We start from the raw sequence: 57,671 nt of genomic DNA on the forward strand, positions 1-57,671 counted from the left end.
ACAAGGGCGTTCAATACGTCGCCGTGCGCTACACCCAGCGCCTCGCCGAGGCCGGCGCGGTCGCGTCGGTCGGCTCCACCGGCGACTCCTACGACAACGCCCTCGCCGAGGCCTTCAACTCCCTCTTCAAGGCCGAACTCGTGCGCAACCGCGGCCCCTGGAAGGGCATCGACGACCTCGAGATCGCCGTCGCCGAGTACGTCGACTGGTTCAACCACCGACGCCTACACGGCGAGATCGGCCTGATCCCACCGGCCGAGCACGAGGACCACTTCTACCGGCACAACCCCGTGGCGACTACCGTCGCCGCGTCAGTTCCGAGTCTCCACTGAACTCGGGGCGAGACAAACCGTCCGGTGCCCCGTTGGATGCGCAGTCGCCCCCGGTCGATCGTCCATTCCGCCACCTCGGCATCACTGACGCTCAACGCGGCAGAAACCGCGCGCGGGCTTCACGCAGGTCCGCCTGGCCTGGCGCGCCACCGTTGCTCGTCCCGGCGTATCGGCGGCGGTGAGGCTGGGGGAGTGGGCGGCCGGTGCAGCCAACGTGACCCCGTAGCGGCACTGACCTACTCGCCATGGCGCCGTGCTTCCGACCTCGGCGTCGTCGACCCGTAGGCACCGGGGGAGCCCGGCTCTCTGGTGGACCCGCTAACGCTGTCAGTCCTCTGCGGCACGATGCCGGGCATGGCCGGGACTGGATCGCCACCGCCCGCTGACTACGGGCAGCTGCTCGGTGACGTGCGCGAGCAGCTGCACTCCTCACGTGCCGCGGCGCACCGTGCGGTCAACGCCGAGATGCAGGCGCTCTACCGGACCATCGGCCGCAGCCTGCTCGGGCGCATGCGCGAAGGCTGGTCGGTGGATGTCGTGGAGAAGTTGGGCGTAGACCTGCGTGCGCAGTTCCCCAACAGCATCGCCTTCTCGCCCTCCAACCTCGACTACATGCGCCGCTTCGCCGAGGCGTGGCCTGATCCGGCCGCCCCGCTGCTGGAGCAACTGCCCTGGGGACACATTCGGGTGCTGCTGGACGAGGTGGCCGAACCGCAGCTTCGGGATTGGTACGCCGCCGCGGCGGTGCGGCACGGCTGGTCACAGGACGTGTTGCTCAACCAGATCAAGGCCGGCAGTCACCGGCGAACGCCGCCCGCCGACAGCTCCCTTTCGCCGTAGCGACGCAGCCGCGAGTTGGCGAGCACCGTGTCGGCGGGTTTCCGGTCGAGAGCTTCCACCCGCTGCATCCCGGGTCAGTCGCCGTCCTGGCCCCGGAGCCAGTCACGGATCAGCTTGATGGTCTCCTGCGGCCGGGGAGCGGCGGCGTAGACGCGGAACTCCCGGTAGCGGGGGTGGTCGATGTCCAAGGCCCGTAGGTCGTCTTCCCGGAGGCGTGCGACGTGGACTCGTCTGCCGAGCACACCGGTCCCGCCTGGCTCACCCGTCCCAGTCGGTGGCCCGCTGTCCGTCACGGTCGGGATACGGTCCGTCACCTCAAACCGGGAGGGGACATGGACGAGGGCAGCCGCGTACTCGCGATCGTGGACCAGGTGGACGATGCACCCGTCGTCTGGTGGGTAGACCTGGGACCCAAGATCGCCGGCATGACCAGGCTCTGCGGAGCATGGGTGCTGGACGGGGATGACCGCATGCAGACGCTCCGGGCGCTGACCGCGTCCCGCGTCATCGTGGCGACCGCGAGCGGACAGGCGTTGCTCGATGCCCAGCAGGTCGTGCCCGATCGGATTCTCGACACCGACGCCACCCTCACCGCCGTCATGGCGGTCCGCGACGAGCTGCAGACTGTGTACGAGAAGGCCGAGGCGGCCAGAAGGACCACGCTGACGCCGCCGCGCTGGCCATCCCTCCTGGAGCCGCTGGACACCGAGACCGCGTCGACGCCCGGCGGCGATCCCCGCACCTCACGGGCCCTGGGCATCGCCCAGTGGCTGCATTCACTGTGCGCTGCCTGGGACACCATCGAGGAGCAGCGGCTCGCCCGCCCGTACATGCGTCCCCTCGGCGGCCCCGCCACCCGCGGGCTGCCGGTCATCTACCGCGACACGTGGCCCGATCCGGTCCGCCACGAGCCGGCTCTGTCTGTGGAGGCGCCCGAGGTTGCTGCGCTTGTGCCGGCACCGCGCACGTCGGTGGAGGACGCGGCAGCGTCGACGCTGGTGCCACTCGAAGCGCTGGACTTCGTTGCCATCGACGTCGAGACCGCCAACGCACACCGCGGCTCAATCTGCGCCATTGGTGCGGCCGTGGTCCGCGGCGGCGTCGTGGTGTCCACCCACTCGTGGCTGGTGCGTCCGCCCGCCGGCCTGGACGCCTTCGACAGGATCAACGTCCGTCTGCACGGCATCACCGCGGACATGGTCGCTGACCAGCCCTCCTTCGCCGAGCGGCTGGACCAGCTCGTGGAGGTTGCCGGAAATCTGCCGCTCGTCGCGCATAACGCGGCCTTCGACATCGGCGCGCTCCGCGAGGCCTGCCTGGTCGCCGACAAGGAGTGGCCGACCGCCGACTACGCCTGCTCGCTGATCCTGGCGCGGCGGGCGCTGGACCTGATCTCCTACCGCCTGCCGATCGTGGCTGCCGAGTGCGGTGTCGACGCCGGGCGCCACCACGAAGCCGGCGCCGATGCGCGCGCGTGCGCGCAGGTCGTCATCGAGATCGCGCGGCGCCGCAACGTCGGGACCCTGGCCGAGCTCCTTACCGACCTGCATGTGCTGGCCGGCCGGCTGGACGCCGCGGCCTGGCGCGGCTGCCACAGCACCCTCGGCTCCGCGGGCATAGGGCTCATCCGGCCGGAAACCGCCGTCGACGCCGACCCCGAGCACCCGCTGTACGGCCACGTCCTCGTCTTCACCGGCGCGCTGAGCATCCGCCGGCAGGACGCCTGGGACGCCGCCGCCCGGTGCGGTGCCGTGGTCGAGAAGACCGTGACGAAGCGAACCACGATGCTCGTCGTCGGGGACGGCTTCACCGGCAGTGACCCCGCCGACTTCACCACCGGCAAGGCGGCCAAGGCGGTGCAGCTACGTGACAACGGCCAGCGCATCGAGGTCCTCACCGAAGCTGACCTCGTCCAACTTCTCGCCGATGCACAGACCTTCGGGGTTCGGGAGGCGGTCGTCGTCTGACTGCCGGCCGGTGCACGACTGTCGAACACATCCCCGGCTGCAGGCGACACGATGCTGACGACATACAGCAGCGACCCCCTCCCAGGTCCGGGAGCGGGTCGCTGTTGTGGTTGATCAGGCGGTCGCGATCGCCGCAGCCACGATGGGGAGAAGCTCCGGGGCGGTCAGCTTGAAGCGCGATGTGGCAATCCGGAGCGGAAGGGCTGTACTAAAGCGTCAGCAATGGCCCACACTTTCTCGCCATGACCTCCCCTCGCAGGTCGAAGCACGGGACGATCGCCGATCACCCTCGCCTCGCCGCGCAGTTCGACCCCGCGGCCAACGGGGGGTTGACCGCCGATCAGGTCAACGTCGGCACCAACGAGAGGCTGTGGTGGAGTTGCCCGGTCGCCGCTGATCATCGCTGGCAGGCCACCGGCGCGAACCGGCTGCGCGGCACCGGGTGTCCGTTCTGTGCCGGCCAGCAGTCCTCGGTGACCAACAACCTGCTCAACTACCCGGAGCTGGTCGCCGAGTTCGACGTGGAGGCCAACGGCGGGCTCGCCCCCGCGCAGGTGGTCGCCACGACCACCAAGAAGGTGTGGTGGCGCTGTCCGGTCGCCGACGACCACCGGTGGCAGGCTAGGGGTGCAGACCGAGTCGCCGGGGCCGGCTGCCCGGCCTGCATCGGCCGGCAGCTGTCGGTGACAAACACCGTGGCCGCGTATCCGGAGCTGGCCGCGCAGTTCGACGTCGCCGCGAACGGCGGGCGCACCCCCGACCGGGTCATCGCCACCACGAACGACCGCCTGTGGTGGGTCTGTCCGGTCGCCGACGACCACCGGTGGCGGGCCACCGGCAACAACCGGGTGCGTGGGGGCACGCGCTGTCCTGCCTGCGCCGGGCTGCAGGCGTCGGTGACGAACAGCCTGGCGCGATTCCCCGAGCTGGCCGCGCAGTTCGACGTGCAGGCGAACGGGGGGCGCACCCCCGACCAGGTCGTCGCCCTCACGATGGAGAAGCTGTGGTGGGCCTGCCCGGTCGCAGACGACCACCGCTGGCGGGCCCCCGGAGACAGCCGCGTCCGCGGCAGCGGCTGCCCCGCTTGCGCCGGCCGTCAGGTGTCGGTGACCAACAACCTGGCCCGGTTCCCCGAGCTGGCCGCGCAGTTCGACGTCGAGGCCAACGGCGGGCGCACTCCCGAGCAGGTCGTCGCCGGCACCCACGAGCTGCTCTGGTGGGCGTGCCCGGTCGCGCCCGACCACCGCTGGCGGGCACGCGCCCAGGCGCGGGTCGCCGGGGCTGGCTGCCCGGCCTGCTCTGGCCGTCAGGTGTCGGTGACCAACAACCTGGCCCGGTTCCCCGAGGTGGCCGCGCAGTTCGACGTCGAGGCCAACGGCGGACGCACTCCCGACCAGATCGTTGCCGGCACTCCCGAGAAGCTCTGGTGGACGTGTCCAGTCGCGCCCGACCACCGCTGGCAGGCATCCGGCGACAGCCGGGTGCGCATCGGCTCCGGCTGCCCGGCCTGCGCGGGACTGCAGGTCTCAGTGACCAACAGCCTCGCCCGGTTCCCGGAGCTGGCCGCGCAGTTCGACGTCGACGCCAACGACGGCCTGACCCCCGAGCAGGTCGTCGCGGGCACCAACCGCAAGCTGTGGTGGGCCTGCCCGGTCGCACCCGACCACCGTTGGGCCGCGTCCGGCGCCAACCGGCTCAAGGGCCGTGGCTGCCCGGCGTGCGCGTTGGTCGCCATCTCCATCCGGGAGGTCCGGCTGGCCGCCGAGCTGGCCGCCGCTCTACCCGGGCTGGACGTCGAAGCGCGGCGCATTGTGATGCCCGGGAGTCGGGCCCTCGAGGCGGACATCCTCGACCGGGAGCGTCGCCTGGTTGTCGAGTATGACGGCAGCTACTGGCACGCCGGGGAGGTCATGGAGCGCCGGGACCGGGACAAAACCGCTCGGTTGACCGAGGCCGGGTACACCGTCATCCGGGTCCGGGAGGCGCCCCTGGCGCCCATCACCGCCGCCGATGTGACCTGCAGCGAAGAGGACCCGATCCACCTCGTCGCCGCCGCCGTCCTGGACCGCATCGCCGCGTTGCGCCCCGACCTGCTCGCCGTCCACGAGGCCGCCGTCTACCGACGGCACGGCCGTCCCCTCGGCAACGTGGACGCGGAAACCCGGCTGGCGGAGCTGCGCCGCCGAGCCGCCCGCACTGCAGCGGAGCTCGGCAGCGACCCGACCCTGTGGTGAGCAACGCTTCCGGGCGACGGGCTGCGGAAGGCCGTCGGTGGCGCTCCCGCCTCCCCTCTTGGAGGCAGCCGGCCCGCATACGCGACGGCGAAATGGTTCTACCGCGGCACGCTGACGACGGAGATCGCCGGCAGACGGCCGGCGCGAGGAAGGCAAGGTGAGTGCGCTGGCGCGGCAGACCTGGATCGACCAGCACGTCGACATCATGGTGAACGAGCTGGCGGAGCTCGGCCTCACGGCCCGCCGGGAACCGCTCGCTGACTTGCTGCGCGAGCGCGTCCGCAGCGTCGCCGCGCAGATGGGCGTCAGCGAGCAGACCGCCCGTGGCTACCTGACCACCGACCTGCTGCGTCAGCTCGCCCGAGAGATGGCGGTGCAGCTCGTCGACGAGCATCCCGGCGCCAACCTGCGCGCCCTGCGCCGCACCGTCTCCCTCGACCGGACCGGGCTCGGCCGCCTCCTACGTGGCCTCGCCACGTCGGCCCGCATCCTCGCCGCCGGCGAGGATCACGACCGCAGCGACGAGTGCCTGGGGCTGCTGTTCGACGTCGGGATCTTCGTCCCCGACACCCCCGCGGACGATTCCGCCGCAGTCCTCGTCCCGCCCGCCGCACTGACCCGGGCCGCCCGACTGCTGAACACCGCCGCCGACGCGCTGCTGACCGGCAGCAACCCGGACCAGCTGACCGCAGCCGAGGCTGCGGACCTCAGTGCCGGGATCATGGTGGACGTGCGGTGGATGAGGGAGCTGGCTGCGACCCAGTCGCAAGGCGACGTCTGACGCGAGGCGCACTGCAGCTCAGATGACTGCCCCGTGGCGTGGCATGCGCACCATTTGCGGGACCGGCGGCCGACGGCGTGTCGGTTCCGTCACAGGGTGACGACACACTACGCAGACACACCGGGTGCGGGGGCGCCCGACGAGACGGGGAGGGGGAACGGCATGGACGTGGTGCAGCAGCACGACGACCTGCTCGCGCAACGCCGCAACCACTCCGCGTGGAAGCTGCTCGTGGCCGACAACGCGCCGCTCGTGATCGGCTTCCTCGACCGCGTGTTCCTCACCCCGAACGTGCGTCAGCTGCCGGGCCCGGAGCTCACCGAGGCGCTCGAGGACCACCTGCACCCGTTGCGTGGCGCGGACACGGCCGCGTACCCGAAGGCCGCCGAGGCGTACCTGGCGGACTGGGCCGACGCCCGCAACGGCTGGCTGCGCCGGTTCTACCCGACGGGCAGCGACGTCGCCCACTACGCGCCGACCTCGGCGGTGGAGACGGCCGCGGCGTTCGTCCGCTCGCTGGGCCGCCGGGAGTTCCTCGGCACGGCGAGCCGGCTGCTCACCGTCCGCGACCTGCTCCGGCAGATCACCGCCGGTGCGGCCACGGACCCCGAGGTGCGGCTGGGCGCGCTGGAGCGGCAGCGGGCCGAGATCGACGCGCAGATCGAGGCCATACGCAGCGGCGCCGACACCGGCCTGGACGACACCGCCATCAGGGAGCGGTACGCGCAGGCGGTCACCACCGCCCGGGAGCTGCTGGCCGACCTGCGCGAGGTGGAGGAGAACTTCCGCGCACTCGACCGCGACGTCCGCCGGCGCGCCACCACTTGGGACGGGCCGCGCGGGGAGTTCCTCAAGACGGTGTTCGGCACTACCGCCGAGATCGGCGCGTCCGATCAGGGTCGCTCCTGGCGGGCGTTCTGGGAGCACATGCTCTCGGCCGCCCAGCAGGACGAGCTGGCCGAGCTCCTGGCTGCGGTGCGCTCGGTGCCGGCGCTGACCGGCGCCGGGGAACAGGTCACCCAGCTGCTGCGCGAGGAGCTGTTCGTCGCCGCCGAGGCCACCCAGCGCACCGTCGCCTCGCTGTCGGCACAGCTGCGTCGCTTCCTCGACGAACGCTCCTGGAGCGAAGGCCGTCGCATCCACGAGGTCATCCGCGGCACCCTCGCGGCGGCGCTCGCCGCGCACGACGGCGACGTCCGCGGTCTGGGCAGCGACCTGGCCGGCCTGCGCGCCGAGTTCGCCCTGCCGCTCGAGCGGCCGCTGTACACGCCGCGGACCGAGACCCGTCTGGAGTCGACTGCCGCCGAGGATCCCGGCGTCGACCCCGGCGGCGACGATGCCCTCGCCGACCTGCTCGACATCAGTCACATCGACCTCGATGCCCTGCGCGCCGCGGTCGGCAGCACCGTCGCCGCGCACGGGGGCCAGGCCACCCTCGGCCAGGTCGTCCGCGCCCATCCGCTCACCGAGGGCCTGGCCGAGCTCGTCGGGTACCTGCAGGTCTCCGACGACGGCGGCCTGGTGTTCCCGGACCACCGTGAACGCATCGGCTGGACCGATCCCGACGGTCGCCGCCGGCAGGCCGACGTCCCCCTCGTCCTCTTCGGCGACGCTCCGCGGTCGCCGGTGCCGAGCACCCCCGATCGCGCGTCGACGCCGCAGCCGCGCACCGCCGCGCAGGAGAGCCGCTGAGATGGCTGCCCCCGAACTGTCCATCGCCCTGGCCCACCTGCTCCGCGGGCCGGTTCACGCCGAGGACGTCCCGGCCGTCTGGACGTCCATCACCTCGCTGGGGCCGCAGCTACGCGAGCACCTGGAAGTTCTGGGCATGCGGCTGGTCGTCGACGACGTCGAGAACTACGCCTACCTCCGCCAGCTCGACGAGCTGCCCGAGGGCATGCCCCGCCTGGTCCGCCGGCACGCGCTGACCTTCACCGCGACCGTGCTCCTGATCCTGCTGCGCCAGCAGCTGGCCACCGCCGAGTCCGACGGCGACACGCCCCGCCTGATCGTGACCACCGAGGAGATGGTCGAGTCGATGCGGCTCTACCACCGCGACGGCACCAGCGACGAGAAGATCGCCTACGACATCACCGCGCTGGTCAACCTCGGCTACCTGCGGCGGCTGCGGGGCGAGACCGACGTGTTCGAGGTCCGCCGAATCATCAAGGCGCTGGTCACGGCCGACTGGATCGCCGAGTTCGGCGACCGGCTGCTACAGCTAATCCCGTCCGGCGAAAACGCCGCCGACCACGCCCCAGACCCCATGCCTGACGACGCGGACGCCCAGGCCGCCGCGGCCACCGAAGGAGCGCCGGCATGAGTGCCACGCCCGTCCGTCCGCCGGTCTCCCTGGCGCCGGACGAAGGGTTCCTGCCGCTGGAGGTGCCCGGCCGCCACGGCGTGCGCCTCGAGCAGTTCCAGATGCTCAACTGGGGCACCTTCGATACCACCGTCGCGCGCCTCGACGTCGATGGCAGCAACGCGCTGCTCACCGGCAACGTCGGCGCCGGCAAGTCGACCATCGTCGACGGTCTGACGACGCTGTTCGCCTCCGCGCACAAGGTCACCTACAACCGGGCCGCCGGGGCCGACCGCAGCGAGCGGACGCTGGCCACCTATGTGCTGGGCCACTACAGCAACGTCTACGACGAGGCCACCGGCAGCACCCGCCCTCAGTCACTGCGGGAGCGCAAGAGCGCCTACAGCGTGCTGCTGGCCCGCTTCACCGGGCTGCCCGGGCCGACCGGCACCCTCTCCGCGGGCGCGGTGTTCTGGTTCGAGGCCACCGGTGTGGTGCACCGCCTGTACTTCACCGCCCCGGCCGCGCTGGACATCGCCGAGCACCTGGCCGGCCACGGCGACACGAGAGCAGTCCGGGCGGCGCTGCGCGCGGCTGGCGGCGACCTGTTCGACGACAACTTCCGCAACTACCAGCGCTCCCTGTGCCGGCACCTCGGCATCAGCCCCGCCGCGCTGGACCTGCTGGTGCAGACGGTGTCGATGAAGTCCGTCGGCAACCTCACCGACTTCGTCCGCGCGCACATGCTCGACGCCGTCGACGCCCGTGAGCGCATCGGCAAGGTCCTCGACCACTACAGCGACCTCACCCGCGCGCATGAGCTGGTTCAGACCGCCCGCCGACAGCTGGACGCGCTCACACCGGTCGCCGAAGCGGCCGCCGCCTACGACCGCGCCGTGGCCCGCACCCAGGCCAGCACCGAAGCCGCTGCCGCCGTTCCGGCCCGCGTCGAGCAGCACCGGGTCACCCTGCTCGCCGCCGCGATCGCCGAGCTGGCCGGGCAGATGCCCGCCCGCGAGGCCGCGGTCAAGGCCAAGCGGAGCGAGTTGACCGGTCAGGAGACCCGGCGCACGCAGCTGGCCCTCGCCCTGCAGGCCGGCGGTGGCGCGGAGCTCACCGAGGCTCGGCTGCGCATGGAGGCCGCCGAGACGCGGCTCGGTGACGTCCGCCGCGCGCACGTCGAGCTCGTCGCCCTGGCCGCCCAGGCCGGCGTCTCTGCCCCGGAGCGCACCGCCGACCACCCGCGGTTCCTCACCGCTGTCAAGGACGTCGCCGCCCGGCTCGCCGCCGCGGAGCGGGATCTGCGCAAGCGTGACTTCGAGGCTCAGTCGAAGCTGGCCGGCGCCCGCGAGGAGCTGCGGACCCTGCGCGAGGAGCTCGCCGCGGCCGGCAGCCGCGACAGCAACGTCTCCCTTGACGACGCCCGGCTGCGCGGCCGCATCGCCGAGGCGCTCGGACTGGCCGCCGACACCCTGCCGTTCGCGGCCGAGCTCATCGCCGTGGCCCCGGAGTCGGCCGAGTGGGAGCCGGCGGCCGAACGCCTCGTCCGCCCGTTCGCGCTGTCCCTGCTCGTGCCCGAGGAGGACTACGCCCGCGTCGCCGCCTGGGTCGACCGCGAGCACCTCGGCCGCCGGCTGGTGTACTTCCGCGTGCCCAACGTGGTGGCCGCGCCCGCCGCGCCCCGCGCCGGAACGATGGCCGCGCACCTCCACATCCGCCCCGGTACCCCGGTGAGCGCATGGCTGCGCGCCGAGATCAACCGCCGCTTCGACCACGTGTGCGTCAACGACGCGACCGAGCTGAGCGGGCACACCCGGGCGGTCACCCGCGCCGGGCAGGTCAAGGACAACGCCCGGCACGAGAAGGACGACCGCCGGCGCGCCGACGACCGCCGCCACTACGTGCTCGGGTGGGACACCGCCGCCCGGCGTGCGCACCTGACCGCGGCCATCCCGGGCGCTCAGCGCGCCGTCGAGGAGGCCGAGCGCGCACAGGAGGCCGTCGGCAAGGAGCGGAGCGGCAACGGCGACCGGGAGTACGCCGTTCGCCAGCTCACCGAGCGGTTCACCGACCCTTCCACCGTGGACGTCACCACCGCGGTGCAGGGCGCTGCCGCCGCCCGCGAACTGCACGAGAAGCTCGCCTCCCGCCCGGACATCGCCGAGCTGCTGGACCAGCAGGCCGACTGCGAGCAGCAGATCAGCACGCTGGGCAACGAGTTGTCCCGGCTGGACCGGGCCCTGGGCGCTGCCACGGAGCGGCTCGAGCAGCACCGCACCGCACACGACGCCGCCGAGCGGGCGCTGGCTGCCATGCCAGAGCCGGAGCTGTCCGAGGAGGCGACGGCAGCGCTCGCCGACGCCCTGCGGCAGGCCGGCGTCCCGCCTGCCAAAGCGACCGACTGCGACGCCTGGGGGCAGAAGGTCACCGAGGCGCTGCGCGCACGCGCCGCGTCGGCGTCGGCCACCCGGGAGCGCACCGGCCGGGACCTGACCAACGCGATGAAGGATTTCGCGCACTCCTGGCCGCAGATGGTCGTCGACATCCCCAGCGACCCGGAATCCCGGGGCGAGTACCTGGCCATCCGGGACCGGCTGGCCACCGACGACCTGCCCAGCTACGAGAAGCAGTTCCGCGAGCAGCTGGAGACCAACGCCATCCACGAGCTGGTCGGGTTCAGCAACTTCCTCGACCGCGAGGCCGGCAAGATCACCGCGCGCATCGACACGATCAACGGGGCCCTGGCCGAGATCGACTACCGGCCTGGCACGTACATCCGGCTTGAGGTGGAGCGCAGCGCCGACCTGGAGGTGCGTGAGTTCCGTCAGCAGCTGCGCGACATCACCGCCAACACCCTCCTCGGCGACGACGACACCTACGCCGAGTCCCGGTTCCTCTTGGTCAAGGAGCTGCTCGACCGCTTCCAGGGCCGCGAGGGCAACGCCGCCGCCGACGAGCGGTGGACCGCGCGGGTCACCGACGTCCGCAACTGGTTCTCCTTCGCCGCCTCCGAGCGGACCCGCGAGGAGGACGCCCCGCTGGAGCACTACACCGACTCCGGCGGCAAGTCCGGCGGGCAGAAGGAGAAGCTCGCCTACACCATCCTGGCCGCGTCGCTCTCCTACCAGTACGGCCTCGCCGGCGGCAACGTCTCCGCGTTCCGCTTCGTGATGATCGACGAGGCGTTCGGCCGCGGTTCGGACGAGTCGACCCGCTTCGGGTTGGAGCTGTTCACCCGCCTGGGGCTGCAGCTGCTCGTCGTCACCCCGCTGCAGAAGATCAACACCATCGCGCCGTTCGTCGACGCGGTCGGCTACGTCCGCAACGACGACCCGCGCAGCCGGCTGGTCACCATGACCATCACCGAGTACCAGGAGCAGCGGGCCCGCCGCGCGGGTCAGCGCCTCGCCGAGCGCGCGGTCACCGTCCTGCCGCCCGCGGACGCCAACGAGAGCGAGGTCGACCCCGCAGTCGACGGGACGCCGGACGGTGGCGACGATGCGGTGGCCGCGGCCGGCGGCTCCTGGTGAGCCCTGCGCGTACCGCTGGCTGGGCCGGGCCGAGCACCGTCCGCGAGGCCCTGCGCGTCCGGTGGGACCGCGGCGACGTGCTGCGGGAGCTGCACACCGACCCCGCGGACCGGCGCGTGTTCCCGCTGCGCGTGCGGCTGCCCGGGCCCGGCCGCACGGAGCTGGCCGACCGGTACGCCGAGGCCACCACCTGGGCCCGCGGGCTGCGTGACGCCGCCGCCCGCGACGGCTGGACGCTCGAGGTCAGGCCGGTGCGCGCCGGCGGGCTCGGCACCCAGCCGATGCCGTACGCCGGAGTCGTCGACACCCCGGAGCTGGCGCTGCGGCTGCTCGGCCGCGACCGCGCCGGTGACGCCGCCCGCTTCGCGGCCGCGCTGCAGGCGGCCAATGCCCTCGACCCAGCGGCGCGGGATCTGGCACTGGGCCGCCCGCACGACGTGCTCGGAGCCGCCGGCGACTGGCCGCTGCTGCTGCAGCTCGCCGGCTGGATCCGCGACCATCCCCGGCCCGGCATCCACCCGCGGCAGATCCCTGTCGCCGGGGTGCACACGAAGGTCCTGGAGCGGAACACCGGGCTGCTCAGCCGCCTCCTCGAAGCCCTCCTACCCGCCGAGGCGGTCGAGCCGGCCGCGCGCGGGTTCGCCGCCCGGTACGGCTTCGTTGAACCGGCCCGCCGCGCACGGGTCCGCGGCGCCGCTGCCGCGCTCGGCGTCCCCGTCGACGGCACCGCCGACGTCGAGTGGGACGTGGCCGCCCTCGCCGCGTTGAACCCGGCCAACTGCGGCATCACCGAGCTGCTCGTCTTGGAGAACAAGACGTCGTTCCTCACCGCCCCCACCGGCGCCGGCCGGCTCATCCTGTGGGGAGCCGGCTACGGCGCGGACGAGCTGCTCGCGGCACTGCCGTGGCGGACCGAGGTCGCCGTCCGCTACTGGGGCGACATCGACACCCACGGGTACGTGATCCTCGCCCGGGTCCGCGCGGTCGCGCCGCACGCCACCAGCGTCCTGATGGACACAGCGACGCTACTGGCTCACCGGCCGTACTGGTCGACCGAGGCCGCACCGCGGACCGATCCGCTGCCCCACCTGACGGCGACCGAGGCGGAGGTGTACGCCGCGTTGTGCGCGGGCACGCACGGCGTCGGCGTCCGGCTGGAGCAGGAGTTCGTCCGCTTCGATCTGGTCACGTCCGCGCTGATGTCGTAGGCGCCGGGAGGTGTCGAGGACTCCTGGCGGCCCGCGCCTCAGCCGAGCAGGGCCGGGGTGTAGTGGTGGAGCAGTAGGCGTGTCAGCTGCTCCCCGCGGGTGGTGACGGCGCCGAGGTCCTCGTCCTTCATCGCCTTGAAGTTCGTGGGGTATCCGTTCACGCGCTCCAGCGGCACCAGCCCAGGGGCGGCCATCGGCAGCTTGTCGTCCTTCTGGCCGAGGTAGGCGTGGACTACGCCCTGGAACTGCCCGGGGCCTGCGGAGTTGTGCAGCCGCGCCCGGGTGCCGTCCTGGGTCCCGCGGTAGGTGATGTCGAAGCTGCGCATGAGCCGGAACGGCAGCACCCGAGCGTTGGATTCGCCCGGCTCCTGGCGGCCGGCGTCGGACGCGATCACGTAGTCGACCGGGTACACGTGGTCGGTGAACGCCCGATCGCGCCCGGACTCGAGCACGGACAGCCCTAGGTTGTCGTAGACACCCCCGTCGGTCAGGGCGACCCGCTGGCGCTGTGTCCGGCCGCGGCGCTCGAAGGTGTACGTCCTCTGCACCGCCGGCAGGAGCAGCGGGAAGGCGGCGCTGGCCGCGACGGCCTCCGCCACCCGGATGGGCTCCACGATGCGCCCGTACATCCAGCTGGCACTGACGTCGCTGCCGAAGCGGACCGCGCCCGGCCGGTGATCAGGTCGGTGGCCGAGAGCACCGTGGCCAGCCCGGGGTGGGTGACGTCGGGCAGGTGCCTGTCGCCGAAGGCGCGGTCGGCGAGCGCGGCGGCGAGCACATCGGTGCGATTCCGGCTGGCTCGTTCGCGGCCGCCGGGACCGGCGGCCGCGACGAGGTCGCCGGCCCTGCGGGCGAGGCGCGCAGGAGACAGGGTTCCTGTGGCGAGCTGCAACTGCAGGCCCCGCCGCAGGAGCGCCACGACGTGCTCGTCGAACTCATCGAACCGCGCGGGGCCGTAGGCCCACAGTGCGGCCAGCAGGCTTCCGCCGCTGATGCCGCTGATGCCGCTGACGACGGTGACCTTGTGCAGGACGCCGGTGTCGTGAGTGGGGTCCGGGGGTCCATCGCGTGCCGCAGACTGGCCGAGAACCACCGCGGGCCCACCGGGGTACCGGTGGGCCCGCGACGGAGGTGGGCTACTGCTCGTCGTGCAGCGGGCGCTCGAAGAGCTGCTGCTTCAGCTTGGCCAACTCGTCCAGGCGCTCCTTGAGGTAGTGGTCGGTGGAACTGCCCCCGTCGTGCGCCAGGTGGAGCTTGGCGGCCTGCTGGTCGGCCGCCTTGAACACCATGCGTCCGCTGGTGTGGCGGATGTCGTGGCAGCGGAGCTCGACGCGCTCCGTCCACGGCAGGTGGCGACGGACCCGGGCGAACAGCCCCTCGATGCGCTTGCGCGAGATGGGCCGGACCGTGCGCGAGACGAAGTAGCCGTGCTCGTCGAAGGTGTCGACGGGCCGGCCGTAGAAGACGGGGGAGGACCCCGTCAGTGCGGGGATGCCGTGCCGGCGGTCCTCCTCGGAGGCGTCCGGCGGCGCGGCGACACGGGGTCCGCGGGTGAGCGAGTGGATGACCAGGTCGGCCATGTGCGTGCTGGTGGTGGGCCGGTACCGCCAGGTCTTCTTCTTCTTGTCCCAGTAGCGGATGCGGCAGCCCTCGACGTCGAGCCCGCCGCAGGTCGTGTCCAGCAGCGCACCGCGGCGGACGGCCTGGATGAGCAGGTGCCGCAGGATGAGCCCGTCGAGCGCGGGGTCCTGGCCGGTGCTGACGGCGGTGCCGTAGACCTCGACGAACTCCTGGTCGGTCAGCGAGCGCGCTCCGGCCTCCTGTCGGGGCGGCAGCTTGACCTTCAGCGCCGGGTTGGTGGCGGCTTTCTCCTCGTCGACCAGCCACGTGAACATCCACCGGGTCGCCTGGATGAACTGCTCGCGGGCCCCGCGACCGTCGCTGTGCAGCAGGTTCCGGCCGGCTGCCTCGCGCTTGACGTTGCGGGCGACGGTGCGCTTCAGTCCGCGGCGCTGGGCCCACCAGGCGGCCTCGGCGATGACGCCGCGGGTCATCTCCTTGACCGCCAGGTCAGGCACGCCGAGGTAGCGGTCGGCGCAGTCGCCGTGCAGCTCGCCGTCGGGCATCGCGCACACCTCGGCGTGTCCGTCGTCACCGCCGGGGCAGGGGCACGGCCCGGTCGCGCACGCCGGGCAGGGGCACGGGCACACGTCGGGCAGCCCGTCGACGAGCAGCCGCAGGTAGGGCGCCCAGGTCTTCTCGCTGTCGGGCAGGTCCTGGCGCAGGGCGGTGGTCGCCTCGGCGACCGCCTGCCGCACTCGGTAGAGCTGGGCCTGGGCCGGGAGCATCGTCTCGACGACGGACGCGTCGAAGCCCTGCGCGAGCAGGGTCGCGCGCATGGCGTCGCGGGTGGCCTCGTGCACGGCGTCGTCCGAGCGCGTCGCGGGGGTGGGGATGGTGGTCATGCGGAGTTCTCCAGTCGTGGCGGCGGCACCGGTCGTGCCGCGGACGTGAAGGGACGGTGCGGGTCAGCGGACGATGCGCAGTCGCCCGCCGGCGTCGCCGGCAGCGGCCGGGACCGAGGCGGCCGGCGCGACGCCGTCAGCACCGAACTGCTCGTCCCCGGGGGAGGCGGACGCGGTGGCCGCGGGGCGACGAAGCCCGTCGAGCAGGTCGCCGATGCCGGCCGACAGCCGGCTGGCGGCGGTCACGGTGATGACGCCGCGGTCGGTGTCGAGGACGGCCAGGACGTCGGCGCCGTCGGGGATGCCGGCCTCACGCCGGACCGCGGCGGTCAAGGTCAGCCGGCCGCGAGCATCCAGCGGAAGGGCGGCGACGGCGAAGCCCGGCCGCGGGCGCTCGGCGCTGCCGGGCAGGAACACGGTCAGCACCGCCCCGTCGCGCTCGGCCGGCGCGGGAGCCGCCGCAGCCAGCGTGAGCGGCAGCATGAGCCGGCCCTTGGCGTCGAGCATGCGGATGAGCGCGTTGCTGCGGGGTGCGGCCGGGTCGGCCGGCCGCACCCACATCCCGGAGAGGTCCACCGCCGGCCCGGTGCCGGCATCGCCGCCGGTACCGGTGGCCAGCCGCAGCGCGTCGGCCGGCGCCCGCTCGCCAACAGCGGCCAGGAGCGGGCCGACCCCGGCCCACGAGGCGGCACCCCGGACAGCGCGGCAGCGGCCGCGGGTGTGGCTACGGCGGTGACGGGCGACGTGGCACGCGCGGGAATCGGAGTCGGCGCCGCCGCAGTGCGGACGCGCGCCATCGGCGGGAGCGGGGGAGCTGCGTTGGGCATGCGCAGACCGGTGCTGAGGTCCCGACGATCGGCAGTCGCCAGCACGGCGCGAAGGGCAGCGGCGTCAGATTCACCCATTCCGGGTGTCGCCGCGGGGGGGATGGTGGCCGCATCGGTCCGAGAGGGGACCGTGCGTTCCGGCCGGGGAGAGCCCGGCTCTGGGCTTGGAAGGTGGGAGAACTCCCACTCCATGGTGTCCGAGGGGGGACTTGAACCCCCACGCCCGATAAAGGGCACTAGCACCTCAAGCTAGCGCGTCTGCCATTCCGCCACCCGGACGAGTGCCAGACCAGACTACCGGAGCCGTCCCCGGGTTCGGAGCACCCCCTGGGTGGTCAGGTCGCGGCGACCGAGACCCGGCCGCGGCCGGCCCGCTTGGCGGCGTAGAGCGCGTTGTCCGCGGCGGTGTACAGGCCCCGCCGGTCGTCGGAGTGCTGGGGGACGTGGGCGACGCCGACGCTGATGGACAACGCGAGCAGGGTGCCGTCGGCCAGCGTCATCGGCGTCGACCGGACCGCCTCGAGGAGGTCGCGCGCCCGCTGCACGGCGGTGCGCCGCCCGCACCCGGGCATGAGGACGGCGAGCTCGTCGCCGCCCAGCCGGGAGAGAACGGCGTCCTCGGCCCGGACCCGGCCGCTCAGCACGCTCGCCAGGTGCACCAGCACGTCGTCGCCCACCGGATGACCGTGGGTGTCGTTGATCGACTTGAACGAGTCGACGTCGATGAGCACCAAGGCTGTTCCGCCGGGGACGGAGCGCGACATCGCCGTCTCCAGGGCGCCGTCGAACGCGCGGCGGGTCGCCAGGCCGGTCAGCGAGTCGACCGTGAGCTGCTCCTGCAGGGCGGCGACCAGCCGCTCCTGGGTGGTGTTGGCGCGGACCAGCATCACGGCCATGACCACGAGCACGGCGCCGAAGAAGACGAGGTCGGTCATCGCCGCGTCGACGGGCAGCAGCAGCAGGAGCGCGACGCCGTCGCCGGCCACCGCCGTGCCGGTCACCAGGACGACGGCACCCCGCTCGAGGTGCGAGGCCGCCCACAGCACCGGGAAGGCGAGGAAAGCCTGCGACGCGGCGGACGGATCGTCGGTCAGCACGTTGAGGCCGCAGATCAGCAGCACGCCACCCACGGCGATCATGGTGTAGACGCCGGCACGGTCCAGGATCTCGGCGGGTACCAGCGCGACGGCTGCGGCGATCAGGAGCACCAGGCCCACCGCCGACCAGGCGGCGATCTTCGCCCAGATGCTGTACGGCAGCGGCTGGAAGGTGTTGAAGGCGGCGAGCACGACGGCGGCCACGACCAGGATGAGCACGCCGCTGCGCCCGGCCGTCTCCGGCTCCCGCGCCCGCATGCCCATCCCCGCCACCTGTTCAGCATCGGCGTGCCCGGGCCCCGGGACGAGGTGCCCTCACCCCTGCGAGGGGGGCCCTCTTGCGCACGGAAGCGGACGGGCTCGTCCGTAACTCTCCTCGCCGGCCGGGGCACGCCGCGGAGGACGCGGGGACCGCGGCGACTTAGGCTCGCCGGGTGGACAGCAACGCTCCGGTCAGAGCAGAGGACGAGGTCGCCGAACTGCTGTCCGACCTCATCCGGATCGACACGACGAACACCGGCGACACGCGCACGAGCGCGGGGGAGCGGACCGCCGCCGAGTGGGTGGCCGGCACGCTCGCCGACGTCGGCATTGAGTCGCAGATCCACGAGTCCGAGCGGGGCCGCGCCAGCCTGGTGGCGCGCATTCCCGGGGCCGACCGCAGCCGCCCGGCTCTGCTCGTGCACGGACACCTCGACGTCGTCCCCGCCGATCCGGCCGAGTGGAGCGTCCATCCCTTCTCCGGCGAGGAGCGTGACGGCTACGTCTGGGGCCGCGGAGCGGTGGACATGAAGGACATGGATGCGATGGTCCTGGCGCTGGTGCGCGAGTGGGCCCGGACCGGAGTCCAGCCACCCCGCGACATCGTGCTGGCCTTCCTCGCCGACGAGGAGGCCGGCGGGAAGCTCGGTGCCCGGTACATGGTCGACGAGCACCCCGATCTGTTCGAGGGCTGCACCGAGGCGATCAGCGAGGTCGGTGGCTTCAGCATCACGGTGCGCGACGACCTACGGCTGTACCTCGTGCAGACCGCCGAGAAGGGACTGGCCTGGATGCGGCTGACCGCCTCCGGCAAGCCCGGCCACGGGTCGTTCGTGCACGACGACAACGCCGTCACCCGGCTCTGCCAGGCCGTCGCCCGGCTTGGTTCGGCGCGACTGCCCACCGTCCTGACCCCGCCCATGCGGCAGTTCATCGCCGCCGTCGAGGACGCCTACGGCATCGAGATCGACCCCGACGAGCCCGAGCAGGCGCTGGCCCGGCTCGGCAGCATCAGCCGGATGATCGGCGCAGCCCTGCGCAACACGGCCAACCCGACGATGGTCGACGCCGGCTACAAGGCCAACGTCATCCCGGGGACGGCCTCGGCCACGGTCGACGGCCGCTTCCTCTACGGCCAGCACGAGGAGTTCGAGCGCCAGCTCGCCGGCCTGATCGGCGAAGGCGTCCAGCGCGAGTGGATCGTCCACGACCAGGCCGTGGAGACGACGTTCGACGGCCCGCTGGTCGATCAGATGGTCGCCGCCCTGAAGGCGGAGGACGACGGTGCCCGACCGGTGCCGTTCACGATGAGCGGCGGCACCGACGCCAAGAGCTTCCAGACCCTCGGCATGCGCTGCTTCGGGTTCTCGCCGCTGCGGCTGCCTCCGGACCTGGACTTCGCCTCGCTCTTCCACGGCATCGACGAGCGGGTGCCGGTGGAGTCGCTGCAGTTCGGCGTCCGGGTGCTCGACCGGTTCCTGCGCTCGGTCTGACACCGCCGGACCGGGTGCCGCGGTCGCCGGACCGGTGACGGGTCACTTCAGGATCGGGTGGCGCTGCACGACGCCGAGGCGTTCCCATGCGGCACCGAGGCCTGCCGTGCGGCCGGCGCCGACGAGGGCCAGGAGCACGAGGACGAGCGCGTAACGCCCAGAGGAAGACCCAGCCGATGCTGAGCCGGAGCGCCGCGGCGGTGTAGCGCGCCCAGCGCTGCGTCGCGGCCTGCGTGGTGCCCCGGCGCACCGGCCCGCGGCCGCTGGGGGAGTCGTCCTGGCGGAGCGGGGGCTGCACGGTCGTGTCCATGGACTCGGTCTTCTTCCTGCTCAGGATGGTGTCGAGCCACAGTGCGGGGCGGCAGGTCGCCGGACGACGAGGCGAAGGTCCCGCCCGGCCGCCCACAGGTCCCGAGGTCTGCGGCCCGCCCATCCGGGCGGCCCGGCCGGCGTGGTGTGATGCTGGTCATGAACGCTCCCTCCGCCGGATCCGTGGCCCTCATCACCGGAGGGACCGGCGGCTTCGGCCGCGCCCTCGCCACCAAGCTCCGGGCACTCGACGTCACCGTCGTGCTCACCGACCTCGACAGCGAGCGCAACCGGCAGGTCGCCGCCGACCTCGGCTGCCCGTTCCTGCCGCTCGACGTCACCGACCTGGCCGCCACCGAGGCCGTGGTCGCGCAGGTGGAGGCCGAGCACGGCCGGCTGGACGCCGCCTACCTCAACGCCGGCATCTCGGCGGCGAAGTCCGACGACGCGCTGGACCTCGACGAGTTCATGAAGGTGGTGAACATCGACCTGTTCGGCGTCGTCTACGGCGTCCAGGCGGCGCGCCCGGCGATCCAGCGGGCCGGGGGAGGGGCGATCGTGGTGACGGCGTCACTCGCCGGCCTCTCGCCGATGGCCGGAGACCCGGGGTACAGCGTCGCCAAGGGAGGCGCGATCGCGTTCGTCCGCTCGATGGCCCCGCGGTTGGCCGCCGAGGGGACGACGATCTCCGCGATCTGCCCCGGCTTCGCCGACACCGCGATCATCGACCGCATCCGCGACCAGTTCACCGCCGCGAACTTCCCGGTCCTCACCGCCGAGGAGGTGGCCGACGCGATGGTGATGGCCTGGACGTCGGCCGAGCCCGGCGCCGCGTACGTGATCCAGCCCGGCGTCGGCGTCGTCCCCTACAAGTTCAAGGGGGTGCCGGCGGCGAGGACGCAGACCGGCGAGACGGCCGTCGTCCCCGAGGCGCTCCGCCCGCCGTCGATGCGCTGACGCCGTCCTCCCCGCACCGCACGGCATCCCCGGTCCTCCCGGACCGCACGGCGTCCGTCCTCCCGCACCGCACGGCGTCCGTCCTCCCGCACCGCACGGCGTCCGTCCTCCCGCACCGCACGGCGTCCTCCCTCACCGCCCACCGTGGGGGAGGACACCCGATGATCAGGTCCCCTGATCATGGCCCGGGGCGGGACCCGGTGACCGCGGTCACGGGCCGTCTGGCACTGTCGGGGTCATGCGTGCATGGCGGGTACACGAACTCGGTGATCCTTCGAAGGTCATGAGCCTCGACGAGGTCGACCAGCCCACCGCGGGCGAGGGCCAGGTGCTGGTCAAGGTGCGGGCGGCCGCGCTGAACTTCCCCGACGTCCTCATGGCGATGGGCATGTACCAGGAGAAGCCGCCGCTGCCCTACACCCCGGGCGTCGAGCTGTGCGGCGAGATCGTCGAGACCGGCCAGCGGGTCATCGGCTCGCCGTCGGGCGGCCCGGGCGCGTTCGCCGAGTACGCGCTGATGGACGCCACCAACGCCTGGCCGGTCCCGGACTCGATGTCCGACGAGAAGGCCGCCGCGCTGTACCTCACCTACCAGACCGGGTACGTCGGCCTGCACCGCCGCGCGAACATCCAGGCCGGCGACTGGGTGCTCGTCCACGCCGGGGCCGGAGGAGTGGGGACGGCGGCGATCCAGCTGGCCAAGGCGGCCGGCGCGAAGGTCATCGCGACCGCCGGCGGCGCCCGCAAGACGCAGGTCTGCACGGATCTCGGCGCCGACCACGTCATCGACTACACGAGCGAGGACTTCGTCCCCGTGGTCAAGGAGGTCACCGGCGGGCACGGGGCCGACATCGTCTACGACCCGGTCGGTGGCGACGTCTTCGACAAGAGCACCAAGTGCATCGCCTTCGAGGGGCGCATCGTCGTCGTCGGGTTCACCAGCGGCCGGATCCCGGAGGCCAAGGCGAACCACCTGCTGGTCAAGAACTACAGCGTCGTCGGCCTGCACTGGGGGCTGTACCGCAAGCACGAGCCGGCGATCTTCGGCCAGGTGCACGACGAGCTGGTGAAGCTGGTCGGCTCGGGCGCCGTCGACCCTCTCGTCGGCGCGGTCCACCCGCTCGAGGAGGCGCCGCAGGCGCTGATGAAGCTGGCCTCGCGCGACACCGTCGGCAAGGTCGTCCTCGTCCCCTGAGCGCCGCGCCTACCGTGGGGGCGCCATGACCGAGCTCCCGCTGATCGACGAGCGGGCACAACTGCGCGCGGACTGCTCCCGGTGCGCCGGGCTGTGCTGCGTCGCGCCGTCGTTCGCGGCGTCGGCGGACTTCGCGATCGACAAGCCCGCCGGCGTCCCCTGCCCGAACCTGGCCGACGACTTCCGCTGCGGCATCCACCCGCAGCTGAGGGAGCGGGGTTTCCCCGGCTGCACGGTGTTCGACTGCTTCGGCGCCGGCCAGCGGATCACCCAGGAGACGTTCGGCGGACGCAGCTGGCGGGAGGCGCCCGAGCTCGCCGCCGTCCAGTTCGCCGTCCTGCCGGTGGTCCGACACCTGCACGAGGCGCTCTGGCACCTGACCGAGGCGGCCACGCTAGGGACGGCGGGGGAGGAGGTCCGCGATCTGCACGCGACGACCGAACGGCTCGCGGCCGGCACCGCCGAGCAGTTGCGGGCCGTCGATGTCGCCGGCCACCGCGCCCGGGTGGGGGAGCTGCTGGGCCGGATCAGCCGTGAGGTGCGGGGGCCGGGGCGCCCCGACCGCCGGGGCGCGGACCTGATCGGCCGCGACCTGCGGCGTACCCGCCTGCGGGACGCGAGCCTGCGCGGGGCCTACCTGATCGGTGCGGACCTGCGCGGCGTCGACCTGGGGCGGGCCGACCTGCTGGGTGCCGACCTCCGCGCGGCCGACGTCCGCGGCGCCGACCTCAGCCGGTGCCTCTTCCTCACCCAGCCGCAGGTGACCGCGGCGCGCGGGGACATGTCGACACGTCTCCCTGTCGCCGTGTCGGCACCGGCGCACTGGGCCGGTTAGATCACCGGCAGCGGCAGGTAGGAGAGCCGGGCGCGGCGGCGCAGGATGGCCTTGCGGGTGCCGTCCGGGTGCAGTTGGAGCCGGGCCAGCTCCCAACCCCCCGTGTCCGCCTGCAGGCTCAGCATGGTCGCCGCTGCGGACCGGGACGTGCCCGGCGGGATCCGCAGCGGCGCGTACTGGTAGTCCGCGACCGCCTCCATCCCCCCGATTGTGCATGGCCGTCGACGATCGGTCACCCGGTCGACCTCCGGTCTGCCGGAGCCGCCCGCGTTGGGCAGGATGGACGGCGACCCGCCACCGCACGACGAGGGAGGACGACGTGACCGCACCCGGAGCCCCGGACGAGGTGCCCGACGCCGACCGCGCCGAGCAGGAGGCCCGGCCGGACCCGCCGGCCGTGACCTCGGCCGGTGACGCGAGCAGCCCGGGCGAGGGCGTGCCCGAGGCCGACGCCCTGGAGCAGCAGCTGTCCGCGCGACCCGGGGAGACCGGGAACCCGGTGCGGCCGGTCGGGGATCGCGAGGCCGACGAGGCCGACCTTCTGGAGCAGGACGCCGACGTGCCCGTGGACGACGACGACGTCGTGACCTGAGCGGACCCTTCCGCTCCCTCGCGAGTGTGGTTAGGCTGCCCTAACCCGTCCGAGGAGTGCGTCATGCCGACCTGCCCGAGCCGCCCGGCACCTGAGCCGCACCGTCCCGAGCTCTCACTCCTCCGTCCGGGACCGGCCGAGCGGGCGCGCACGGTCGCGGACCGGCGCGGGGCGACCGTCTGCGCCGCCGGACTGCAGAGCAGCAGGGTGCTGGCCCATGCGATCACCGCGGCCGACCAGATCCTCGTCGCCGTCCCCTCGGCGGGAGACCTGGTGTCGGCCGTGACGGCCGCTCCGGACGCGGACCTGTCCGCGTTCGTGATGGTCACCGACCATGCGCCGGTGCCGCTGCGGCGACCGGTCCGCGCCCAGCTGTGGCTCTCGGGATGGCTGACCCCGGTGCCGTCGCGCGACGAGCGGTCGGCCGTGCTGGCCTTCGCCGACGCGCGGCCGGCCGAGGTCCTGCTCGACGTCGGAAGCTCGGTGAGACTGCTGCGGCTGGACCTCGCCGAGGTGGTGCTCTCCGAGGGGGGAGAACCGCTCGACGTGAGCCCCGTGGACTTCCTCGCCGCCCGGCCCGATCCGCTCGCCGGGATCGAGGCGGAGCACCTGCGGCACCTCGATCAGGACCACCCGGAGTTCCTCGGGCTGCTCGCCGGCCTGCTGCCGGCCGGCTCGCTGGGCCCGGGTGAGGCCCTGCGCCCGGTGGGGCTGGACCGCTTCGGCTTCCGGCTCCGGATCGAGCGGCCCGGCGGGCACCAGGATCTCCGCGTGCCCTTCGGGCGCCCGGTCACCTGCGCGGGTGAGCTCGGTGCCGCGGTGGGGCAGCTGGCCTGCAGGGCGCGCAGAAGGTCCCCCGGCCGGGCCTGACCGGGCCGTCGCGAGGTCCGGCCCGCGGGCCTGAGTCGCCCGTTGCGACGTCCGTCACGCCCGTCTGATCCGCCCGTGCGACGTCCGTCACGCCGCACATGTCGATCTCTTTGCGGGTCCGTGTCCATCTCAGGTGTTCGGGCTGCCGCCTCGCCCGCCGCTGTTAGCTTCGTCCATCGCGGGTCGGTGCAGGTCCGGGCGGAGACGCCGGATGCGCGCCGGGGAGACGGTTCGTCCGCCCGCCGCCCACCACGCTGCTGCGCCCCCGGCGTACGCGGCCGTCCATGCCCGCGACAGCCCAACCAGGACGCGCAGCCCCCGCCCTCCGGGGCCCGTCCGACGAGAGAGGTGAACGTGCCGGCAGTACAGGTCGACGGACTGTTCAAGGTCTTCGGTCGCCACCCCGAACAGGCGGTTGCCCGTCTGCGGGAGGGCGCATCCGCGGCGGAGCTCCGCGCGGAGGGCTCCACGGCGGCGGTGATCGACGCCTCCTTCAGTGCCGAGCCCGGCGAGATCTTCGTGGTGATGGGCCTGTCCGGCTCCGGCAAGTCGACGCTGATCCGGATGCTCAACGGGCTCCTCCCGCCGACCGCGGGGAGCGTTCGCATCGGGGACACGGACCTGACCGACCTCGACCCGGACGGGCTGCGCCGCCTGCGCCAGGGGCACATCAGCATGGTGTTCCAGCACTTCGCCCTGCTGCCGCACCGCAGCGTCGCGGAGAACGCCGCCTACGCCCTCGAGGTCCGCGGCGTCGACCGGCGCACCCGGCTGGCCGCGGCGCGCGAGGCCCTCGCGCTGGTGGGCCTGGAGGGGTGGGTGGACCACCGTCCCCACGAGCTCTCCGGCGGCATGCAGCAGCGCGTCGGTCTGGCGCGCGCCCTGGCCGCCGAGACCGACGTCCTGCTCATGGACGAGGCGTTCAGCGCACTGGACCCGCTGATCCGCCGGGAGATGCAGGACCAGCTGCTGGAGCTGCAGCGCCGCTTCGGCAAGACCATCGTCTTCATCACCCACGACCTCAACGAGGCCATGCGGATCGGCGACCGCATCGCCGTCATGCGCGACGGTCGCATCGTCCGCACCGGCACGCCCGGGGAGATCCTCACCGACCCGGGCGACGAGTACGTCGCCCGCTTCCTCGCCGACGTCGACCGCGCCCGCGTCTTCACCGCGTCCGACGTGATGACGCCGCTGCCGGTCGGCGCGACCCCCGCGGCCGCCACCGTCGCCGCGCGCACCCCGCTGACCGAGCTCGTGAACCACGTGGCCAGGTCCGAGGAGCCGCTGCTCGTCGAGGACGCCGACGGGCGGGTGCTCGGCATCGTCACCCGCACCGCCGTGCTGACCGCCCTGGGTGGCGGTGCCCAGGACCGGTCCGACGACTCCGCGCACCTCCTGGAGGCCCTCGATGCCTGATCTCCACCTCCTCGCGGCCGAGGGTGACGGCGGCCTGCCCCGCATCCCGTTGGGCGACTGGATCGACACCGGCTTCGACTGGCTCAAGGACAATTTCGACCCGGTGTTCGACGCCGTGAGCACGGTGACCGAGGGGGCCGTCGACGGGCTGACCGACGTCCTGCTCGTCCTGCCGCCGGTGCTGTTCGCCGCGCTGCTGGCCGTTCTCGGCCTCCTGGCCCGCTCGGTGGTGTTCGCCGTCGGGTCCCTGGCCGGGCTGCTGCTCGTCCAGAGCATGCAGCTGTGGGAGCCGGCCATGGAGACCCTCGCGCTGCTGCTGTTCGCCACCGTGGTGTCGGTGGCCATCGCGATACCCCTGGGCATCGCCGCGGCGAAGAACGACCGGGTGAGCGCGCTGGTCCGGCCGGTGCTGGACTTCATGCAGACGATGCCGGCGTTCGTCTACCTCGTCCCCGCGGTGACGTTCTTCGGGATCGGGCTGGTGCCCGGTGTCGTCACCACGATCATCTTCGCCCTGCCACCCGGCGTGCGGCTGACCGAGCTCGGCATCCGGCAGGTCGACGGCGAGACCGTCGAGGCCGGGCACGCCTTCGGCAGCACCCCCGGCCAGATCCTGCGGGGCATCGAGCTGCCGCTGGCGCGGTCCACCATCATGGCCGGGATCAACCAGGTGATCATGCTGGGGCTGTCCATGGCCGTGATCGCCGGGCTCATCGGCGCCGGTGGACTCGGCGGCGTGGTCGTCACCAGCATCTCCCGGCTCGACGTGGGCCTCGGCTTCGAGGCCGGCCTCGCCGTGGTCATCCTCGCCATCTTCCTCGACCGGCTCACCTCGTCGTTCGGTGACCGGACCCGTTCGGGCGGTCTCCGCTCGCTGATGCGTCGCCGCCGGTCACCGGCAGACACCGATGCCGACGTCGAGGCCGCCAGTTCCAGGCGACTGCCGGTCGTCTGATCCACCGCGGGCCGACAGGCCCGCCTCCCCGACCTGCGCGACGACTGCCCCCTCACGGGGGGCGGCAGCCGCGCGCACGGGCCCGCGACGAGCGGGTCGTTCTGCACCACCGAGAGGAGCACCAGTCCGTTGAGCACCAACATGACCCGCCGAGGTGTCCGTCTGGCCGCCGGTATGGCGGCGCTCGCCCTGACCGCCACCGCCTGCGGCAGCGACGACGGCGAGAACACCGACGCCACCGCCAGCGGCGGCAGCGACACCTGCGACTCGGTGACGCTCGGCTTCATCCCGTCCTGGACCGATGGGCTGAGCATCGCCCACATGTGGAAGGACGTCCTCGAGACCCGTGGGTACGAGGTGGAGTTCGAGGAGATCGCCGACGCCGCCCCGCTCTACGCGGGCCTGGCCGGCGGCGACATCGACGTCTACCCCTCGGCGTGGTCGGAGGTCACCCACGCGGACTACCGCGAGGAGTACGAGGACGACCTCGAGGACCTCGGCGCCTGGTACGAGGGCGCCGTCCTCACCCTCGCCGTCCCCGAGTACACCGAGATCGAGTCGATCGAGGACCTGGCCGGCAACGCCGAGATGTTCGGCGGCCAGATCATCGGCATCGAGCCGGGTGCGGGCCTGACCCGGACCACCAAGGAGAGCGTGATGCCCGGCTACGGGCTGACCGACTCCTACGAGCTGGTCGAGTCCTCCACCACGGCGATGCTGGCCGAGCTCCAGGCCGCGATCGACGCCGAGGAAGACATCGTCGTCACGCTGTGGCGGCCGTTCTGGGCCAACAGCGAGTTCCCGATCAAGGACCTCGAGGACCCGCAGGGCACGCTCGGCGAGCCCGAGGGCCTGCACAGCATGGCCCGCGCCGGCTTCTCCGACGACTGCGGGGAGGTCGCCGAGCTGATGAGCGACTTCACCCTCACCGACGAGCAGTACGGCTCGCTGGAGAACAAGGTCGTCAACGAGTACGGCGAGGGCAGCTACGACGAGGCCGTCGACGCGTGGTTCGAGGAGAACCCGGAGCTCGCCGAGACGCTGCGCGGCGAATCCTGATCGACTGAACCATCCACGCCTCGGGCGCGGTGCACCGGCGACGACGCCGGGGCACCGCGCCCGTCGCGTTTCCCCGACCCCCACCGGTTGCCCACGTGGCGCGGTGTCCAGGCCGCCCCGCACCACCACGGGTGCATACCGTAGGGCTCCGGTGGCCGCCCGAACGGGTGGTTCAGCGGCGGGCGGGACGACGGAGGCGGCAGCGGTCGGCAGAGTCGCCCGGCGTGGTCGCGGTCCTCGTCATCCTGCTGATCCTCGTCGGCCTGCCGCTGCTCGCCTGGTGGCTGGGCAGCCGCCGGGCCTGGTCCCGCGTCGATGCCCGTGGTCGCGACCAGATGCAGGTGGAACGGGAGTGGATGAGCCGGCACCGCCTGGACCACGTCGAGGTCGCCGAGGTCGACCGGGCGGTCAGCCGGGGGCGGGCACTCACCGACGACCGATTGCGGGCGGCGACCGTCGAACGGGCGCAGATGATGCGGGACGCGATGCGCGCGTGGGAGGAGAGCCGGCCACGGTTCACGGCCGTGATGCGCTGGCTCGGGATCGTCTGGCTGCTGCTGCTGATCACTGCGCTCGTCTTCGCCGTCGCCTTCGGGGACTGGCCGTGGGGCCTGTCGTTCTACCTGCTCGCGGCTGCCGGGTCCGGCATGAATGGCTGGTTCCAGCGACGGAACCTGCGGCGGGCCATCGAGCTCAACGGCGGCTGACCGGCCACCGCCCGATGATCACCGGCGAACGGCTCGCCCCGTCGGCGTGGCGAACAGCCATCCACCGATGATCACGGGACGGGTGCGCGTCAGCCGGTGAGGTCGCCCAGGTCGGCCAGCAACGCGGCCAGTCGGGTACGGCGGGGGCGGACGTCCACCTCGCGCACCGCGCGGGCCAGCGCGGCACCCGAGGCGTGCACCACCGACAGGTGCTGCTGCGCGCGGGTGAGCGCCGTGTAGATCAGCGGCCGGGAGAGCATCCCGCCGGCCTCCGGTGGCACGACGACGACCACGCCCGGCCACTCGGAGCCCTGCGCCCGGTGGACGGTGATCGCCCAGCCGTGCCGCAGGTCCGACATCGCCTTGCCCGTCACGGTGACCGGGCCGGAGGCGAAGGTGACGTCGAGGGAGCCCTCGCCGGTCTTCGTCACCACGCCGACCTCGCCGTTGGCGAACCCGACCGGCTCGAGCTCCAGGTGGTTGGCCGTCGCCACCACCCGGTCCCCGGCGTCGAAGCCCCAGACCGTGCCCTCGCCGGGGTTGAGCACCGCCTTCAGCGCCTTGTTCAGCTCGATCGTCCCGGCCGGCCCGCGGTGCACCGGCGTGACCACCTGGACGGCGCCCGGGTCGATGCCCAGCGCCCGGGGGATGGAGTCGGTGACCAGCTGGACCACCCGTCGCGAGGCCTCCGCACTGCCGGTGGCCGGGACGATCACCACCTCGCGGTCGGGGGAGTCCACCGGCGGCAGCTCGCCCTCGCGGACGGCGGTGGCCAGCCGGGCGATCGCCCCGCCCTCGGCCTGCCGGTAGAGCGTCGTGAGCTCGGTGACCGGGACCGCGCCGGAATCGATGATGTCGCCCAGCACGTGGCCCGGGCCGATCGAGGGCAGCTGGGCCGGGTCGCCCACGAGCAACAGGTGCGTGCCGTCGGGGCAGGCCTCCAGCAGCGCCGCGGTCAGCTCGACGTCCAGCATCGAGGCCTCGTCCACGACCACGACGTCGGCATCGAGGGGCCACTCCTCGTTGCGGGCGAACCCGCCGGTCATGCCCTGGGCACCGAGCAGCCGGTGCACCGTCGTCGCCGGGTGGTCGGTGAGCTCCTCCAGCCGCTTGGCGGCCCGGCCCGTGGGGGCGGCCAGCGCGATCTCGGTGCCCTTGGCGCGGAGCAGCTTCACCACCGCCGCCACCGTGCGGCTCTTGCCGGTGCCCGGCCCGCCGGTGAGCAGGCTGACCCCGGAGCCGAGCACCTGGGCGACGGCCTTCTTCTGCGCCTCGTCCAGCCCCTTGGCCACCGACCGCACCGAGGCCGGGTCCGCGATCCGCCCCGCAGAGGCGGCCAGGCGGGCGATCCCCTCGGCCACGGCCTCCTCGGCCATGCCGTAGCGGGCCAGCGACAGCGACCGCAGGGCGGGGTCGGGCTCGCTGTCGGGATCCTCCGGCTCGGGCGGTTCGTGCTCCAGCACGTCACCGGACTCGACCGCCGCCACGATCGCGGCCGCCGGATCCGCGATGCCCTCGGCCTGCAGCGCGGCGACGACCAGGTCGGCCGGCAGCACGGTGTGCCCGTCGCGGGTCGCCGTCCGCAGGGTCAGCCCCACGATCGCCCGGCCCCGGCGGCTGTCCTGCCGGTCGGCTCCCTTGAGGACGGCGATGGCCAGCCGGTCGGCGTCGCCGAGGGCGACCCCGGGCAGGCTCAGCAACGCCCACGGGTCGTCGCGCAGCCGTCGGGCGGCGTCCGGCCCCAGCGCGTCGGCGACCCCCGCGGCGAGCTTGGCCTGCAGACCGGCTCCGACCAGCAGCTCCACGACGTCGTAGGTGGGCTGCGCGGCCAGGAAGCTGGAGAACAGCCGCTCGGCGCGCTGGCGGCCGACGAGCGGGATCTTCACCAGCCGGTCGGCGGTGACGTCGTCGGGCGCGGTGATGCCGGCCCCCGGCAGCTCGGCCGCCGTCCGCCGGCCCAGCCCCGGCCAGAGCCCGGCGGCGCAGAACGCGGCGAAGACCGGGTCCCCGGCCGGCGCGGAGGGCGTGCCCCCGGTCGAGCTCGCGAGCCCGCTCACGTGTCCGCCCGCCGTTCGGGATAGCCGAAGGCCGGGGCCGAGACGTCCTCCAGCGCGGTGCGGATGGCGGCCGGCAGGCGCACGGTCTCGGCGTCCAGGCTGGCCTGCAGCTGCTGAGCGGTGCGGGCGCCGACGACGGGGGCCACGACGCCGGGCCGGTCGCGCACCCAGGCCAGCGCGACGGCCAGGGGAGTGGTGCCCAGCCCCTGGGCCGCGGTGATCACCGCCTCGACGATCCGGTCGGCCTTCGCCGAGCGGAGCCCGTCGATGAAGCCCTGCCACTGCGGGGAGGCACCGCGGGACTCCGACGGCGTGCTGTGCCGGTACTTGCCGGTGAGCAGGCCCCGCCCCAGCGGCGACCACGGCAGCACGCCGAGGCCGAGGGACTCCGCGGCGGGGATCACCTCGCGCTCGACCCCGCGCTGCAGCAACGAGTACTCGACCTGCGTGCTGATGACCGGGGTGCGGCCGGGCCACGCCCGCTGCCAGGTGGCGGCCTGCGCGGTCTGCCAGCCGGTGAAGTTGCTCACGCCGACGTACCGGGCGCGCCCCGAGGAGACGGCGACGTCGCAGGCGGCCAGCGTCTCCTCCAGCGGGGTCGCCTCGTCCCAGGCGTGCAGCTGCCACAGGTCGACGTGGTCCAGGCCGAGGCGCTCGAGGGAGGCGTCCAGCGCGGCCAGCAGATGACCCCGCGAGGCGCCGCGCCCCATCGGCCCCGGCGCGGTGCGCCCGACCGCCTTGGTGGCGACCAGCACCTCCGAGCGGGGGACGACGTCGGTGAGCAGGTGCCCGAGGACCCGCTCGCTCTCCCCGTCGCAGTACACGTCCGCGGTGTCGACCAGGGTGCCGCCGGCGTCGACGAAGGCGGTCAGCTGCATCGCCGCCTCGTCCTCGTCGGTGTCGCGGCCCCACGTCATCGTGCCCAGCGCCAGCCGGGAGACGACCAGTCCGCTTCGCCCCAGCGCGCGTTGCTCCACGACCGGCCAACCTACCGGCGGACCCCGTCCGCCACCGGGGAGCACCCGGCCGCCCGGAGCGGCGCGGAGGATCACCCGGGCGCCGGGCCTAGGGTGTCCTCCCGTGCCTGCCCGACCGATGCCCCGGCCCGTCCGCACCGTCCCCGGGGGACCGCGCTGATGGGCTGGATCGAGGCGGTCGTCCTGGGGATCGTGCAGGGGTTGACCGAGTTCCTGCCGATCTCCTCCAGCGCCCACCTGCGGGTCGTGGGGGAGGCCTTCGGCTGGGACGACCCGGGGGCGGCCTTCACCGCGATCACGCAGATCGGCACCGAGGCCGCCGTCCTGCTGTACTTCCGGAGGGAGATCTGGCGGATCATCGTGGCCTGGCTGGGCTCCCTGGCCGGGCGACGGAAGGGCGACCCCGACGCCCGCATGGGCTGGCTGATCATCGTCGGCAGCATCCCGATCGTGGTCCTCGGCCTGCTGTTCCAGGACGACATCGAGACGACGCTGCGCGACCTGCGGATCGTGGCGACGGCGCTGATCCTGTTCTCGCTGATCCTCTTCTGGGCCGACCGGGTGGGCGCCAAGAAGCGCGAGCTCGCCGACCTCACCGTGCCCCACGGCATCGGTTACGGGTTCGCGCAGGCGATGGCGCTCATCCCGGGCGTCTCCCGGTCCGGCGGCACCATCACCATGGGGCTCTTCCTCGGCTACTCCCGCTCGGCGGCGGCGCGCTACTCGTTCCTGCTCGCCGTCCCCGCCGTCCTGGGCTCGGGGTTCTTCCAGGCCTACGAGTCGCTGACCGGTGACGTCGCCGGCGAGGGGGTCTCCTGGGGGCCGACGATCCTGGCCACCGTCATCGCCTTCGGCGTCGGCCTGACGGTGATCGCCTGGCTGCTGCGCTACCTGGACCGGGGCAGCTTCACGCCGTTCGTCGTCTACCGGATCGCGCTGGGCACGCTGGTCCTCGTGCTGGTCTGGACCGGCGTCCTCGACCCCACGTGAGCCGGGCCGCGCAGCCGGTCGGCCTAGTCTTCCTGCCGTGACCACGGTGATCCTGCTCCGGCACGGGCGGACGACGGCCAACACCGGTGGCGTCCTCGCCGGCTGGACACCCGGCGTGCAGCTCGACGAGACCGGCGCGGCCCAGGTGGCGGCGGTGGGGGAGCGGCTGGCGAAGGTCCCGTTGGCCGCCGTGATCAGCAGCCCGCTGGAGCGCTGCGTGCAGACGGCCGGGGTCGTCGCCGCCGGCCGCGACGTCGACGTCCGGACCGACGACCGGCTGGGCGAGGCCCGCTACGGCGACTGGACCGGCCAGACGATCAAGGAGCTGGTCAAGGACCCGCTCTGGAAGATCGTCCAGCAGCACCCGTCGGCGGCGGTGTTCCCGGGCCCCGAGGGGGAGGGGCTGGCGCAGACCCAGGCCCGCGCGGTGGCCGCCGTCCGGTCGTGGAACGCCGAGCTCGGGCCCGAGGCGGTCTGGCTGGCCTGCAGCCACGGTGACGTGATCAAGGCGATCCTCGCCGACGCGCTGGGCCTGCACCTGGACCAGTTCCAGCGGATCGTCGTCGACCCCGCCTCGATCTCGGTGGTGACCTACACCGACACCCGCCCGTTCGTCGTCCGGGTGAACGACACCGGCGGCGACGTCTCCGCGCTGATCCCGCCGCCCCGCAGACGCCGGCGGACCAAGGCCTCCTCCGACGCCGTCGTGGGCGGCGGAGCGGGCACGACGGTCTGACCTCGGCGGCCCCGTCCCGAGGCTCGCGTCGCGCGAAGCGTGACGTGAGAAGGACGGGGTCCTTCTACCGCGTAACCTGGTCGCGTGCCCCGTCAGGTCCATCTCTTCGAGCGTCCGACCCGCTTCGTCGCCGGCACCGTGGGCCAGCCCGGCGACCGCACCTTCTACCTGCAGGCGTCCGACGAGAGCGGCCGCACGGTCAGCGTCGCCCTCGAGAAGACGCAGGTCCAGGTCCTCGCCGACCGGATGAACGAGCTGCTCGACGAGGTGGCCGGCCGGGCCAGCACGGTGATCCCCGAGGTCGCCGAGGTCGACGACCTCGAGCCGCTCACCGCCCCCGTCGACGAGGAGTTCCGGGTCGCGGCCATGGGCCTGGCCTGGGACGGCTCGGCCGAGGCCGTCGTCGTGGAGGCCGTCGCCGCCGGCGAGGAGCCGATCGACGAGGAGGCCATCCTCTCCGACAGCGACGACGGGCCCGACGCGCTCCGGGTGACCATCACGCCGGTCGCCGCGCGCGCCTTCGTCGCCCGCGCCCGCCGGGTCATCGCCGCAGGCCGGCCGCCGTGCCCGCTGTGCTCCCTCCCGCTGGACCCGGCCGGGCACGTGTGCCCGCGGCAGAACGGCTACCGCCGCTGACCGGCGGCTCCCCGATGAGCGAGCAACCGGTCGAGCCGGACCTGCGCGCCCCTGCGGACGACGACGAGGCGATGCGGCTGCTCCGCGAGGGCGTCATCGACCTCGAGGGCCGGATGCTGGACGCGTCGAACGTGACCCTGGTCGGCGCCATCCGGTCCGACGAGCTGGCCGCGGAGTGCGTCTACAAGCCGGTCGCGGGGGAGCGGCCGCTGTGGGACTTCCCCGACGGCACCCTGGCCGGCCGGGAGATCTCCGCGTTCCTGGTCTCCGAGGCCACCGGCTGGCGGGTCGTGCCGCCGACCGTGCTGCGCGAGGGCCCCTTCGGCGCCGGCATGGTCCAGCTGTGGATCGACGGCGACGAGGACGTCGACCTGGCCGCCTTCGTCCGCCGCGACGACCCGGCGCTGCGCCGGATGGCCGTGTTCGACGCCGTCGTCAACAACGCCGACCGCAAGGGCGGGCACATCATCCCGATGCCGGACGGCCACGTGTACGGCGTCGACCACGGCATCTGCTTCTCCGTCGACCCCAAGCTGCGGACCCTGCTGTGGCGGTGGGCGGACGAGCCGCTGACCGCCGAGGCCGTGGCCGTGCTGGAGCGGCTGGGCGACGAGCTGCGCGGGGACCTCGGCGAGGCCCTGCACGAGCACCTGACCCGCCGCGAGGTGCGCTGCACCCAGCAGCGGGTCGCCGAGCTGCTGCGCACCGGCCGGCACCCCGAGCCCAGCGGCGAGTGGCCCGCCCTGCCCTGGCCGCCGTTCTGAGGGCCGAACCATGCGAACTCGTGGCCATCAGCCGCTGATGGCCACGACTTCGCATGGTTCGCGCTGACGTCCTGGCTCTAGGGTGCCCGCCATGCCGCACCGCTCGCGTCTGTCGATCCTGCTGCTCGACCTGCCGCCGGAGCAGCACGCCGCCGGCAGCGCCTTCTGGGCCGGGGCCACCGGCCGGACGGCGGAGCCCGACAGCACCGACGAGAAGTGGGCGTCGCTGGGCGCGTTCGCCGAGGGCTGGCACGTCGAGATCCAGCGGACCGGCGAGGGGACGGCGCCGCGATGGCACGTCGACATCGAGACCGACGACATTCCCGCCGAGGTTGCCCGCCTGGAGGCGCTCGGGGCGACGCGGCACCAGGACATGGGCTCGTTCTGGCAGCTGCTCGACCCGGCCGGTCTGGTGTTCTGCGTCGTCGGCGTCCAGACCGGCGAGGAGTTCGACCGCCACGCCGTCTCCTGGCCGTGAGCCGCGCTAGTCCAGACTCACCAGGTCGATCATGGCGGCCGCCTGGAGGCCGTCGCCGTCCACGGTGAGGACCTCCAGCGGCACCCGCCGCCACAGCGTGAGCAGCAGATCGCCGGCGGTCCCGGTCAGCGCCGCGATCGGGAAGGGGCGGCTGCCGGGGAACAGGGTGCGCTCGGCATCGGCGTCGACCGCGTGCAGCACGACGGGATGCGCTCCGGGGGGCGGTCCCTCCGGCAGGGCGCCGGGGACCATCACGTCCAGCCACTCGTCGATCCCGTCCAGCCCGACGTCGGCGGGGATGGGGCGGACGTCGCCGAGCACCTGCTCCACGTCGACGACGTGCACGGTGGCCTCCTGCGCCTGGCGGCGGAGCACGAAGGCGACGTCCTGCTGCGGGGCCCACGTCCAGACCCGGGTCGCCGGCTCCGCGCCGCCGAGCACGAGCTCGAGCTCGGCGTTCTGGGCGGTCAGGAAACCCAGGAGCTCGTCGTCCGGGCGCCGCCGCGGCTCCACGTACGTCGAGGGGTCGTAGGCGCGGCTCCGCACCACCCACGTCCAGAAGTGCTGGACCTCCGACAGGTGCCAGACCAGGTCGTTCAGCCGCCAGTCGGGGCAGCCGGGCACCGGGGCCTGCCAGCCGTGGGCGAGCACCGCCTCGGCCGCCGCCCCGGCGAACCGTGCGTTCGCCTTCTCCAGGACCGGCAGGTACTCGTCCAGCTCCATCGCTCCTCCTCGTGCCCGCCCCGCGCCGACCCCCGGACGCTAGGGGAGGGACACGGCGAACGGGGCGCTCCCGGTGCGCGGCGCAGCCGCGTCGGCACCCCGCTCTAGGCTCGTGCCGTGCTCTCCTGGCCTGCCCCGCTGCTCCCGACCCTGCCCGGGACCGGGCCCCTCCTCAAGGTCCACGACACCTCCCGCGGCGAGGTGGTGGCCACCAGCCCCGGTTCGACGGCGCGCATGTACGTCTGCGGCATCACGCCCTACGACGCCACCCACCTGGGGCACGCGGCCACCTACCTGGCGTTCGACCTGGTCAACCGGATGTGGCGGGACGCCGGGCACGCCGTGCACTACGTCCAGAACGTCACCGACATCGACGACCCGCTGCTCGAACGCGCCGACCGCGACAACGAGGACTGGGTCGTGCTCGGCATGCGCGAGACCGCCCTCTTCCGCGAGGACATGGCCGCCCTGCGCGTGCTCCCGCCGGAGGACTTCGTGGGCGCCGTCGAGTCGATCCCGCGCATCGTCGCGCACGTCGAGGACCTGCTCGACGAGGGCCTGGCCTACGTGCTGGACGACGGGACCGGCGACATCTACCACGACGTCGCGCAGGCACCCGGCTTCGGCGGCGAGTCGCGGTACGACGAGGCGACCATGCTGCGCTTCTTCGCCGAGCGCGGCGGGGACCCCGAGCGCGTGGGCAAGCGCCAGCCGCTGGACCCGATGCTGTGGCGCGGGCAGCGGCCGGGCGAGCCGTCGTGGCCCGGGCCGCGCGGCACCTCAGGTCGGCCGGGTTGGCACATCGAGTGCGCCACCATCGCGCTGGACACCATCGGCATGGGCTTCGACGTCCAGGGCGGCGGCAACGACCTCGTCTTCCCGCACCACGAGTACTCCGCCGTGCACGCCGAGGCCCTGACCGCGACCAAGCCGTTCGCGCGGGCCTACGTGCACGCGGCGATGATCGGCCTGGACGGCGAGAAGATGAGCAAGAGCCGGGGCAACCTGGTGTTCGTCTCCAAGCTGCGGGGCGAGGGCGTCGACCCCATGGCGATCCGGCTGGCCCTGCTGTCCGGCCACTACCGCACCGACCGCGCCTGGACGGCCGACCTGCTCCGGCAGGCGGAGGAGCGGCTGGCCACCTGGCGCCGCGCCGTCGCCCTGGACGACGGTGCTCCCGCCGCGCCGCTGCTCGTGGGCCTGCGCGAGCGGCTCTCCGACGACCTCGACAGTCCCGGGGCCATCGCCCTGGTGGACGCGTGGGCGGCGGAGACCCTGGCGGCGGGCGACGACGCCGAGGAGGAGTCGCCGCGGATCGTCTGCGACGCGGTCGACGCCCTGCTGGGAGTGGCGCTGGACCCGAGCGCCCGGGACAGAGCGCTGGACCCGAGCGCCCGGGGGACCGCCCTGGGCGAGCGCGGATGACTGGCCCGGGCTCCTTCCGGTTCACCGACCGGGCGGCGCGCGAGGCCGCGGAGGTGCAGCTCGCGCCGGCGGCCGCGCGCGCGGCCGACAGCCGCGGACGGGTCCGCCCGGAACCCGAGGACCCGCTCCGCACCTCCTTCGAGCGGGACCGGGACCGGATCCTGCACGCCAAGGCATTCCGCCGGCTCAAGCACAAGACGCAGGTCTTCCTGAACCCCGACGGCGACCACTTCGTCACCCGGCTCACCCACACCCTGCAGGTCACCCAGGTCGCGCGGTCCCTGGCGCGGGCGCTGGGGCTGAACGAGACGCTGGCCGAGGCGATCGCGCTCGCCCACGACGTCGGGCACTCGCCGTTCGGCCACCTCGGCGAGGACGCGCTCGAGCCCTACGTGCCCGGCGGCTGGCACCACGCCGCCCAGGGCGTGCGGATCGTGGAGGTGCTGGAGCACCTCAACCTCACCTGGGAGGTACGCGACGGCGTCCGGTCGCACAGCTGGAAGATCGCCCCGCCGCCCTCCGCCCGCGAGGGGGAGTGCGTCCGCTACGCCGACCGGATCGGCTACCTGTCCCACGACGCGCTCGACGCCATCCGCGCCGGGGTGATCCGGACCGACGACCTACCGGCCCGGGCCCGCGAGGTGTTCGGCGCACCCGGCAGCGAGATGGTCGGCACGATGATCGACGCCGTCGTCGAGGGTTCCCTGTCACCGCAGAACAGCGACGGCGCCGTCGTCATGGCGTCCGGACCGCTGGCGGCGATGCACGAGCTGCGGGCGTTCATGTTCGAGCGGGTGTACGCCTCGGAGGCCGCCGCCGGCCAGAAGCACGTGGCCATCGACGTCATCCGCCGGCTGGTGGACCACCACCTGGCCCACCCCGAGCTGATCCCGGCCTCCTACCGTGATACCGAGGCCGACGCGATCACTCAGGTCGTCGACTACGTGTCCGGCATGACCGACCGGTTCGCCCTCGCCATGCACGACCGGCTCTTCGACGCCGACGCCACGTCCCGGATGACGCCGCTCCTGCGGGCGCAGTAGACCGAGAAGGCAGTTGGTGCCCGCGACACGCGGGGACACGCCGACCCGGGCGACCGGAACTGCCCTCTCGGCCGGACCTAGCTCGTGCCGCCACGGCGGCGCAAGTACCTCTCGAACTCCTTGGCGATGGTGTCGCCGCTGGCCTGGGAGAGGTCGACCTCGGCGGCCCGCTCCTCGAGCGAGCGCACGTACTCCACCACCTCGTCGTCCTCGTTGGCCATCTCGTCGACCGTCTTGACCCAGTCGTCGGCCTGCTGGGGCAGGGCGCCCAGCGGCACGGGCAGCTCGAGGACCTCCTCGACCCGCTGCAGCAGCGCGACGGTCGCGCGCGGCGAGGGCGGCTGCGACACGTAGTGCGGTACGGCCGCCCAGAAGCTGATCGCCGGCAGACCGGCCTGCACGCACGCGTCCTGGAAGACCCCGAGGATGCCGGTGGGCCCCTCGTAGGACGACGTCTCCAGCCCGTAGGTCCGCGCGGACTGGGCGTCGTACGCCGATCCGGTGACCGGGGTGGGCCGGGTGTGCGGCGTGTCGGCCAGCAGCGCGCCCAGCGCGACGACGATCGAGACGTCCAGCTCGCGCAGGATCGCGATCAGCTCGTCGCAGAACCCGCGCCAGCGCATGTTCGGCTCGATGCCCCGGATCAGCACGACGTCGCGCTCGCTCCCCGGCGGGCGGGCCACCGAGATGCGGGTCGTCGGCCACTCGATGCGCCGGCTCACCCCACCGACCAGCGACACGGTCGGCCGGTTCACCTGGAAGTCGTAGTAGTCCTCGGGGTCCAGCGCCGCCAGCGGCTTCGCGTCCCAGATCAGCTCGAGGTGCTCGACGGCCCCGGTCGCGGCGTCCCCGGCGTCGTTCCAGCCCTCGAAGGCCACCACCACCAGCGGTTCGGTCAGCCGGGGCAGGTCGTCAGCTGCGGACTGTGGATCGGTCACCTCTCCGAGCCTACGTCGATCCGGTCGGACCGCCCGGTTCGGCGACCCGTCCGCGTGATGTCGGCACCGACTCCCGGGCACGGAATGAGAGGATGGCCACGACATCGGGAGCGCCCAAGCCTGGGCCAGCCCGCCGGGGTGCCGGAGCCACCGAGCCCGCACACCCACTGCAGAGCACCACTGGGGATCGCCTGTGTCCGAATCACCCACCCTCCGCCCGGATGCCACCGCCGAGCTGACCGCGCTGCTCGAGGAGCGGATCCTCGTGCTCGACGGCGCGATGGGCACCGCCATCCAGCGCGACCGGCCCGACGAGGCCGGCTACCGCGGGGAACGCTTCGCCGACTGGCCGACCGACGTGCAGGGCAACAACGACCTGCTCAGCATCACCGCTCCGGAGATCATCGCGGCCATCCACCGCGAGTACCTCGAGGCCGGCGCGGACCTGATCGAGACCAACACCTTCAACGCCACCACGATCTCGCTGTCCGACTACGGCATGCAGGAGCTCGCCTACGAGCTCAACGTCGTCTCCGCGCGGCTGGCCCGCCGCGAGTGCGACGCGATGACCGCACGCATCCCGGACAAGCCGCGGTTCGTCGTCGGGGCGATCGGGCCGACCAGCCGGACGGCGTCCATCTCGCCCGACGTCAACGACCCGGGCGCCCGCAACGTCAGCTTCGACCAGCTGGTCGAGGCCTACCTCGAGCAGGCCAACGGCCTGGTCGACGGCGGCTCGGACGCGCTGCTGATCGAGACGATCTTCGACACGCTCAACGCCAAGGCCGCGATCTTCGCGTTGGAGACGCTGTTCGAGGAGCGCGGACGCCGCTGGCCGGTGGTCATCTCCGGCACGATCACCGACGCCTCCGGCCGGACGCTGTCGGGCCAGGTGACCGAGGCGTTCTGGCACTCGGTGCGGCACGTCAAGCCGCTGCTGGTCGGCCTGAACTGCGCGCTGGGCGCCAAGGAGATGCGGCCCTACCTCGCCGAGATCGCACGGGTCGCCGACACGTTCGTCTCCTGCTATCCCAACGCCGGGCTGCCCAACGCCTTCGGGGAGTACGACGAGGCGCCGGAGGAGACCGCCGCGATCATCGGCGAGTTCGCCGACAGCGGGTTCGTGAACCTGGTGGGCGGCTGCTGCGGCACCACGCCGGCGCACATCGCCGCCATCGCGCGGGCCGTCGAGGACCGGGCGCCGCGCCTCCCGGTCGAGGTCCGCCCGGCCCTGCGGCTGTCCGGCCTGGAGCCGGTCACCGTCGACGAGGACTCGCTGTTCGTCAACGTCGGCGAGCGCACCAACATCACCGGCTCGGCCCGCTTCCGGAACCTGATCAAGGCCGGTGACTACCCGACCGCGCTCACCGTGGCGCGGCAGCAGGTGGAGGCCGGCGCGCAGGTCATCGACGTCAACATGGACGAGGGGATGATCGACGGCGTCGAGGCGATGGACCGCTTCACCAAGCTGATCGCCGCCGAGCCCGACATCTCCCGCGTGCCCGTGATGGTCGACTCCTCCAAGTGGGAGGTCATGGAGGCCGGCCTCAAGAACATCCAGGGCAAGGCGATCGTCAACTCGATCTCCCTCAAGGAGGGCGAGGAGAGGTTCGTCCACCACGCCCGGCTGTGCCGCAAGTACGGCGCCGCCGTCGTCGTCATGGCCTTCGACGAGGACGGTCAGGGCGACACCCTGGAGCGCCGCACGCAGATCTGCCGGCGTGCCTACGACATCCTCGTGGAGCAGGTCGGGTTCCCGATCGAGGACATCATCTTCGACCCGAACATCTTCGCCGTCGCCACGGGCATCGAGGAGCACGCCAACTACGGCCTGGACTTCATCGAGGCCACCCGCTGGATCAAGCAGAACCTGCCCGGCGCCCTGGTCTCCGGCGGCGTCTCGAACGTCTCGTTCTCCTTCCGCGGCAACAACCCGGTGCGCGAGGCGATCCACTCGGTCTTCCTGTACCACGCGATCGCGGCCGGGCTGGACATGGCGATCGTCAACGCCGGCCAGCTCGAGGTCTACAGCGAGGTGCCGGAGCTGCTGCGCGACCGCATCGAGGACGTGATCCTCAACCGCCGCCCGGACAGCACCGAGCGGCTCCTGGAGATCGCCGGGGACTTCGCCGGCGACGGCTCGGTCAAGGAGGTCGCCACCGAGGAGTGGCGGTCGCTGCCGGTGGGGGAGCGGATCACCCACGCCCTGGTGAAGGGCATCGACGAGTTCGCCGAGAGCGACACCGAGGAGCTGCGCGCCGAGATCGCCGCCCGCGGCGGCCGGCCGATCGAGGTGATCGAGGGCCCGCTGATGGACGGCATGAACGTCGTCGGCGACCTCTTCGGGGCCGGGAAGATGTTCCTGCCGCAGGTGGTGAAGTCCGCGCGCGTGATGAAGAAGGCCGTCGCCTACCTGATCCCGTTCATCGAGGCGGAGAAGCAGCCCGGCGACGTCGAGCGCACCAACGGCAAGGTCGTCATGGCGACGGCGAAGGGCGACGTCCACGACATCGGCAAGAACATCGTCGGCGTCGTGCTCCAGTGCAACAACTACGACGTCGTCGACCTCGGCGTGATGGTGCCGCCGCAGAAGATCCTGGACGCGGCCAAGCACGAGGGCGCCGACATCATCGGCCTCTCCGGCCTGATCACGCCGTCGCTGGACGAGATGGTCACCCTCGCGTCGGAGATGGAGCGCCAGGGCTTCGAGGTCCCGCTGCTCGTCGGCGGGGCCACCACCTCGCGGGCGCACACCGCGGTCAAGATCGCGCAGAAGTACCACGGGCCGGTCGTCTGGGTGAAGGACGCCTCGCGGTCCGTGCCGGTCGTGGCGGCCCTGCTCTCGGACGAGCAGCGACCGAAGCTGCTGGCCGAGACCGCGACCGAGTACCAGGCGCTGCGCGAGCGGCACGCCGCCCGCCAGGACAGCCGGACGCTGCTGCCGATCGCCGCGGCCCGCGCCGCGGCCCCGCCGATCGACTGGAGCGGCTACACCCCGCCGCGGCCGCGGATGCTCCTCCAGCAGGCGCTCGACGTCTGCGCCGGCCCGACCTGCGACCACGTCCACCACATGGCGACGCAGTTCGTCCGGACGTTCGCCGACTACCCGCTGGCCGAGCTGCGCGACTACATCGACTGGCAGCCGTTCTTCAACGCCTGGGAGATGCGGGGCCGGTTCCCCGACATCCTGCACAACCCGGCGTCCGGGGAGGCGGCCCGCCGGCTCTACGAGGACGCCCAGGCGATGCTCGACCGGATCATCGACGAGAAGTGGCTGACCGCCAGCGGCGTGTTCGGGCTCTTCCCGGCCAACCAGGTCGACGGCGACGACATCGAGGTCTACACCGACGAGTCGCGCGCCGCCGTCCGGACGACGCTGCACCAGCTGCGGCAGCAGACCGAGGGGCGCGACGGGTCGCCGCGCAAGTCGCTGGCCGACTTCGTGGCCCCCAGGGAGACGGGGCTCCGGGACTACGTCGGGGCCTTCGCGGTGACTGCGGGTCTCGGCTCCGTCGAGCGGGTGATGGACCTGAAGAAGGCGAACGACGACTACAGCGCCATCCTGCTCGAGTCGCTGGCCGACCGGCTCGCCGAGGCCTTCGCCGAGCGACTGCACGAGCGGGTGCGCAAGGAGTTCTGGGCCTACGCCCCGGACGAGCACCTCGACGCCGACGGGCTCATCGCGGAGAAGTACCACGGCATCCGCCCCGCACCGGGGTATCCGGCCTGCCCGGAGCACACGGAGAAGCAGACGATCTGGGAGCTCCTGGACGTGGAGGCGAACACCGGGATCCAGCTCACCGAGAGCATGGCCATGTGGCCCGGCGCCGCCGTGAGCGGGCTGTACTTCGCCCACCCGCAGTCGCAGTACTTCGTCCTGGGCCGGGTGGGCCGCGACCAGGTCGAGGACTACGCACGGCGCAAGGGCTGGACGGTGGACGAGGCGGAGAAGTGGCTGTCACCGAACCTGGGCTACCGCACCGAGGACGAATGACGGCGCCCGGAACTCCGCACGCTCCGGGCGCGCTGCCGACCGGAGGGCTCGCACGGGTCCTCCGGTTTGGCAGAGGTCACGTATCGGGCGTCATCGTTTCGTAGTACTTTCGTTATCTGTTCGCCGGGCCCCGCTCCTCGACCGAGGACCCCGTCGGACACCGCCGAACTGTGCGCGGCCCAGCGCCGCGACCAGACCGGGGACCCATGGTTCTCCTGGGGTGAATCCTGCGCGCGTCGCAGGTAGGGCAACTTCCGGCCCGAACCCGTCAGCTAACTCGGTAGGCGGCTGAGGAAGAACGGAGAGACGCCGCCCTGTGGCGCCCCTGACCCCGAACACCGCACAGCCCACCGACGACACCCCCGGCAGCGAGCAGGACGTCGTCCGACGCCCCCGCCGGGCGGGACGTCGACTGACCACCGCTCCGCGGTCCCGCGTCGCCTACAGCCTCGGCATCGCGACCGTCTGCGCGCTGGCCGCCATCGATCTCGTGTCGGCCGAGCCGGCCGCCAACGCCGAGCCGGAGTCGACGTCGGTCGTCGTCGCCGCCGCGCTCGGCATCGACGGCTCCGGCGTCGAGCCTGCCGAGCCGGAGGACTCCGAGCTGCTGGGCCAGCTGGCCGCCAGCCGGTCCGAGCGGGACGCGGAGCAGGCCGCGGCCGCCGCCTCCCAGGCCCAGGCCGAGCAGGAGGCCGCCGCCGCACAGGCGGCCGAAGAGGCGCGGATCGCCGCCGAGGCAGCAGCCGCAGCACAGGCCGCCGAGGCAGCCGCCGCGGCGCAGGCCGCCGCGGAGGCAGCGGCGGCGGCACCCGCCCCCGCCGCAGCCGCGGCGGCCACGACCGCCGGTGTCGTCGCCAGGATCAGCAACAGCTCCGGCCCGATCAAGGGCGTCGCCCAGGCCGCCGCCAACGCCGTCGTGTCGAACGTGCCGGGCGCTGCGGGCATCACCATCGGGGGGACCCGCGCCAGCGCGGCCGACCCGGGAGGGCACCCCTCCGGGCTGGCGCTGGACTACATGTGCAGCCCGGCGCTCGGCGACGCCATCGCGCAGTACCACATCGCGCACTGGAACGAGCTGGGCGTGGAGTACGTCATCTGGCAGCAGCGGATGCTCAGCTCGCCGGGCGGGTCGTGGAAGGCGATGGAGAACCGCGGCAGCGCCACGGCCAACCACATGGACCACGTCCACGTGAACTACCGGGGATGAGCGGCACACCCCGAGGATCCGGAGGCCTCCGCGCCGTCCTGTTCGACATGGACGGCACGCTGGTGGAGACCGAGCAGTACTGGGGCGAGGCGATGTTCGAGCTCGCGGCCTCCCTCGGCGGCCGGATGTCCGCCGAGGCCCGCGCCGCCACGGTGGGCTCGAGCATGCGCCGGTCCATGGGCATCCTGCACGCCGACCTGGGGCTGGTGCGCAGCGAGGAGCAGCTGCGGGCCGACGCCGCCTGGGTCGAGGACCGGACCGCGCAGCTCCTGGCCTCCGGGATCTCCTGGTCCCCGGGTGCGCGCGAGCTGCTCGTCGCCGTCCGCGAGGCAGGTCTCCGGACGGCGCTGGTCACCACCACGCCCCGCCGGCTGGCCGACATCGTCCTCACGACGGTCCGGGGCGACCTCGGTGACGACCCGTTCGACGTCACCGTCTGCGGCGACGAGGTGCCGGCGCGCAAGCCCGACCCCGCGCCCTACCTGCAGGCGATGGCGGCCCTCGGTGTCGAGGCGCAGGAGTGCGTGGTGATCGAGGACTCGGATGCGGGAGTCACCGCCGGGCTCGCCGCCGGCGCCGCGGTCCTCGGCGTGCCGACCGTCCAGGAGATCCCGCCGGCGGCCGGTCTCGTCCTCCGGGACGGCCTCGTGGAGGTCGACGTGGCGGCGCTGGCCGCCGTCCTGTCCGAAGGCTCGTCGACGGGGGTCTGGGCGTAGCCGCGCGTCAGCATCCGTGGAACGCGTCGCGTCCACCACCGATGGACGCAGCGTCACGACAGGCATAAACGGCTCGCCGCCGTGCCCAAATCTCCCCTGCGGGCGCAGCGATCCCCCCGCAACCGCGCGATGCCCTGTGCACTCCACCGGTTCGGACCGCTGGAGGGGGACTCGGGTGGATCATCAGACACGCAACCACTCGGCCGCCGGAGTTGCGCTGCTCTCAGGTGCGGCCGCTGTCGCCTTCTCCACGACTCAGACGTGGGTCGATGCCACCGGAGCCGCGTGGGGACGCTTCGACGGCGTGACCGTCGCCGGGTCCCTGGGGTTCGACAGGCTTCTCGCTCCCGGCGGTCAGTACGGAAACGTCGAGCCGCTCATCCTGGGATGCGCGGCAGCGCTGGCGGTGCTCGCGCTCCTCCTCTTCGTTACCCGGGTGCCCGGCCTCGGTGTCCTCTGGCGTGTCTTGGCGCTGGCTGCGCTGGTGCTCCTCGGCCTGACGGCCGTGACGGCGTGGAGCGTCGTCAACGATCCGGCGTCGGTCGTCGCCGATCCGGACACGCTCGCCGGGCAAGGGTTCGAGACCGGGGTCGCCCTCCTCGAAGCGCTCGGGTTCGCTGTCGTGGAGCCAGGCGTCGGTTTGTGGCTATTGACGGCTGGGAGCGCCATCGCCGGCATCGGGGTGCTCGTCCCAGCCACCCGCAGCAGGACCGTGGCGGCGCTCCCGCACGCCGTATCGATGCCACCCCCACCTGGGGCGGGCGGCTTACCGCCGGGCTGGTACCCGGATCAGTTCGATCCGAGGTGCGTGCGCTTCTTCGATGGCCGGCACTGGACCGGGGCGACGCGAATTAGTGGCTGACAGCCGGACCGTGACCGATGACGTCAGTCGCGTTCGACGACCGGCAGCAGCGTCTGCCAGCCCCGGGCGGCCGCAGCCTCCGCCGGGAACGGTGGGGGAGTGCCGCCCCACGCGGGGCACAGGGCCTGGTGGTCGCACCAGCCGCACAGGCGGGTCTTGTTCGGCCGGAAGTCGCCGGTGGCCACCGCGCGCTCGATCGCGGCCCAGATGGCCTGCAGGGTGCGCTCGAAGCGGAGCAGCTCCGCCTCATCGGGGGCATAGGTGAGCGTGTCGCCGTCGCCCAGGTAGATCAGCTTGAGCTGGGCCGCCACGACGCCGCGGGTGCGCCAGAGCACCAGGGCGTAGAACTTCATCTGGAACAGGGCCTTGGCCTCGAACGCCTCGCGCGGCATCGAGCCGGTCTTGTAGTCCACCACCCGCAGGGCGCCGTTCGGTGCGACGTCGAGCCGGTCGACGAACCCGCGCAGCAGCAGCCCGTCGGGCAGGGTCACCTCGACCAGCTGCTCGCGCCCGTCGGGCTGGATGCGGGTCGGGTCCTCCAGTGCGAAGTACCTCTCGACCAGTTTCCCGGCCGACGCCAGCCACGCCTCCACCGACTCGGGGGCGTTCGCATCGGTCTCCGCGCCGTCCTCCTGCGCCGCTCCGAAGAGCTCGGCGATGCCCGGCTCGTCGCGCAGCTCGGCCCAGGCCGGCGCGACGAGGTCCTGCGCCGCCGCCACCGTGCGCCCGGCCGCCGGCAGGTCGTAGAGCTTCTCCAGCACCGAGTGCACCAGGGTGCCGCGCACCGCGGCCAGGGTCTTGCGCTCGGGCAGCCGGTCGATGGTGCGGAAGCGGTAGAGCAGGGGGCAGGTCTTGAAGTCGGCCGCCCGGCTCGGGGACAGCGACGGGCGGCGGGGCCCCTCGGTCTCGTCCGTGGGGACGACACCGTCCGCGGTTGCCTCGGAGCCGTCTGCGGTCACCTCGGAGCCAGCTGCCGAACCCAGGATCGCCGTCATGGACCCGAGGCTAGGTGGCCGCACCGACAGTTCCGAGCGCCCGCGCCGCATCGGCCCCGCAGCCGCCGCCGCGGCCCTCCGTACGCTGGCCGCCCGTGGACACCCAGCCTGACCCCGAACTCGACGTCCCCGCCGATGGCCCTCCTGCAGAGGCCCGACGCGGGCCCGCGGGCGGTGGGGGGCAGGAGGGTCCTCCCACGGTGACCGGCGCCTTCGTGGCCGGGGACCGCGTGCAGCTCACCGATCCCAAGGGCCGGCTGCACACCGTCGTCCTCGAGCCCGGCAAGCAGTTCCACACGCACCGGGGAGCGATCGAGCACGACCACCTGATCGGGGCCCCCGAGGGCTCGGTGGTCATGTCGACCGCCAACACCGGCTACCTGGCGTTCCGGCCGCTGCTGGCGGACTTCGTGCTCTCCATGCCGCGCGGCGCCCAGGTGATCTACCCCAAGGACGCCGCCCAGATCGTGGGGTTCGGTGACGTGGGCCCCGGCATGCGGGTGCTCGAGGCCGGCGCCGGGTCCGGTGCGCTGAGCTGCTCGCTGCTGCGGGCGGTCGGCTCCGGTGGCTCGCTCACCAGCTACGAGCGGCGCGAGGACTTCGCCGACGTCGCCCGCGGCAACGTCGGCGCCTTCTTCGGCGAGGTCCCGGCCAACTGGTCGCTGCGGCTGGGCGACCTCGCCGACCACCCGGTCGAGGAGGTCGTGGACCGGGTCGTCCTGGACATGCTGGAGCCGTGGGCGGTCCTGCCGACCGTCGCGGCCGCGCTGCGCCCCGGCGGCGTCCTCGTGGGGTACGTGGCGACGACGACGCAGCTGTCCACCTACGTGGAGGCCCTGCGCGCGCAGGGCGTCTGGACCGAGCCGCACGCCTGGGAGTCGCTGCTGCGCCCCTGGCACGCCGTCGGCCTCGCCGTGCGCCCGGAGCACCGCATGGTGGCCCACACGGCGTTCCTCGTCACCGCGCGCCGGCTGGCCGAGGGGACCGTCGCCCCGATCCGGCAGCGCCGGGCGCAGAAGACCTGACGGCCGCCTCCCCGAGCCGTCGCTGGAGGGGCCCGATGGGGCCGCCCGCCCGCGCACGCCCGTGATGAGCCGCCCGGGCGCACCACCTGGGGTTCCTGTGACGTACCGGTCACGTCCTCCGCGAGCCCACGGCGAACTGTCCGGCCGCGTGTATAGATTTGCGTCTCGAACTCCCTCGACGTGTGTGGAGGTGCGCGATGAGTCTGGGTCCCGACGAGATCCGCGCGCGGCGTGAACGAGACGTCGCGGCACTGCTCAGCCAGATCTCCTACCTCGAGGAAGAGATCGGTCTGCTGCGCCGGAAGGTGGCCGACAGCCCCCGGCAGGTGCGGCTGCTGGAGGAGCGCATCGCCGAGGCGGAGGGCCGCGCGGCGTTCCTCTCCGAGCGCAACGACAAGCTCGCCGGCACGCTCCGCGACGCCCGCGAGCAGCTCGTCTCGCTCAAGGAGGAGGTCGACCGGCTGGGCCAGCCCCCGTCCGGCTACGGCGTCTTCCTGACGCGGTACGACGACGACACGGTGGACGTGTTCACCGGGGGCCGGAAGCTGCGGGTGTCCGTCTCGCCCAATGTCGAGGTGGAGACCCTGCGGCCCGGCCAGGAGGTCATGCTCAACGAGGCGCTCAACGTCGTCGAGGCCAAGGACTTCGAGCGGTCCGGCGACGTCGTGATGCTCAAGGAGCTGCTGGAGCCCGTCGACGGGGTGACCCCGCGCGCGCTGGTCATCGGCCACACCGACGAGGAGCGGGTGGTGTTCCTCGCCGACTCGCTGACCGGCCAGCCGCTGCGCAGCGGCGACTCCCTGCTGCTGGAGTCCCGCTCGGGCTACGTCTACGAGCGGATCCCGAAGAGCGAGGTCGAGGAGCTCGTCCTCGAAGAGGTCCCCGACATCGACTACTCCGACATCGGTGGGCTGGCGCGGCAGATCGAGCAGATCCGCGACGCGGTGGAGCTGCCGTTCCTGCACGCCGACCTGTTCCGCACCTACGAGCTGCGGCCGCCGAAGGGGATCCTGCTGTACGGCCCGCCCGGCTGCGGGAAGACGCTGATCGCCAAGGCCGTCGCCAACTCGCTGGCCAAGAAGGTCGCCGCGGCCAAGGGCGGTGGCGACGCGAGCCAGGGGAAGTCCTACTTCCTCAACATCAAGGGCCCGGAGCTGCTCAACAAGTACGTGGGGGAGACCGAGCGGCACATCCGGTTGGTGTTCCAGCGAGCGCGGGAGAAGGCCAGCGAGGGCACGCCGGTCATCGTCTTCTTCGACGAGATGGACTCGATCTTCCGCACCCGCGGGTCGGGGGTGTCCTCCGACGTCGAGTCCACGATCGTGCCGCAGCTGCTCAGCGAGATCGACGGCGTCGAGGGCCTGGAGAACGTCATCGTCATCGGCGCCTCCAACCGCGAGGACATGATCGACCCGGCGATCCTGCGGCCCGGCCGGCTCGACGTGAAGATCAAGATCGAGCGTCCGGACGCCGAGGCCGCGCGGGACATCTTCAGCAAGTACCTGACGACGTCGCTGCCGATCAACCCCGACGACCTGGCCGAGCACGGCGGCAGCCGTGAGGCGACGATCGCCGGGATGATCCAGCGCACCGTCGAGCGGATGTACACCGAGAGCGAGGAGAACCGCTTCCTCGAGGTCACCTACGCCAACGGTGACAAGGAGGTCCTGTACTTCAAGGACTTCAACTCCGGCGCCATGCTGCAGAACATCGTCGACCGGGCCAAGAAGATGGCGATCAAGGAGCACCTGGAGACCGGCACCTCGGGTCTGCGGGTCAGCCACCTGATGGCCGCCTGCCTCGACGAGTTCAAGGAGAACGAGGACCTGCCGAACACGACCAACCCCGACGACTGGGCGCGGATCTCCGGCAAGAAGGGCGAGCGGATCGTCTACATCCGCACGCTCATCAGCGGCAAGGGCAACGAGTCCGGACGCGCCATCGACACCGCCACGAACACCGGCCAGTACCTGTAGGCCCCTCCGCCCCACCGGCCGAGGCCGGATTCCCGGACGACGCGGAACGGCCCGGCCACCGACGAGGTAGCCGGGCCGTTCCGCGTGCCGGAGCGGGTCAGCCCATGACGAGCACCTGGCCCGGGAAGATCAGCGTCGGGTCGGCGCCGACGATGTCCCGGTTGCTCGCGTACAGCGCCTGCCACGGGAGCCCGTGGGCCGCGGCGATCCCGGACAGCGTGTCGCCGGGCACCACGGTGTAGGTGGCCCCGCTGGTCGCCGGAGCGGCCGGTGCGGCAGCGGACGCCGGGGCGGGCGCCGGTGCCGCCGCAGGTGCGGGCGCGGCCGCGCTGCCGGCCTTGTCTGCCTCGCCCAGCCCCAGCTTCGCCGAGCAGGCGGGCCAGGCGCCCCAGCCCTGCCCGGCCAGGGTCTTCTCGGCGATGGCGATCTGCTGCTCCCGCGTGGCCAGGTCGGCCCGCGGCGCGTAGCTGCCGCCGCCGAAGGCCTCCCAGGTGGACTGGGAGAACTGCAGGCCGCCGTAGTAGCCGTTGCCGGTGTTGATCGCCCAGTTGCCGGAGCTCTCGCACTGCGCGAGCCGGTCCCAGGTGGCGCCGTCGGCGGCGCCGGCCGTCCCGGTGGCGAGGAACGGGCCGACGAGTACCGCGCCGGCGGCGGCGAGACCGGCAGTACGCCGGCGGAGGGAGCGGGTGGACGTGCGGGCGGTGGTGCTCGGGTTCGTCATGGTCCTCTCGAGCGGCGGGCGCCGGCGGCGGCGCCGGACGGGCGCAGCACGCTCCACCCACGGAGCCGGAGAGACGGCGGGATCACGACCACTGGGCGGAGCGGCGCGCGGCGTGCCCGAGAGCGCACGAGCGGTGGCTCGACGGCCGTGGCGGCGCGTGCGCGGCCCGGCGCCGCTCTGCTGCAGCCCGGGCGGTCCCGAGGCTAGGCAGCTGTTCGTGTGAACCGCCACCACGCCTTCCGGGCCGGTGCGGTCCGGAGCCCGTTCGCCCCACCGGCCTAGGGTTGGGCCATGAGCGTGCGCCGGGTCATGGGGACCGAGATCGAGTACGGCATCTCGGTGCCGGGGCAGCCTTCGGCGAACCCGACGACGCTGTCCAGCCTGGTGGTCAACGCGTGGGCGGTGGCCGAGGCGCCGACCCCGCGACGCCCCCGCTGGGACTTCGAGGAGGAGTCGCCGCTGCGCGACGCGCGCGGGTTCGACCTGTCACCCGCGCAGGCGCTAGACCACAACGACCTCGACGACGACGCCGGGATGGCCAACGTCATCCTCACCAACGGTGCGCGGCTCTACGTCGACCACGCCCACCCGGAGTACTCGACGCCGGAGGTCACCAACCCGCGCGACGCCGTGCTCTGGGACAAGGCGGGGGAGCAGGTGATGGTGGAGGCGTCCCGCCGGGCGGCACGGATCCCGAACCAGCCGGCGATCCAGCTCTACAAGAACAACACCGACGGCAAGGGCGCCAGCTACGGGGCGCACGAGAACTACCTGATGGACCGCAGGACGCCGTTCATCGACATCATCCGCGGGCTCATCCCGTTCTTCGTCACCCGCCAGGTGTTCGCCGGCGCCGGCCGGGTGGGCATCGGCACCGAGGGTCGCACCGAGGGGTTCCAGCTGTCCTCGCGCGCCGACTTCTTCGAGGTCGAGGTCGGGCTCGAGACCACGCTGAAGCGGCCGATCATCAACACCCGCGACGAGCCGCACGCCGACGCCGACAAGTACCGCCGACTGCACGTGATCATCGGCGACGCGAACCTGGCGGAGCTCTCGACCTACCTCAAGGTCGGGACGACGTCGTTGGTGCTCGCGATGATCGAGGCCCGGGCGCTGTCCCGCGACCTCTCGATCGAGGACCCGGTGGAGGCGCTGCAGGCGATCAGCCACGACCCGTCGCTCAGCCACCAGGTCCGGCTGCGCGACGGGCGGCGGATGACGGCGCTGGAGGTCCAGCAGAGCTACCTCGAGCAGGCGGAGAAGTTCGTGGCCACCCAGGGGGAGTCCGACGAGCAGACCGCCGACGTGCTGCGGCGATGGGCTGAGGTGCTCGAGGACCTGTCGATCGACCCGATGCGGTGCGCGGACCGGCTGGACTGGCCGGCCAAGCTCCGGCTGCTGGAGGGCTACCGGTCGCGCGACGGGCTCTCCTGGGGTGACTCGCGGCTGCACCTGGTCGATCTGCAGTACTCCGACATCCGCCCGGACAAGGGCCTGTACAACCGCCTGGTGGCGCGCGGCTCTATGCAGCGGCTGCTCACCGACGAGGAGGTGACGCGGGCGATGGTGGCCCCGCCGGGGGACACACGGGCGTTCTTCCGGGGCGAGTGCCTGCGGCGGTACCCGGGGCAGGTCGCGGCGGCGTCCTGGGACTCGGTGGTCTTCGACCTCGGGCGGGAGAACCTCGTCCGCATCCCCACCATGGAGCCGCTGCGTGGCACCCGGGAGCACGTGGGCGCGCTGTTCGAGTCGACGTCGACCGCGCAGGAATTGGTCGACACGATCACCGGCAGCTGAGCCGCCGCCCGCCACTCGTCGGGCGGCGGCCCAGGCCGTGAATGGGCGTCAGTTGCCGCTGTCGCTGCTGCCCACGCCCTGGATGCTGCGGGCGAGGTCCCAGCGCTGCGCCGTGTTGCGCAGCCAGTCGGCCCACTTCTCGACGTCGTCGCCGTACTCGCCGTCGACGGCGTCCTCGATGATCTGCCGGACGTCGGCGCGCGCCTCCTCGGGCTCCTGACCGAACACCCCCTGGATGTCCCGGCGCAGGTCCTGGGGCAGGGACGCGATCAGGCCGCCGAGCCGCTCGCTCCAGCGCTCGGCCTCGTCGCCGTAATCACCACCGACAGCGTTCTGCACGATCTCCTGCAGCCGCTGGGTCCGCTCGCCGGCCGGGAGGTCCTGCAGGCCCTCGAGGTCCTCGCGGAGGTCGTCGGGCAGCCAGTCGCCGGCGTCCACCTGGGGGAGGTCGCCGAAGGCGTCCTCGGCCTGCTCCCGGGCCTCGGCCGCTGCGTCGCCGGCGTCCTCCGCCGCCTGCTCGGCCTGCTCGCGGGCGTCCTCCACGGCCTGCTCGGCCTGTTCCCGCGTGTCCTCCAGCGCTTCCTCGGCCTCCTCGACCGCCTGCTGGGCCTCGTCCTCGCCCTCGTTGGCGGCATCCTCGGCCTGTTCGCGCGCGTCGTCGAGAGCCTGCTCCGCCTCGTCGATCGCCTGCTGGGCCTCTTCCTGGACCGCCTCCACCGCCTGCTCGGCGTCGTCCATCGGAGCGGCGGACGCCGCCGGCCCGGCGAACACCGCGGCGGCGGTCAGGGCTGCGGCTCCCGCACTGGCCAGGGCATGTCGTCGTCCTCGTGCTCGCAGTGTCACGGTCTGTCTCCCTCAGGTGTGGCTCGTGGCTGCTGCAGCCGTCCTGCCCCTGTCGGGCTCCGCGGCCGGGAACCTGTCTGGCACGTTCCTGCCCTGGGGTGTTCCCACCGCGGGGCCGGTCCACGAGTGCTTGGCCATGACAGGCAGGTGACACTCCTGCGACGGTTCTCCGACAGTCCTCGCGCCGGCGCATGCCCGCGGTCCAGCCCGGTCGCGCGGAGGGGGGAACGGTGGCCACGGACCGGGTCGGCACCGCCCCACTGTCGGCACCGACGAGTACTTTCTGGCTCAGCAGCAGTTCCGATCACCGGAGGGCAGCATGGGCACCAGGGACACCGGCGGGCAGCAGAAGGCGACGCGGTCGCGCGAGGAGACCGACGAGGTCGAGGCCTCGGTCGACACCGAGGCCGCCGAACGTCACAAGGAAATGACCGAGGACGTCGATTCTCTTCTGGATGAAATTGACGAGGTCCTCGAGGAAAATAGCGAGGAATTCGTTAGGCAATATGTACAAAAAGGGGGCCAGTAGACGGCCTGGTTCCGTAACTATTTGGCACGCGGAGATGGAGTCGGATAAATTCTGCCCCGATTGCGGCGCTACTCGACCGGTATCGGAGTTCACCCGGGACAAGCGTCGTCGGGACGGGCTGGCTTTCTACTGCCGCTCACACGCGCGTCAGCGGGTGAGGGAGTCGAAGCTGCGGCGCCTCGGACCGCCGCAGTCGCGGCACAAGCTCGACCGCGTGGTCGCCGAAGGATCCAAGTGGTGCCCTGATTGCGACACGATAAAGCCTCTCGCCGAATTCCCGACCGCCAGGAGCAACAGGTCCGGACGCCATACGTACTGCAAGCCGTGCCACAACGCTCGTGGTCGAGCGACTCTCGAAAAGGTCGGCGGGGCGCGCACGTATCACTTGAAGCGCCGCTACGGGATCACTGCGGCGGACGCCGACCATATGCTCCGCGACCAGGACGGCCTGTGCGCGATCTGCCGGGTGGCCCCTGCTGTGCACGTCGACCACGACCACGAGACGGGTGCCGTCCGGGCGCTGCTGTGCTTCAACTGCAACGGCGGGCTGGGCCAGTTCAGGGACGATCCGGACGTGCTGCGGGCAGCGGCCGATTACGTCGCCTTCCACACCCTGAGCCAGCGGGTGGTGGCGCTGGCGGCGGCCGCCGGTCTCGGCCCCGTCCGCACCGTGCGGCTGGGGGAGCCGCCGGTAGGGTCGCACCGACGCCCAGGAGCCCGCGGCACCAGCACGCGGGGCATCGGGCGGAGCAGCGGTGCACGCCGGCGTGAGCAGGCGGGAGAGGCGGATGGGTGATCGAGTCGTCAGCTGGCCGGAGCGGGTTCCCGCCCGCCTACCTGGACCGGGTGGGCTCCTCGTTCACCGAGTTCCTCTCCACCGCGGCACCTGACCTCCTGCCCGGCCGCCGTCCCGTCCCGACCATGCCCGTGGGAGACCTCGCGCCGCACGGCACGACCATCGTCGCCGTCACCTACTCCGGCGGCGTCCTCATGGGCGGCGACCGGCGCGCCACCATGGGCAACCTGATCTCCTCCCGCGACATCGAGAAGGTCTACCCGGCCGACTCCTACAGCGTCATCGGCATCGCCGGCGCGGCGGGCATCGCCATCGAGATGGTGAAGCTCTACCAGGTCGAGCTGGAGCACTACGAGAAGATCGAGGGGCTCACGATGAGCCTCGACGGCAAGGCCAACCGCCTCGCGCAGATGATCCGGGGCAACCTGGGCGCCGCGTTGCAGGGCCTGGCCGTGGTCCCGCTGTTCGCCGGTTTCGACCTCGACGCCGCCGCGGGCACGGCCCCGGGCCGGATCTTCAGCTACGACGTCACCGGCGGGAACTACGAGGAGCGCGGCTACGCCGCCGTGGGCTCCGGCTCGCTGTTCGCCAAGAACTCGCTGAAGAAGACCTGGCGCAGCGGCCTGCCGGCCGACACCGCCACCCGCACCATCGTCGAGGCGCTGTACGACGCCGCGGACGACGACTCGGCCACCGGCGGCCCCGACCCGGTCCGCCGGCTCTACCCGATCGTCTACCGCGTCGACGCCGAGGGCGCCGTCCGGCTCACCGACGCCGAGATCGCCGCCGTCGCCGACACGATCGTCACCGAGCGCGCCGAGGCCGACCGCCGCAACGTGGACCGGGAGGCCTGAGCCATGACGATGCCGTACTACGCCTCGCCCGAGCAGCTCATGCGGGACCGCTCGGAGTACGCCCGCAAGGGCATCTCCCGCGGTCGCAGCGTCGCCGTCCTCACCTATGCCGACGGTGTCCTCTTCATCGCCGAGAACCCCAGCTCCACGCTGCACAAGGTCGGCGAGCTCTACGACCGCATCGGCTTCGCGGCGGTCGGCCGCTACAGCGAGTTCGAGAGCCTGCGCGTCGCCGGCGTGCGGCTGGCCGACGTCCGCGGCTACTCCTACAACCGCCGCGACGTCACCGGCCGGGTGATCGCCAACGCCTACGCCCAGACCCTCGGCGAGATCTTCACCCAGCAGACCAAGCCGTTCGAGGTCGAGCTGTGCGTCGCCGAGGTGGGCGACCGCCCCGAGACCGACCAGCTGTACCGGCTCACCTTCGACGGGTCGATCGTCGACGAACCGGACTTCGTCGTCATGGGCGGGCAGGCCGAGACCGTCACCGGCCACCTGCGCGAGCACTTCCACGCCGCGTTGGGGCTGTCCGACGCCCTCGAGGTCGGCGTCCGCGCCCTGTCCGCCGTCAGCCCCGTCACGGCGGGGGCCACCGACGGCGGGCCCACCCGGCTGACCGGCGCCCAGCTCGAGGTGGCCGTCCTGGACCGCCGCCGGCCGAAGCGGGCGTTCCGCCGGATCACCGGATCGGCGCTGCGCACGCTGCTCGGCGACGACCCGACGCCCGACGCGACCGCGGACGCACCACCCACGTCGGCGCACGCGCCCAGCGCTCCCGAGCCCGGCACCCCTGCAGGACTCGGCGACCCGGCCAACCCCGACAACGCCGGGGGCCCGACGACGACGGAGGACTGAGATGCCGGACTACCGCGTCAACGACGACGCCGTGCAGCAGGCCCGGAAGCTGATCGACGACGGCAAGGTCGACGTCGACACCGAGTGGTCCGACGCCGCACCGTCCGCGGACGACGGCAACGCCGAGATCGAGGCGCACGGCTACGCGGGCTACGGCGCCTGGCACCTGGCCGTCGACCCCGACGCGTCGGAGGACACCAAGGGCCGGTACAAGTTCCCGTACGGCGACTTCAGGAGGGTCAACCGGGCCGCCCTCATCCACGGCAAGCAGCGCGCGGCGCAGAACGACCACGACGCGATCGAGAAGGCGTTCGACGACCTGCTGCAGCGACTGGACGAGAAGCACTCGTAGTCGCGTCGTCCACCGGCTCGTGAGCGTTCCTGTGGCACGGGACACGCCCTCTGTCGCTCCCGGCGCCTAGGCTCGGATCGTGGACCGACGGATCTTCGGGATCGAGACCGAGTACGGCGTCACGTGCACCTTCAAGGGGCAGCGGAGGCTGTCCCCGGACGAGGTCGCCCGCTACCTGTTCCGGCGGGTCGTGTCGTGGGGGCGCAGCTCCAACGTGTTCCTGCGCAACGGCTCCCGGCTCTACCTCGACGTCGGCAGCCACCCCGAGTACGCCACCGCCGAGTGCGACGACCTCACCGAGCTCGTCGTCCACGACAAGGCGGGGGAGCGGATCCTCGAGGGGCTCCTGGTGGACGCAGAGCAGCGGCTGGCCGAAGAGGGCGTCACCGGCGACATCTACCTGTTCAAGAACAACACCGACTCCGCCGGCAACAGCTACGGCTGCCACGAGAACTACCTGGTGGGCCGGCACGGGGAGTTCAGCCGGCTGGCCGACGTCCTCATCCCGTTCCTGGTCAGCCGGCAGCTCGTCGTCGGCGCCGGCAAGGTGCTGCAGACCCCCAGGGGCGCCATCTACTGCGTCAGCCAGCGGGCCGAGCACATCTGGGAGGGCGTCTCCAGCGCGACCACCCGTTCCCGGCCGATCATCAACACCCGGGACGAGCCGCACGCCGACGCCGAGCGCTACCGCCGGCTGCACGTGATCGTGGGCGACTCGAACATGAGCGAGACCACGACGCTGCTCAAGGTCACCATGACCGATCTGGTGCTGCGGATGATCGAGGCGGGCACCCCGATCAAGGACATGACGCTGGAGAACCCGATCCGGGCGATCCGCGAGATCAGCCACGACATGACCGGCCGGCGCAAGGTCCGTCTCGCCAACGGCAAGGAGATGTCGGCGCTGGAGATCCAGTCCGAGTACCACTCCCGCGCCATGGAGTTCGTCGACCGCGAGGGCTGCAGCCCCGAGCACCGGCAGATGCTGGAGCTGTGGGGGCGGGTGCTCAAGGCCGTCGACAGCGAGGACCTCTCCCTGATCGACCGCGAGATCGACTGGGCGATCAAGTACAGCCTGCTCGAGCGCTACCGCGCCAAGCGCGACCTGCCGCTGAGCTCCCCGCGGATCGCCCAGATGGACCTCGCC

Annotated in this window: 51 protein-coding genes, 1 tRNA gene and 1 riboswitch (1 of these 53 running past the window's edge); of the genes, 39 read left to right on the plus strand and 13 right to left on the minus strand. The window is 72.7% G+C overall.

The window, feature by feature from the left end; genetic code table 11:
- The 9 genes from BM142_RS16730 to BM142_RS24625 all read left to right on the plus strand — a co-directional run.
- Window positions 1-332, plus strand: a 332-nt coding sequence (locus BM142_RS16730) for an integrase core domain-containing protein (RefSeq protein ID WP_139228911.1), incomplete at its 5' end; no start/stop codon positions are given.
- Between the two features lie 354 nt (window positions 333-686).
- The gene (locus BM142_RS16735; protein ID WP_175527317.1) at window positions 687-1,172 is read left to right on the plus strand and encodes a DUF1016 N-terminal domain-containing protein; all 486 of its coding nucleotides are present in this window, start codon (window positions 687-689) and stop codon (window positions 1,170-1,172) included.
- Between the two features lie 332 nt (window positions 1,173-1,504).
- Entirely contained in the window at window positions 1,505-3,139 is a 1,635-nt protein-coding gene (locus BM142_RS16740; protein WP_217640762.1) for an exonuclease domain-containing protein, read from the plus strand.
- A 242-nt stretch (window positions 3,140-3,381) separates the two neighbouring features.
- Complete coding sequence (locus BM142_RS16745; protein ID WP_092201319.1) at window positions 3,382-5,373, plus strand: zinc-ribbon domain-containing protein; 1,992 nt, start codon at window positions 3,382-3,384, stop codon at window positions 5,371-5,373.
- A 157-nt stretch (window positions 5,374-5,530) separates the two neighbouring features.
- Window positions 5,531-6,154, plus strand: coding sequence for a hypothetical protein (locus BM142_RS16750; RefSeq protein ID WP_092201321.1), 624 nt, complete (start codon window positions 5,531-5,533; stop codon window positions 6,152-6,154).
- A 162-nt stretch (window positions 6,155-6,316) separates the two neighbouring features.
- Complete coding sequence (locus BM142_RS16755) at window positions 6,317-7,846, plus strand: DUF3375 domain-containing protein (RefSeq protein ID WP_092201323.1); 1,530 nt, start codon at window positions 6,317-6,319, stop codon at window positions 7,844-7,846.
- 1 nt (window position 7,847) lies between these two features.
- Window positions 7,848-8,477, plus strand: coding sequence for a DUF4194 domain-containing protein (locus BM142_RS16760; RefSeq protein WP_092201325.1), 630 nt, complete (start codon window positions 7,848-7,850; stop codon window positions 8,475-8,477).
- The gene (locus BM142_RS16765; RefSeq protein ID WP_092201327.1) at window positions 8,474-11,986 is read left to right on the plus strand and encodes an ATP-binding protein; all 3,513 of its coding nucleotides are present in this window, start codon (window positions 8,474-8,476) and stop codon (window positions 11,984-11,986) included. Before BM142_RS16760 ends, BM142_RS16765 begins: the two co-directional genes overlap by 4 nt.
- Complete coding sequence (locus tag BM142_RS24625) at window positions 11,983-13,194, plus strand: Wadjet anti-phage system protein JetD domain-containing protein (protein WP_175527318.1); 1,212 nt, start codon at window positions 11,983-11,985, stop codon at window positions 13,192-13,194. The genes BM142_RS16765 and BM142_RS24625 overlap by 4 nt, the downstream gene beginning before the upstream one ends.
- Before the next feature lie 38 nt (window positions 13,195-13,232).
- Here BM142_RS24625 and BM142_RS16780 read toward each other — a convergent pair whose 3' ends face one another.
- The 5 genes from BM142_RS16780 to BM142_RS16800 form a co-directional block, all read right to left on the minus strand.
- Window positions 13,233-13,808, minus strand: coding sequence for a hypothetical protein (locus tag BM142_RS16780; RefSeq protein WP_217640763.1), 576 nt, complete (start codon window positions 13,806-13,808; stop codon window positions 13,233-13,235).
- 522 nt (window positions 13,809-14,330) lie between these two features.
- Window positions 14,331-15,659, minus strand: a complete 1,329-nt coding sequence (locus BM142_RS16785) for a site-specific integrase (protein WP_092201333.1) — start codon at window positions 15,657-15,659, stop codon at window positions 14,331-14,333.
- Between the two features lie 63 nt (window positions 15,660-15,722).
- The gene (locus tag BM142_RS16790) at window positions 15,723-16,235 is read right to left on the minus strand and encodes a hypothetical protein (protein WP_139228913.1); all 513 of its coding nucleotides are present in this window, start codon (window positions 16,233-16,235) and stop codon (window positions 15,723-15,725) included.
- 442 nt (window positions 16,236-16,677) lie between these two features.
- Window positions 16,678-16,765 (minus strand) — tRNA-Leu (locus tag BM142_RS16795).
- Between the two features lie 56 nt (window positions 16,766-16,821).
- A complete protein-coding gene (locus BM142_RS16800) occupies window positions 16,822-17,847 on the minus strand; it encodes a GGDEF domain-containing protein (protein WP_254791041.1) in 1,026 nt (341 codons plus the stop codon).
- 170 nt (window positions 17,848-18,017) lie between these two features.
- Between BM142_RS16800 and BM142_RS16805 the strand changes: the two genes are divergently transcribed.
- From BM142_RS16805 to BM142_RS25525, 4 genes are all read left to right on the plus strand, one after another.
- A complete protein-coding gene (locus BM142_RS16805; RefSeq protein WP_092201337.1) occupies window positions 18,018-19,337 on the plus strand; it encodes a M20/M25/M40 family metallo-hydrolase in 1,320 nt (439 codons plus the stop codon).
- Window positions 19,338-19,805: 468 nt separating this feature from the next.
- Entirely contained in the window at window positions 19,806-20,603 is a 798-nt protein-coding gene (locus BM142_RS16810; RefSeq protein ID WP_092201547.1) for an SDR family oxidoreductase, read from the plus strand.
- A 283-nt stretch (window positions 20,604-20,886) separates the two neighbouring features.
- On the plus strand, window positions 20,887-21,798 hold the full coding sequence (locus BM142_RS16815; RefSeq protein ID WP_254791023.1) for an NADPH:quinone oxidoreductase family protein: 912 nt from the start codon (window positions 20,887-20,889) through the stop codon (window positions 21,796-21,798).
- Window positions 21,799-21,823: 25 nt separating this feature from the next.
- Window positions 21,824-22,633 carry a pentapeptide repeat-containing protein gene (locus BM142_RS25525; RefSeq protein ID WP_092201341.1) on the plus strand — a complete coding sequence of 270 codons (810 nt, stop codon included), beginning with the start codon at window positions 21,824-21,826 and terminating at the stop codon, window positions 22,631-22,633.
- On the opposite strand, the gene BM142_RS16825 is transcribed toward BM142_RS25525, so the two are convergent.
- Complete coding sequence (locus tag BM142_RS16825) at window positions 22,630-22,833, minus strand: DUF5703 family protein (protein ID WP_092201343.1); 204 nt, start codon at window positions 22,831-22,833, stop codon at window positions 22,630-22,632. The two genes, BM142_RS25525 and BM142_RS16825, sit on opposite strands and share 4 nt — an antisense overlap.
- A gap of 119 nt (window positions 22,834-22,952) precedes the next feature.
- On the opposite strand from BM142_RS16825, the gene BM142_RS16830 reads away from it, so the two are divergent.
- From BM142_RS16830 to BM142_RS16855, 6 genes are all read left to right on the plus strand, one after another.
- On the plus strand, window positions 22,953-23,225 hold the full coding sequence (locus BM142_RS16830) for a hypothetical protein (protein WP_092201345.1): 273 nt from the start codon (window positions 22,953-22,955) through the stop codon (window positions 23,223-23,225).
- A gap of 63 nt (window positions 23,226-23,288) precedes the next feature.
- A complete protein-coding gene (locus tag BM142_RS16835) occupies window positions 23,289-24,095 on the plus strand; it encodes a DUF2470 domain-containing protein (RefSeq protein ID WP_092201347.1) in 807 nt (268 codons plus the stop codon).
- A gap of 354 nt (window positions 24,096-24,449) precedes the next feature.
- Complete coding sequence (locus BM142_RS16840) at window positions 24,450-25,514, plus strand: quaternary amine ABC transporter ATP-binding protein (RefSeq protein ID WP_092201549.1); 1,065 nt, start codon at window positions 24,450-24,452, stop codon at window positions 25,512-25,514.
- Window positions 25,507-26,469: an ABC transporter permease gene (locus BM142_RS16845; protein ID WP_092201349.1), complete on the plus strand. Its 963-nt coding sequence runs from the start codon at window positions 25,507-25,509 to the stop codon at window positions 26,467-26,469. Before BM142_RS16840 ends, BM142_RS16845 begins: the two co-directional genes overlap by 8 nt.
- Before the next feature lie 129 nt (window positions 26,470-26,598).
- Entirely contained in the window at window positions 26,599-27,528 is a 930-nt protein-coding gene (locus BM142_RS16850; RefSeq protein ID WP_254791024.1) for a glycine betaine ABC transporter substrate-binding protein, read from the plus strand.
- 224 nt (window positions 27,529-27,752) lie between these two features.
- Window positions 27,753-28,235, plus strand: a complete 483-nt coding sequence (locus BM142_RS16855; RefSeq protein WP_092201353.1) for a hypothetical protein — start codon at window positions 27,753-27,755, stop codon at window positions 28,233-28,235.
- A gap of 89 nt (window positions 28,236-28,324) precedes the next feature.
- Here BM142_RS16855 and BM142_RS25530 read toward each other — a convergent pair whose 3' ends face one another.
- Both BM142_RS25530 and BM142_RS16865 read right to left on the minus strand, forming a co-directional pair.
- Window positions 28,325-30,292 carry an AAA family ATPase gene (locus BM142_RS25530; RefSeq protein WP_092201355.1) on the minus strand — a complete coding sequence of 656 codons (1,968 nt, stop codon included), beginning with the start codon at window positions 30,290-30,292 and terminating at the stop codon, window positions 28,325-28,327.
- Window positions 30,289-31,269 carry an aldo/keto reductase gene (locus BM142_RS16865; protein WP_092201357.1) on the minus strand — a complete coding sequence of 327 codons (981 nt, stop codon included), beginning with the start codon at window positions 31,267-31,269 and terminating at the stop codon, window positions 30,289-30,291. The genes BM142_RS25530 and BM142_RS16865 overlap by 4 nt, the downstream gene beginning before the upstream one ends.
- A gap of 159 nt (window positions 31,270-31,428) precedes the next feature.
- Here BM142_RS16865 and BM142_RS16870 point away from each other — a divergent pair, with 159 nt between their 5' ends.
- The 5 genes from BM142_RS16870 (at window position 31,429) to BM142_RS16890 (ending at window position 34,873) form a co-directional block, all read left to right on the plus strand.
- A complete protein-coding gene (locus tag BM142_RS16870) occupies window positions 31,429-32,259 on the plus strand; it encodes an undecaprenyl-diphosphate phosphatase (protein ID WP_092201359.1) in 831 nt (276 codons plus the stop codon).
- A gap of 37 nt (window positions 32,260-32,296) precedes the next feature.
- Window positions 32,297-32,995: a histidine phosphatase family protein gene (locus BM142_RS16875; RefSeq protein ID WP_092201361.1), complete on the plus strand. Its 699-nt coding sequence runs from the start codon at window positions 32,297-32,299 to the stop codon at window positions 32,993-32,995.
- Window positions 32,996-33,079: 84 nt separating this feature from the next.
- Window positions 33,080-33,631: a DUF3090 family protein gene (locus BM142_RS16880; RefSeq protein ID WP_092201363.1), complete on the plus strand. Its 552-nt coding sequence runs from the start codon at window positions 33,080-33,082 to the stop codon at window positions 33,629-33,631.
- 14 nt (window positions 33,632-33,645) lie between these two features.
- Window positions 33,646-34,395, plus strand: a complete 750-nt coding sequence (locus BM142_RS16885) for an SCO1664 family protein (RefSeq protein ID WP_175527319.1) — start codon at window positions 33,646-33,648, stop codon at window positions 34,393-34,395.
- Window positions 34,396-34,486: 91 nt separating this feature from the next.
- On the plus strand, window positions 34,487-34,873 hold the full coding sequence (locus tag BM142_RS16890) for a VOC family protein (protein ID WP_092201367.1): 387 nt from the start codon (window positions 34,487-34,489) through the stop codon (window positions 34,871-34,873).
- Between the two features lie 6 nt (window positions 34,874-34,879).
- Here the strand turns inward: BM142_RS16890 and BM142_RS16895 are convergent, their stop codons facing one another.
- Window positions 34,880-35,596 (minus strand): maleylpyruvate isomerase family mycothiol-dependent enzyme, encoded by a 717-nt coding sequence (locus BM142_RS16895; RefSeq protein WP_092201369.1) that lies wholly within the window; start codon window positions 35,594-35,596, stop codon window positions 34,880-34,882.
- Window positions 35,597-35,713: 117 nt separating this feature from the next.
- On the opposite strand from BM142_RS16895, the gene mshC reads away from it, so the two are divergent.
- Both mshC and BM142_RS16905 read left to right on the plus strand, forming a co-directional pair.
- Window positions 35,714-37,021 (plus strand): cysteine--1-D-myo-inosityl 2-amino-2-deoxy-alpha-D-glucopyranoside ligase, encoded by a 1,308-nt coding sequence (gene mshC, locus BM142_RS16900; protein ID WP_092201371.1) that lies wholly within the window; start codon window positions 35,714-35,716, stop codon window positions 37,019-37,021.
- A complete protein-coding gene (locus tag BM142_RS16905) occupies window positions 37,018-38,064 on the plus strand; it encodes an HD domain-containing protein (RefSeq protein ID WP_092201373.1) in 1,047 nt (348 codons plus the stop codon). Before mshC ends, BM142_RS16905 begins: the two co-directional genes overlap by 4 nt.
- Before the next feature lie 77 nt (window positions 38,065-38,141).
- On the opposite strand, the gene BM142_RS16910 is transcribed toward BM142_RS16905, so the two are convergent.
- Window positions 38,142-39,002, minus strand: a complete 861-nt coding sequence (locus BM142_RS16910) for a PAC2 family protein (RefSeq protein ID WP_254791025.1) — start codon at window positions 39,000-39,002, stop codon at window positions 38,142-38,144.
- Window positions 39,003-39,195: 193 nt separating this feature from the next.
- Between BM142_RS16910 and metH the strand changes: the two genes are divergently transcribed.
- The 4 genes from metH (at window position 39,196) to BM142_RS16930 (ending at window position 45,781) form a co-directional block, all read left to right on the plus strand.
- Window positions 39,196-42,996, plus strand: a complete 3,801-nt coding sequence (gene metH, locus BM142_RS16915) for a methionine synthase (RefSeq protein WP_092201375.1) — start codon at window positions 39,196-39,198, stop codon at window positions 42,994-42,996.
- A 151-nt stretch (window positions 42,997-43,147) separates the two neighbouring features.
- A riboswitch (cyclic di-AMP (ydaO/yuaA leader) is annotated at window positions 43,148-43,298 on the plus strand.
- A gap of 14 nt (window positions 43,299-43,312) precedes the next feature.
- Entirely contained in the window at window positions 43,313-44,203 is an 891-nt protein-coding gene (locus BM142_RS16920) for a VldE C-terminal domain-containing protein (protein ID WP_254791026.1), read from the plus strand.
- Window positions 44,200-44,919: an HAD family hydrolase gene (locus BM142_RS16925; protein WP_092201376.1), complete on the plus strand. Its 720-nt coding sequence runs from the start codon at window positions 44,200-44,202 to the stop codon at window positions 44,917-44,919. Before BM142_RS16920 ends, BM142_RS16925 begins: the two co-directional genes overlap by 4 nt.
- A gap of 304 nt (window positions 44,920-45,223) precedes the next feature.
- Window positions 45,224-45,781: a DUF2510 domain-containing protein gene (locus BM142_RS16930; RefSeq protein ID WP_139228914.1), complete on the plus strand. Its 558-nt coding sequence runs from the start codon at window positions 45,224-45,226 to the stop codon at window positions 45,779-45,781.
- A 23-nt stretch (window positions 45,782-45,804) separates the two neighbouring features.
- Here the strand turns inward: BM142_RS16930 and BM142_RS16935 are convergent, their stop codons facing one another.
- The gene (locus BM142_RS16935) at window positions 45,805-46,776 is read right to left on the minus strand and encodes a RecB family exonuclease (RefSeq protein ID WP_092201381.1); all 972 of its coding nucleotides are present in this window, start codon (window positions 46,774-46,776) and stop codon (window positions 45,805-45,807) included.
- A gap of 200 nt (window positions 46,777-46,976) precedes the next feature.
- Between BM142_RS16935 and BM142_RS16940 the strand changes: the two genes are divergently transcribed.
- Together BM142_RS16940 and arc are read left to right on the plus strand one after the other, a co-directional pair.
- A complete protein-coding gene (locus tag BM142_RS16940; RefSeq protein ID WP_092201383.1) occupies window positions 46,977-47,801 on the plus strand; it encodes a tRNA (adenine-N1)-methyltransferase in 825 nt (274 codons plus the stop codon).
- A gap of 197 nt (window positions 47,802-47,998) precedes the next feature.
- Window positions 47,999-49,777 carry a proteasome ATPase gene (gene arc / locus BM142_RS16945; RefSeq protein WP_092201385.1) on the plus strand — a complete coding sequence of 593 codons (1,779 nt, stop codon included), beginning with the start codon at window positions 47,999-48,001 and terminating at the stop codon, window positions 49,775-49,777.
- 97 nt (window positions 49,778-49,874) lie between these two features.
- Here arc and BM142_RS25535 read toward each other — a convergent pair whose 3' ends face one another.
- Complete coding sequence (locus tag BM142_RS25535; protein ID WP_092201387.1) at window positions 49,875-50,498, minus strand: LysM peptidoglycan-binding domain-containing protein; 624 nt, start codon at window positions 50,496-50,498, stop codon at window positions 49,875-49,877.
- Between the two features lie 291 nt (window positions 50,499-50,789).
- Here BM142_RS25535 and dop point away from each other — a divergent pair, with 291 nt between their 5' ends.
- Window positions 50,790-52,295, plus strand: coding sequence for a depupylase/deamidase Dop (dop, locus tag BM142_RS16955; RefSeq protein WP_092201389.1), 1,506 nt, complete (start codon window positions 50,790-50,792; stop codon window positions 52,293-52,295).
- Window positions 52,296-52,343: 48 nt separating this feature from the next.
- Here the strand turns inward: dop and BM142_RS16960 are convergent, their stop codons facing one another.
- Window positions 52,344-53,138 carry a hypothetical protein gene (locus BM142_RS16960; RefSeq protein ID WP_139228915.1) on the minus strand — a complete coding sequence of 265 codons (795 nt, stop codon included), beginning with the start codon at window positions 53,136-53,138 and terminating at the stop codon, window positions 52,344-52,346.
- A 319-nt stretch (window positions 53,139-53,457) separates the two neighbouring features.
- Between BM142_RS16960 and BM142_RS16965 the strand changes: the two genes are divergently transcribed.
- The 6 genes from BM142_RS16965 to pafA form a co-directional block, all read left to right on the plus strand.
- On the plus strand, window positions 53,458-53,667 hold the full coding sequence (locus BM142_RS16965) for a ubiquitin-like protein Pup (RefSeq protein WP_092201393.1): 210 nt from the start codon (window positions 53,458-53,460) through the stop codon (window positions 53,665-53,667).
- 34 nt (window positions 53,668-53,701) lie between these two features.
- Entirely contained in the window at window positions 53,702-54,463 is a 762-nt protein-coding gene (locus BM142_RS25405; RefSeq protein WP_092201395.1) for an endonuclease VII domain-containing protein, read from the plus strand.
- Window positions 54,460-55,317 (plus strand): proteasome subunit beta, encoded by an 858-nt coding sequence (gene prcB, locus BM142_RS16975; protein WP_175527320.1) that lies wholly within the window; start codon window positions 54,460-54,462, stop codon window positions 55,315-55,317. The genes BM142_RS25405 and prcB overlap by 4 nt, the downstream gene beginning before the upstream one ends.
- 3 nt (window positions 55,318-55,320) lie before the next feature.
- Window positions 55,321-56,172, plus strand: coding sequence for a proteasome subunit alpha (prcA, locus tag BM142_RS16980; RefSeq protein WP_092201397.1), 852 nt, complete (start codon window positions 55,321-55,323; stop codon window positions 56,170-56,172).
- A gap of 1 nt (window position 56,173) precedes the next feature.
- A complete protein-coding gene (locus BM142_RS16985) occupies window positions 56,174-56,524 on the plus strand; it encodes a hypothetical protein (RefSeq protein ID WP_092201399.1) in 351 nt (116 codons plus the stop codon).
- A 79-nt stretch (window positions 56,525-56,603) separates the two neighbouring features.
- Window positions 56,604-57,671 carry the 5' portion of a Pup--protein ligase gene (gene pafA / locus BM142_RS16990; RefSeq protein WP_092201401.1) on the plus strand. The gene runs 291 nt beyond the window's last position, so 1,068 of the gene's 1,359 nt are visible here — the first part of the coding sequence; it begins with the start codon at window positions 56,604-56,606; its stop codon lies off the right edge, out of view.

It is taken from the genome of Blastococcus tunisiensis, assembly GCF_900112815.1.
In the GTDB taxonomy this organism is placed as follows: domain Bacteria; phylum Actinomycetota; class Actinomycetes; order Mycobacteriales; family Geodermatophilaceae; genus Blastococcus_B; species Blastococcus_B tunisiensis.

What these genes read in the sequence shown, in the direction of transcription:
- BM142_RS16965 (WP_092201393.1), top strand. Translation starts at nt 53,458, where the DNA reads ATGGGCACCAGGGACACCGGCGGGCAGCAGAAGGCGACGCGGTCGCGC.
- BM142_RS16825 (WP_092201343.1), bottom strand. Translation starts at nt 22,833, where the DNA reads ATGGAGGCGGTCGCGGACTACCAGTACGCGCCGCTGCGGATCCCGCCG.
- arc (WP_092201385.1), top strand. Translation starts at nt 47,999, where the DNA reads ATGAGTCTGGGTCCCGACGAGATCCGCGCGCGGCGTGAACGAGACGTC.
- BM142_RS16815 (WP_254791023.1), top strand. Translation starts at nt 20,887, where the DNA reads ATGAGCCTCGACGAGGTCGACCAGCCCACCGCGGGCGAGGGCCAGGTG.
- dop (WP_092201389.1), top strand. Translation starts at nt 50,790, where the DNA reads ATGAGCGTGCGCCGGGTCATGGGGACCGAGATCGAGTACGGCATCTCG.
- BM142_RS16835 (WP_092201347.1), top strand. Translation starts at nt 23,289, where the DNA reads ATGCCGACCTGCCCGAGCCGCCCGGCACCTGAGCCGCACCGTCCCGAG.
- BM142_RS16785 (WP_092201333.1), bottom strand. Translation starts at nt 15,659, where the DNA reads ATGACCACCATCCCCACCCCCGCGACGCGCTCGGACGACGCCGTGCAC.
- BM142_RS16890 (WP_092201367.1), top strand. Translation starts at nt 34,487, where the DNA reads ATGCCGCACCGCTCGCGTCTGTCGATCCTGCTGCTCGACCTGCCGCCG.
- BM142_RS25535 (WP_092201387.1), bottom strand. Translation starts at nt 50,498, where the DNA reads ATGACGAACCCGAGCACCACCGCCCGCACGTCCACCCGCTCCCTCCGC.
- BM142_RS16755 (WP_092201323.1), top strand. Translation starts at nt 6,317, where the DNA reads ATGGACGTGGTGCAGCAGCACGACGACCTGCTCGCGCAACGCCGCAAC.
- BM142_RS16800 (WP_254791041.1), bottom strand. Translation starts at nt 17,847, where the DNA reads ATGGGCATGCGGGCGCGGGAGCCGGAGACGGCCGGGCGCAGCGGCGTG.
- BM142_RS25525 (WP_092201341.1), top strand. Translation starts at nt 21,824, where the DNA reads ATGACCGAGCTCCCGCTGATCGACGAGCGGGCACAACTGCGCGCGGAC.
- BM142_RS25405 (WP_092201395.1), top strand. Translation starts at nt 53,702, where the DNA reads ATGGAGTCGGATAAATTCTGCCCCGATTGCGGCGCTACTCGACCGGTA.
- BM142_RS16845 (WP_092201349.1), top strand. Translation starts at nt 25,507, where the DNA reads ATGCCTGATCTCCACCTCCTCGCGGCCGAGGGTGACGGCGGCCTGCCC.
- BM142_RS16740 (WP_217640762.1), top strand. Translation starts at nt 1,505, where the DNA reads ATGGACGAGGGCAGCCGCGTACTCGCGATCGTGGACCAGGTGGACGAT.
- BM142_RS16810 (WP_092201547.1), top strand. Translation starts at nt 19,806, where the DNA reads ATGAACGCTCCCTCCGCCGGATCCGTGGCCCTCATCACCGGAGGGACC.
- BM142_RS16870 (WP_092201359.1), top strand. Translation starts at nt 31,429, where the DNA reads ATGGGCTGGATCGAGGCGGTCGTCCTGGGGATCGTGCAGGGGTTGACC.
- BM142_RS16760 (WP_092201325.1), top strand. Translation starts at nt 7,848, where the DNA reads ATGGCTGCCCCCGAACTGTCCATCGCCCTGGCCCACCTGCTCCGCGGG.
- BM142_RS16895 (WP_092201369.1), bottom strand. Translation starts at nt 35,596, where the DNA reads ATGGAGCTGGACGAGTACCTGCCGGTCCTGGAGAAGGCGAACGCACGG.
- BM142_RS16745 (WP_092201319.1), top strand. Translation starts at nt 3,382, where the DNA reads ATGACCTCCCCTCGCAGGTCGAAGCACGGGACGATCGCCGATCACCCT.
- prcA (WP_092201397.1), top strand. Translation starts at nt 55,321, where the DNA reads ATGACGATGCCGTACTACGCCTCGCCCGAGCAGCTCATGCGGGACCGC.
- BM142_RS16925 (WP_092201376.1), top strand. Translation starts at nt 44,200, where the DNA reads ATGAGCGGCACACCCCGAGGATCCGGAGGCCTCCGCGCCGTCCTGTTC.
- BM142_RS16935 (WP_092201381.1), bottom strand. Translation starts at nt 46,776, where the DNA reads ATGACGGCGATCCTGGGTTCGGCAGCTGGCTCCGAGGTGACCGCAGAC.
- BM142_RS16765 (WP_092201327.1), top strand. Translation starts at nt 8,474, where the DNA reads ATGAGTGCCACGCCCGTCCGTCCGCCGGTCTCCCTGGCGCCGGACGAA.
- BM142_RS16885 (WP_175527319.1), top strand. Translation starts at nt 33,646, where the DNA reads ATGAGCGAGCAACCGGTCGAGCCGGACCTGCGCGCCCCTGCGGACGAC.
- BM142_RS16905 (WP_092201373.1), top strand. Translation starts at nt 37,018, where the DNA reads ATGACTGGCCCGGGCTCCTTCCGGTTCACCGACCGGGCGGCGCGCGAG.
- BM142_RS16985 (WP_092201399.1), top strand. Translation starts at nt 56,174, where the DNA reads ATGCCGGACTACCGCGTCAACGACGACGCCGTGCAGCAGGCCCGGAAG.
- BM142_RS16735 (WP_175527317.1), top strand. Translation starts at nt 687, where the DNA reads ATGGCCGGGACTGGATCGCCACCGCCCGCTGACTACGGGCAGCTGCTC.